Source organism: Streptomyces sp. NPDC048600 (assembly GCF_055587025.1).
In genome coordinates this window covers 390,740-447,481 of the sequence record NZ_JBVJGZ010000002.1, presented here as the reverse complement: position 1 = coordinate 447,481, position 56,742 = coordinate 390,740, and the positions used below count along the sequence as shown (strand labels likewise).

Annotated in this window: 49 protein-coding genes and 3 pseudogenes (1 of these 52 running past the window's edge); 38 read left to right on the top strand and 14 right to left on the bottom strand. The window is 72.7% G+C overall.

Annotated elements, in window-relative coordinates:
* Window positions 1-205 carry the start of a glycoside hydrolase family 15 protein gene (locus tag ACZ6SQ_RS04190; RefSeq protein ID WP_469556625.1) on the bottom strand. Its footprint begins 1,601 nt before the window's first position, so 205 of the gene's 1,806 nt are visible here — the first part of the coding sequence; it begins with the start codon at window positions 203-205; its stop codon lies beyond the left edge, outside the window.
* A gap of 528 nt (window positions 206-733) precedes the next feature.
* Here ACZ6SQ_RS04190 and ACZ6SQ_RS04185 point away from each other — a divergent pair.
* The 16 genes from ACZ6SQ_RS04185 (at window position 734) to der (ending at window position 18,398) form a co-directional block, all read left to right on the top strand.
* A complete protein-coding gene (locus tag ACZ6SQ_RS04185) occupies window positions 734-2,404 on the top strand; it encodes a CTP synthase (RefSeq protein ID WP_469556579.1) in 1,671 nt (556 codons plus the stop codon).
* 81 nt (window positions 2,405-2,485) lie between these two features.
* Entirely contained in the window at window positions 2,486-3,112 is a 627-nt protein-coding gene (locus ACZ6SQ_RS04180; protein ID WP_386376944.1) for an NUDIX domain-containing protein, read from the top strand.
* A 320-nt stretch (window positions 3,113-3,432) separates the two neighbouring features.
* The gene (locus ACZ6SQ_RS04175; protein ID WP_469556577.1) at window positions 3,433-5,499 is read left to right on the top strand and encodes a tetratricopeptide repeat protein; all 2,067 of its coding nucleotides are present in this window, start codon (window positions 3,433-3,435) and stop codon (window positions 5,497-5,499) included.
* Between the two features lie 138 nt (window positions 5,500-5,637).
* Window positions 5,638-6,753, top strand: a complete 1,116-nt coding sequence (ald, locus tag ACZ6SQ_RS04170; RefSeq protein WP_469556623.1) for an alanine dehydrogenase — start codon at window positions 5,638-5,640, stop codon at window positions 6,751-6,753.
* Window positions 6,754-7,167: 414 nt separating this feature from the next.
* Window positions 7,168-8,304 carry a ParA family protein gene (locus ACZ6SQ_RS04165; RefSeq protein ID WP_389326214.1) on the top strand — a complete coding sequence of 379 codons (1,137 nt, stop codon included), beginning with the start codon at window positions 7,168-7,170 and terminating at the stop codon, window positions 8,302-8,304.
* On the top strand, window positions 8,289-8,843 hold the full coding sequence (locus ACZ6SQ_RS04160) for a hypothetical protein (RefSeq protein ID WP_469556575.1): 555 nt from the start codon (window positions 8,289-8,291) through the stop codon (window positions 8,841-8,843). Before ACZ6SQ_RS04165 ends, ACZ6SQ_RS04160 begins: the two co-directional genes overlap by 16 nt.
* Before the next feature lie 18 nt (window positions 8,844-8,861).
* Window positions 8,862-10,070 (top strand): segregation and condensation protein A, encoded by a 1,209-nt coding sequence (locus ACZ6SQ_RS04155; protein WP_469556573.1) that lies wholly within the window; start codon window positions 8,862-8,864, stop codon window positions 10,068-10,070.
* Window positions 10,067-10,735, top strand: a complete 669-nt coding sequence (gene scpB, locus ACZ6SQ_RS04150) for an SMC-Scp complex subunit ScpB (RefSeq protein ID WP_469556571.1) — start codon at window positions 10,067-10,069, stop codon at window positions 10,733-10,735. The genes ACZ6SQ_RS04155 and scpB overlap by 4 nt, the downstream gene beginning before the upstream one ends.
* Window positions 10,735-11,826, top strand: coding sequence for a pseudouridine synthase (locus ACZ6SQ_RS04145; RefSeq protein WP_469556570.1), 1,092 nt, complete (start codon window positions 10,735-10,737; stop codon window positions 11,824-11,826). The genes scpB and ACZ6SQ_RS04145 overlap by 1 nt, the downstream gene beginning before the upstream one ends.
* 55 nt (window positions 11,827-11,881) lie before the next feature.
* Window positions 11,882-12,610 (top strand): NUDIX hydrolase, encoded by a 729-nt coding sequence (locus ACZ6SQ_RS04140; RefSeq protein ID WP_469556567.1) that lies wholly within the window; start codon window positions 11,882-11,884, stop codon window positions 12,608-12,610.
* Window positions 12,607-13,626 carry an ADP-ribosylglycohydrolase family protein gene (locus tag ACZ6SQ_RS04135; protein WP_469556565.1) on the top strand — a complete coding sequence of 340 codons (1,020 nt, stop codon included), beginning with the start codon at window positions 12,607-12,609 and terminating at the stop codon, window positions 13,624-13,626. Before ACZ6SQ_RS04140 ends, ACZ6SQ_RS04135 begins: the two co-directional genes overlap by 4 nt.
* Window positions 13,627-13,785: 159 nt before the next feature.
* Window positions 13,786-14,148, top strand: a complete 363-nt coding sequence (aroH, locus tag ACZ6SQ_RS04130; protein ID WP_469556563.1) for a chorismate mutase — start codon at window positions 13,786-13,788, stop codon at window positions 14,146-14,148.
* Complete coding sequence (locus tag ACZ6SQ_RS04125) at window positions 14,145-15,230, top strand: prephenate dehydrogenase (RefSeq protein ID WP_469556561.1); 1,086 nt, start codon at window positions 14,145-14,147, stop codon at window positions 15,228-15,230. The genes aroH and ACZ6SQ_RS04125 overlap by 4 nt, the downstream gene beginning before the upstream one ends.
* Window positions 15,231-15,456: 226 nt before the next feature.
* Window positions 15,457-16,143, top strand: coding sequence for a (d)CMP kinase (cmk, locus tag ACZ6SQ_RS04120; protein WP_469556560.1), 687 nt, complete (start codon window positions 15,457-15,459; stop codon window positions 16,141-16,143).
* Complete coding sequence (locus ACZ6SQ_RS04115; protein ID WP_469556558.1) at window positions 16,140-16,808, top strand: lysophospholipid acyltransferase family protein; 669 nt, start codon at window positions 16,140-16,142, stop codon at window positions 16,806-16,808. Before cmk ends, ACZ6SQ_RS04115 begins: the two co-directional genes overlap by 4 nt.
* Window positions 16,809-16,913: 105 nt before the next feature.
* Window positions 16,914-18,398, top strand: coding sequence for a ribosome biogenesis GTPase Der (der, locus tag ACZ6SQ_RS04110; RefSeq protein WP_386376957.1), 1,485 nt, complete (start codon window positions 16,914-16,916; stop codon window positions 18,396-18,398).
* Window positions 18,399-18,463: 65 nt separating this feature from the next.
* Here the strand turns inward: der and ACZ6SQ_RS04105 are convergent, their stop codons facing one another.
* Window positions 18,464-18,838 (bottom strand): hypothetical protein, encoded by a 375-nt coding sequence (locus ACZ6SQ_RS04105; RefSeq protein ID WP_469556556.1) that lies wholly within the window; start codon window positions 18,836-18,838, stop codon window positions 18,464-18,466.
* Window positions 18,839-18,981: 143 nt separating this feature from the next.
* Window positions 18,982-19,764 (bottom strand): hypothetical protein, encoded by a 783-nt coding sequence (locus ACZ6SQ_RS04100; protein ID WP_469556554.1) that lies wholly within the window; start codon window positions 19,762-19,764, stop codon window positions 18,982-18,984.
* 564 nt (window positions 19,765-20,328) lie between these two features.
* Between ACZ6SQ_RS04100 and ACZ6SQ_RS04095 the strand changes: the two genes are divergently transcribed.
* Together ACZ6SQ_RS04095 and ACZ6SQ_RS04090 are read left to right on the top strand one after the other, a co-directional pair.
* On the top strand, window positions 20,329-21,006 hold the full coding sequence (locus ACZ6SQ_RS04095; RefSeq protein ID WP_469556553.1) for a LysM peptidoglycan-binding domain-containing protein: 678 nt from the start codon (window positions 20,329-20,331) through the stop codon (window positions 21,004-21,006).
* A 139-nt stretch (window positions 21,007-21,145) separates the two neighbouring features.
* Window positions 21,146-21,703: a transglycosylase family protein gene (locus ACZ6SQ_RS04090; protein WP_389326173.1), complete on the top strand. Its 558-nt coding sequence runs from the start codon at window positions 21,146-21,148 to the stop codon at window positions 21,701-21,703.
* A gap of 39 nt (window positions 21,704-21,742) precedes the next feature.
* On the opposite strand, the gene ACZ6SQ_RS04085 is transcribed toward ACZ6SQ_RS04090, so the two are convergent.
* The 3 genes from ACZ6SQ_RS04085 to ACZ6SQ_RS04075 are packed head-to-tail and all read right to left on the bottom strand — an operon-like array spanning window position 21,743 to window position 25,508.
* Window positions 21,743-22,405, bottom strand: coding sequence for an ATP-binding cassette domain-containing protein (locus ACZ6SQ_RS04085; protein WP_469556551.1), 663 nt, complete (start codon window positions 22,403-22,405; stop codon window positions 21,743-21,745).
* Entirely contained in the window at window positions 22,402-25,017 is a 2,616-nt protein-coding gene (locus tag ACZ6SQ_RS04080; protein ID WP_469556550.1) for an ABC transporter permease subunit, read from the bottom strand. Before ACZ6SQ_RS04080 ends, ACZ6SQ_RS04085 begins: the two co-directional genes overlap by 4 nt.
* On the bottom strand, window positions 25,017-25,508 hold the full coding sequence (locus tag ACZ6SQ_RS04075) for a hypothetical protein (RefSeq protein WP_469556548.1): 492 nt from the start codon (window positions 25,506-25,508) through the stop codon (window positions 25,017-25,019). The genes ACZ6SQ_RS04080 and ACZ6SQ_RS04075 overlap by 1 nt, the downstream gene beginning before the upstream one ends.
* Window positions 25,509-25,644: 136 nt before the next feature.
* On the opposite strand from ACZ6SQ_RS04075, the gene ACZ6SQ_RS04070 reads away from it, so the two are divergent.
* Genes ACZ6SQ_RS04070 through ACZ6SQ_RS04060 form a run of 3 tightly spaced genes read left to right on the top strand, consistent with a single transcriptional unit; the run spans window position 25,645 to window position 28,579 of the window.
* On the top strand, window positions 25,645-26,232 hold the full coding sequence (locus tag ACZ6SQ_RS04070) for an MTB12 C-terminal domain-containing protein (RefSeq protein ID WP_469556547.1): 588 nt from the start codon (window positions 25,645-25,647) through the stop codon (window positions 26,230-26,232).
* Window positions 26,201-27,502, top strand: a complete 1,302-nt coding sequence (locus tag ACZ6SQ_RS04065) for an ABC transporter substrate-binding protein (RefSeq protein WP_469556545.1) — start codon at window positions 26,201-26,203, stop codon at window positions 27,500-27,502. The genes ACZ6SQ_RS04070 and ACZ6SQ_RS04065 overlap by 32 nt, the downstream gene beginning before the upstream one ends.
* A gap of 24 nt (window positions 27,503-27,526) precedes the next feature.
* Window positions 27,527-28,579, top strand: coding sequence for a helix-turn-helix transcriptional regulator (locus ACZ6SQ_RS04060; RefSeq protein WP_469556541.1), 1,053 nt, complete (start codon window positions 27,527-27,529; stop codon window positions 28,577-28,579).
* Here ACZ6SQ_RS04060 and ctaD read toward each other — a convergent pair.
* Window positions 28,467-30,149, bottom strand: a pseudogene (gene ctaD / locus ACZ6SQ_RS04055) (aa3-type cytochrome oxidase subunit I); the annotation flags it as partial. The gene ACZ6SQ_RS04060 and the pseudogene ctaD overlap by 113 nt on opposite strands.
* A 352-nt stretch (window positions 30,150-30,501) precedes the next feature.
* Between ctaD and ACZ6SQ_RS04050 the strand changes: the two are divergent.
* Window positions 30,502-30,717, top strand: a complete 216-nt coding sequence (locus ACZ6SQ_RS04050) for an I78 family peptidase inhibitor (RefSeq protein ID WP_356695314.1) — start codon at window positions 30,502-30,504, stop codon at window positions 30,715-30,717.
* Between the two features lie 129 nt (window positions 30,718-30,846).
* On the opposite strand, the gene ACZ6SQ_RS04045 is transcribed toward ACZ6SQ_RS04050, so the two are convergent.
* Both ACZ6SQ_RS04045 and ACZ6SQ_RS04040 read right to left on the bottom strand, forming a co-directional pair.
* Complete coding sequence (locus tag ACZ6SQ_RS04045; RefSeq protein WP_469556537.1) at window positions 30,847-31,872, bottom strand: phosphatase PAP2 family protein; 1,026 nt, start codon at window positions 31,870-31,872, stop codon at window positions 30,847-30,849.
* A gap of 227 nt (window positions 31,873-32,099) precedes the next feature.
* Complete coding sequence (locus ACZ6SQ_RS04040) at window positions 32,100-33,398, bottom strand: mannosyltransferase family protein (RefSeq protein WP_469556535.1); 1,299 nt, start codon at window positions 33,396-33,398, stop codon at window positions 32,100-32,102.
* Between the two features lie 259 nt (window positions 33,399-33,657).
* On the opposite strand from ACZ6SQ_RS04040, the gene ACZ6SQ_RS04035 reads away from it, so the two are divergent.
* The gene (locus ACZ6SQ_RS04035; protein WP_469556531.1) at window positions 33,658-35,265 is read left to right on the top strand and encodes an MFS transporter; all 1,608 of its coding nucleotides are present in this window, start codon (window positions 33,658-33,660) and stop codon (window positions 35,263-35,265) included.
* A 255-nt stretch (window positions 35,266-35,520) separates the two neighbouring features.
* Window positions 35,521-36,693, top strand: coding sequence for an acyl-CoA dehydrogenase family protein (locus ACZ6SQ_RS04030; protein ID WP_469556621.1), 1,173 nt, complete (start codon window positions 35,521-35,523; stop codon window positions 36,691-36,693).
* Window positions 36,694-36,733: 40 nt separating this feature from the next.
* Here the strand turns inward: ACZ6SQ_RS04030 and ACZ6SQ_RS04025 are convergent, their stop codons facing one another.
* Complete coding sequence (locus tag ACZ6SQ_RS04025; RefSeq protein ID WP_386376974.1) at window positions 36,734-37,171, bottom strand: cell division protein SepF; 438 nt, start codon at window positions 37,169-37,171, stop codon at window positions 36,734-36,736.
* Between the two features lie 347 nt (window positions 37,172-37,518).
* On the opposite strand from ACZ6SQ_RS04025, the gene ACZ6SQ_RS04020 reads away from it, so the two are divergent.
* From ACZ6SQ_RS04020 to ACZ6SQ_RS03990, 7 genes and pseudogenes are all read left to right on the top strand, one after another.
* A complete protein-coding gene (locus ACZ6SQ_RS04020; protein WP_469556528.1) occupies window positions 37,519-38,700 on the top strand; it encodes a DUF5685 family protein in 1,182 nt (393 codons plus the stop codon).
* Between the two features lie 386 nt (window positions 38,701-39,086).
* Window positions 39,087-39,254: a hypothetical protein gene (locus ACZ6SQ_RS04015; protein ID WP_469556525.1), complete on the top strand. Its 168-nt coding sequence runs from the start codon at window positions 39,087-39,089 to the stop codon at window positions 39,252-39,254.
* Window positions 39,251-39,910: pseudogene (locus ACZ6SQ_RS04010) on the top strand (FAD/NAD(P)-binding protein). Before ACZ6SQ_RS04015 ends, ACZ6SQ_RS04010 begins: the two are co-directional and overlap by 4 nt.
* Window positions 39,911-40,035: 125 nt before the next feature.
* Window positions 40,036-40,848, top strand: coding sequence for an LLM class oxidoreductase (locus tag ACZ6SQ_RS04005; RefSeq protein ID WP_469556522.1), 813 nt, complete (start codon window positions 40,036-40,038; stop codon window positions 40,846-40,848).
* A complete protein-coding gene (locus ACZ6SQ_RS04000) occupies window positions 40,845-41,678 on the top strand; it encodes a DUF1684 domain-containing protein (RefSeq protein ID WP_469556519.1) in 834 nt (277 codons plus the stop codon). Before ACZ6SQ_RS04005 ends, ACZ6SQ_RS04000 begins: the two co-directional genes overlap by 4 nt.
* 203 nt (window positions 41,679-41,881) lie before the next feature.
* Window positions 41,882-42,784, top strand: a complete 903-nt coding sequence (locus ACZ6SQ_RS03995) for a S1 family peptidase (RefSeq protein ID WP_389326129.1) — start codon at window positions 41,882-41,884, stop codon at window positions 42,782-42,784.
* A gap of 134 nt (window positions 42,785-42,918) precedes the next feature.
* Window positions 42,919-43,596 (top strand): hypothetical protein, encoded by a 678-nt coding sequence (locus ACZ6SQ_RS03990; protein WP_469556515.1) that lies wholly within the window; start codon window positions 42,919-42,921, stop codon window positions 43,594-43,596.
* Between the two features lie 85 nt (window positions 43,597-43,681).
* Here the strand turns inward: ACZ6SQ_RS03990 and ACZ6SQ_RS03985 are convergent, their stop codons facing one another.
* A complete protein-coding gene (locus ACZ6SQ_RS03985; protein ID WP_469556512.1) occupies window positions 43,682-44,560 on the bottom strand; it encodes an alpha/beta fold hydrolase in 879 nt (292 codons plus the stop codon).
* Between the two features lie 402 nt (window positions 44,561-44,962).
* On the opposite strand from ACZ6SQ_RS03985, the gene ACZ6SQ_RS03980 reads away from it, so the two are divergent.
* The 4 genes from ACZ6SQ_RS03980 (at window position 44,963) to ACZ6SQ_RS03965 (ending at window position 52,148) form a co-directional block, all read left to right on the top strand.
* Complete coding sequence (locus ACZ6SQ_RS03980) at window positions 44,963-46,045, top strand: S1 family peptidase (protein ID WP_469556510.1); 1,083 nt, start codon at window positions 44,963-44,965, stop codon at window positions 46,043-46,045.
* Between the two features lie 225 nt (window positions 46,046-46,270).
* Window positions 46,271-49,768 (top strand): DNA polymerase III subunit alpha, encoded by a 3,498-nt coding sequence (locus ACZ6SQ_RS03975; protein ID WP_469556507.1) that lies wholly within the window; start codon window positions 46,271-46,273, stop codon window positions 49,766-49,768.
* Window positions 49,765-50,739 (top strand): DNA polymerase Y family protein, encoded by a 975-nt coding sequence (locus ACZ6SQ_RS03970; RefSeq protein ID WP_469556505.1) that lies wholly within the window; start codon window positions 49,765-49,767, stop codon window positions 50,737-50,739. Before ACZ6SQ_RS03975 ends, ACZ6SQ_RS03970 begins: the two co-directional genes overlap by 4 nt.
* A 542-nt stretch (window positions 50,740-51,281) precedes the next feature.
* Window positions 51,282-52,148, top strand: a complete 867-nt coding sequence (locus tag ACZ6SQ_RS03965; protein ID WP_469556503.1) for an esterase/lipase family protein — start codon at window positions 51,282-51,284, stop codon at window positions 52,146-52,148.
* Between the two features lie 90 nt (window positions 52,149-52,238).
* On the opposite strand, the gene ACZ6SQ_RS03960 is transcribed toward ACZ6SQ_RS03965, so the two are convergent.
* Window positions 52,239-53,270, bottom strand: coding sequence for a lytic polysaccharide monooxygenase auxiliary activity family 9 protein (locus ACZ6SQ_RS03960; RefSeq protein ID WP_469556500.1), 1,032 nt, complete (start codon window positions 53,268-53,270; stop codon window positions 52,239-52,241).
* A 144-nt stretch (window positions 53,271-53,414) separates the two neighbouring features.
* On the opposite strand from ACZ6SQ_RS03960, the gene ACZ6SQ_RS03955 reads away from it, so the two are divergent.
* Both ACZ6SQ_RS03955 and ACZ6SQ_RS03950 read left to right on the top strand, forming a co-directional pair.
* A complete protein-coding gene (locus tag ACZ6SQ_RS03955; RefSeq protein WP_469556498.1) occupies window positions 53,415-53,864 on the top strand; it encodes a GNAT family N-acetyltransferase in 450 nt (149 codons plus the stop codon).
* Between the two features lie 288 nt (window positions 53,865-54,152).
* Window positions 54,153-54,767, top strand: a pseudogene (locus tag ACZ6SQ_RS03950) (class I SAM-dependent methyltransferase).
* A gap of 4 nt (window positions 54,768-54,771) precedes the next feature.
* Here the strand turns inward: ACZ6SQ_RS03950 and ACZ6SQ_RS03945 are convergent.
* Both ACZ6SQ_RS03945 and ACZ6SQ_RS03940 read right to left on the bottom strand, forming a co-directional pair.
* Window positions 54,772-55,275, bottom strand: coding sequence for a ribonuclease FAU-1 family protein (locus tag ACZ6SQ_RS03945; protein WP_469556495.1), 504 nt, complete (start codon window positions 55,273-55,275; stop codon window positions 54,772-54,774).
* Window positions 55,256-56,185 (bottom strand): GNAT family N-acetyltransferase, encoded by a 930-nt coding sequence (locus tag ACZ6SQ_RS03940; RefSeq protein WP_469556493.1) that lies wholly within the window; start codon window positions 56,183-56,185, stop codon window positions 55,256-55,258. Before ACZ6SQ_RS03940 ends, ACZ6SQ_RS03945 begins: the two co-directional genes overlap by 20 nt.
* 72 nt (window positions 56,186-56,257) lie before the next feature.
* On the opposite strand from ACZ6SQ_RS03940, the gene ACZ6SQ_RS03935 reads away from it, so the two are divergent.
* Entirely contained in the window at window positions 56,258-56,629 is a 372-nt protein-coding gene (locus ACZ6SQ_RS03935; RefSeq protein ID WP_469556491.1) for a GntR family transcriptional regulator, read from the top strand.
* Window positions 56,630-56,742 lie beyond the last annotated feature (113 nt).

The window sequence follows — 56,742 nt, the reverse complement described above, 5'->3', positions numbered from 1 at the left end:
GGTCCGCGGTGGGCGGCTCGGTGTCGGGTGTGTGCGCCGGTCCGATGCGCCAGAAGCCGTGCTCCTCGGTGCCCAGCAGGCCGGCGAAGATGGCGTGCGAGTCGAAGCGGGGCAGGCACAGCCAGTCGACTGTGCCGTCCCGGCAGACCAGTGCCGCGGTCTGCATGTCTCCGATGAGTGCGTAGTCTTCGATGCGCCCGGCCACGTGCATCTCCAGTCGAACGGCCACGTCACCCCGTGAAGGGGCGGTCGCTAGTGCGGTCAAGGGGTCGTTGTAACGCGTTGTCGAGTCTGAGGCAATGCCTCGCCGGACCGTGGACAGGTCTCGGCCTTCCTCGCTCAACGAACTGACGAGCTCTCGTTGTTTCCGGTGCCTACGGACGGGGGTGGTGCCGTGTTGCCGGACGGCTCGACAGCGAGTGTCCGAGCAGGATACGACGCACACGGTGGCTCCGTGTGCCCCTCCGGACAACGCGGCTGCGCCGAACGAGTGAGCCGCGGGTGAGCTGCGCGGACCCGCCCGGCACGCTGACCTGGAGGGTGTCCGCGCGTGTGCGGAGCGTGGCCGGGAGCCGGTGCCCCGCGGCGCTGATACGCTGGTAGCCCGTGGACCGGTGGGCGTCCCTCCCTTGAGATCGCACCCCCGAACCGCAGCGACGGCGCCGCCGGAATTCTCCGGTCCGGCAGTCGGACCGCACCGCCAGACAGCGACCACGGGAGCCCCCTCTTGGCCATGACGCCCAAATCCACGACGACCAAGCACATCTTCGTCACCGGGGGTGTCGCCTCCTCTCTCGGCAAGGGGCTGACCGCCTCCAGCCTGGGCATGCTGCTCAAGGCGCGGGGTCTGCGGGTCGTCATGCAGAAGCTCGACCCGTACCTGAACGTCGACCCGGGCACGATGAACCCGTTCCAGCACGGCGAGGTCTTCGTCACCAACGACGGCGCCGAGACCGACCTCGACATCGGTCACTACGAGCGCTTCCTCGACCGTGACCTGGACGGCACCGCCAACGTCACCACGGGCCAGGTCTACTCCACCGTGATCGCCAAGGAGCGGCGCGGCGAGTACCTGGGCGACACCGTGCAGGTCATCCCGCACATCACCAACGAGATCAAGCACCGCATCCGCCGCATGGCGACGGACGAGGTCGACGTCGTGATCACCGAGGTCGGCGGCACGGTCGGCGACATCGAGTCGCTGCCGTTCCTGGAGACCGTCCGCCAGGTCCGCCACGAGGTCGGCCGGGACAACGTCTTCGTCGTGCATATCTCTCTCCTGCCCTACATCGGTCCCTCCGGCGAGCTGAAGACCAAGCCCACCCAGCACTCGGTCGCCGCCCTGCGCAACATCGGTATCCAGCCGGACGCGATCGTGCTGCGCTGCGACCGCGAGGTGCCGACCGCGATCAAGCGCAAGATCTCGCTGATGTGCGACGTGGACGAGGCGGCCGTGGTGGCCTGCCCCGACGCCCGCTCGATCTACGACATCCCGAAGACCGTCCACGGCGAGGGCCTGGACGCCTACGCCGTCCGCAAGCTGGACCTGCCGTTCCGCGACGTGGACTGGACGACCTGGGACGACCTGCTCGACCGCGTCCACAACCCCGACCACGAGGTCACCCTCGCGCTGGTCGGCAAGTACATCGACCTGCCCGACGCCTATCTGTCGGTGACCGAGGCGCTGCGCGCCGGCGGCTTCGCCAACAAGACCCGCGTCAAGATCAAGTGGGTCACCTCGGACGACTGCAAGACCCCGGCCGGCGCCAAGGCCCAGCTGGCCGACGTGGACGGCATCTGCATCCCCGGCGGCTTCGGCGACCGCGGTGTGCTCGGCAAGGTCGGCGCGATCAAGTACGCCCGCGAGAACAAGATCCCGCTGCTCGGCCTCTGCCTGGGCCTGCAGTGCATCGTGATCGAGGCGGCGCGCCACCTGGCGGACATCTCGGACGCCAACTCCACCGAGTTCGACCCGGCGACCGGCCACCCGGTCATCTCCACGATGGCCGAGCAGATGGACATCGTCGCCGGTGAGGGCGACATGGGCGGCACCATGCGACTCGGCATGTACCCGGCGAAGCTGGCCGAGGGCTCGATCGTGCGCGAGGTCTACGACGGCAAGGAGTACGTCGAGGAGCGCCACCGGCACCGCTACGAGGTGAACAACGCCTACCGCGCGGAGCTGGAGAAGAAGGCCGGCATCCTCTTCTCGGGCACCTCCCCGGACGGCAAGCTCGTCGAGTACGTCGAGTACCCGCGCGACGTCCACCCCTACCTGGTCGCCACACAGGCCCACCCCGAGCTGCGCTCGCGGCCGACCCGCCCGCACCCGCTGTTCGCGGGGCTGGTGAAGGCGTCCGTCGAGCGTCAGCTGGCGGGGGCCGAGGAGAAGGCTGCCGAGTAACACACCAGTTGTACGGTGGCCGGGGTGCGAACCTTCAACGGGGCGCACCCCGGTTTCGTCTTCGCACGTGGAAGGGCTGGCATGACGATCAAGGACACCCCCGAGGAGTGGGAGACCCGGGCGACGGAGTTCCCCTTCCGGGGCAACAAGACCTCCGTGCGCACCGACGAGGTGGTCATGCCCGACGGCACCGTGGTGCGCCGCGACTACCAGGTGCACCCCGGCTCGGTGGCCGTCCTCGCGCTGGACGAGCAGGACCGGGTGCTGGTGCTCCGCCAGTACCGGCATCCCGTACGGCACAAGCTGTGGGAGATCCCGGCGGGGCTGCTCGACGTGCCCGGGGAGAACCCGCTGCACGCGGCCCAGCGGGAGCTGTACGAGGAGGCGCACGTCAAGGCGGAGACCTGGCGGGTGCTGACGGATGTGTACACGACGCCCGGCGGTTGTGACGAGGCCATCCGGATCTTCCTGGCGCGGGATCTCTCCGAGGCGGAGGGGGAGCGGTTCGCGGCGGAGCACGAGGAGATCGACCTCGAGCTGGCTCGGGTGCCGCTGGACGATCTTGTGCGGGGTGTACTCGCGGGGGAGTTGCACAACAACTGTCTTGTGGTGGGTGTGCTTTCGCTGGTGGCCGCGCGGCAGGGGGCGGGGTTGGAGGGGTTGCGTCCGGCGTCGGCGCCTTGGCCTGCCCGGCCGTTTGAGGAGTGAGCGCCGCTCGGGCCGGCTTGTTCGGTTGAGTGCTGCGCCGTCGTTGCTTGTCGCGCCCACGCGGCGGAGCCGCAGATCGGGCACCGTCCCGCGCCCGTTTAGGGCGGCTGTTGTCGCGTGCGTGCGATGGAGCTGCTGAGGGTGCACTGTCCCTCGCCCCGTAGAGGGCTGTCCTACTGTCCGTTGATCCGATCAGGGGAGTCCTTGATCGGTGTCGGCCTGCTCGGACCGGTCCGTCGCAGAGCGTGAACTAGGCTCTGGAAACGCCCGAACCGGAGTCCCGGCGGGCTTGCGCGTGCGGTGGGACGGGAGTGTGGCCCGTGACGGATCAGGCGGTGGACACCGGTGGTGCGCGGCTGTCGGTCCAGGCCCGTGAGGATGGGTTTCTCGGGCGCACCCGGGAGTTGAAGGGCCTGTGCGCCGACATCGAGCGGGCCGGGCTGGACACCCTCTCCGGGCGCAAGGCGCCCCGCGCGCGTGTGCTGCTGATCGCCGGGCGGCCCGGGTCGGGGCGCAGCGCGCTGGCCGAGGAGCTGGTGCGCCAGGTCGCCCACCGTTACCCCGACGGGGTACTGCGCGCCCGGCTGAGCGAGCCCGGCGGAACCCCCGTACCCGTCGAGCGCGTGGCCCGGGACCTGCTCACCGCGCTGGAGCTGCCCACGCCGCCGGGCGCGGCCGAGGACGAGCTCGCGGAGGCGCTGCGCGAGGCCCTGGCCGGGCGCCGGGCCCTGCTCCTGCTGGACGACGCCGTCGACGCCGCACAGGTCGACGCGCTGCTGCCGGACTCGCCCGAGAGCCTGGTCGTGGCCGTCTCCGGCGGGCCGCTGACCGGCATCTCCGACGTACGGCCGTGCACGCTGGGCGGGCTGGACACCAAGTCGGCCCTGGAGCTGCTGTCGCGGCACACCGGGTCGGTCCGGATCACCGTGGACCCGCGGGCCGCCGAGGGCCTGGTGGAGGAGTGTCAGGCGCAGCCGGCCGCCCTGATGATGGCCGGCGGCTGGCTCGCGGCCCGGCCCAAGGCCGCCGTCGCCGACCTGGCCAAGCATCTGCACGCCGAGGGCGACGAGTCCGGCACCCCGCTCGCCCGTGTCTTCCGCCTCGCCTACGGCTCGCTGCCCGCCCCCGCCGCCCGGATACTGCGACTGCTCTCGCTCGCCCCGGCCGGTCTGGTCGACCCGCACACGGCTTCCGCGCTCGCCGGGTGCTCGGTCAGCAGCGCCGGCACCACCCTGGACGACTTCGTCGCGCTCGGCCTGCTGCACGCCCTGGACGCCCCGCTGCCGCAGTACGAGGTCCCCGGCTGCCTCCAGCCGCTGCTGAAGGCCCTCGCCGAGTCCCAGGACCGTCCGGCCGAGCTCCAGCTGGCGCGGGCGCGCATGCTGGAGCGGACCGTACGGCTGCTCCAGTCCTGCCGGGCGATCACCGAGACGGACAGTCCGCAGGCCCGCGAGAAGCTGCTCGGCATGCCCCGCTCGCTGCGCTTCCCCAGCCCGCGGGCGGCCGCCGAGTGGCTGGGTGTCCGGCGGCCCGCGCTGCTCGCCTCCGCCCGGCTGGCGGTCGCCGACGGCGAGCTGGACACGCTGGCCCGGCGGCTGATGTCCCAGCTGGTGCGGACCATGGTCGCGCACATCGGCACCCAGGCCGCGGCGGCCGACCTGTATGGCCTGCACGGACTGGTGCTGGACGTGGCCGAGCGCCGCGGGCTGGCCCGGGAGCAGGCCGCGGCCCTGCTGAACCTGGGCGATCTCGACGCCCGCACGGGACGCACGGCCGAGGCGCTGGTGCGTTTCCGGACGGCCTTGGACGCCGGACGCCGGGCGAACGACCCGTACGCGACCGGCCGGGCGATGGAATCCGTAGGCGGCGCGCATCTGGAGCTCGGGGACTACGACCGGGCGGCCGACTGGTTCGGCCGGGCGCTGGCCCAGCGGCTGGCCCGGGACGAGCGCGCGGACGCCGCCCGGCTGTACGGCCGGATCGCCACCGCGCACACCTACGCGGGCCGCTACGGCGAGGCGCTGCGGGGCTGGCGGGCGGCTGTCGCGGGCCACCGCAAGGAGGGCGATGTCGCCGCACAGGCACGGGCGTTGAGCGAGCTGGCACGCGTGCAGGAGTACGCCGGGCGGCCCGAGGAATGCCTGCGCACCTGCCAGGAGGCGGTGGAGTGGGCGAGGCAGGCGGAGGACCAGCGTCTCCAGGCGGCACTGCACCTCAGGACGGCCGACATCCTGGAGCACCTGGGCGACCCGGCGGCCGCGCGGCTGCACCGCGCGACGGCCGAGCGCATGCTGGGGGAGGAGCTCCAGGAGGTCGTTACCGGCGAGGAACCCCCGGAACAAGGCCCTAATGCCTGCGAAATCCGCAGTACATCTGCTGAAGATTGATGCAATGAAAGGCTAGACAGCGGGAACACCTTCATTAAACTGGCTCTGCCGCACGTTCTCCTGCGGTGTCTCCCGGTATGCCCCTGCGTATACGGGTATGTCGTGCAATCCCCCTCTGAGCCAAGGACCGTGATCGACGTGAAGGTCGGCATCCCCCGCGAGGTCAAGAACAACGAGTTCCGGGTGGCCATCACCCCCGCCGGTGTGCACGAGCTGGTGCGCAACGGCCACCAGGTCGTCGTCGAGCGCGACGCCGGTCTCGGCTCCTCGATCACGAACGACGAGTACGTGGCCGCCGGTGCGGAGATCCTGGACACCGCCGACGAGGTCTGGGCCACCGCCGACCTGCTGCTGAAGGTCAAGGAGCCCATCGCCGAGGAGTACCACCGCCTCCGCAAGGACCAGACGCTCTTCACCTACCTGCACCTGGCCGCCTCCAAGGAGTGCACGGACGCCCTCCTGGAGTCCGGCACCACGGCCATCGCCTACGAGACCGTCGAGCTGGCCAACCGCGCGCTGCCGCTGCTCGCCCCGATGTCCGAGGTCGCGGGCCGGCTGGCCCCGCAGGTCGGCGCCTACCACCTGATGCGCCCGGTCGGCGGCCGTGGCGTCCTGCCCGGCGGCGTCCCCGGTGTCACCCCGGCCAAGGCCGTCGTCATCGGCGGCGGCGTCTCCGGCTGGAACGCCGCGCAGATCGCCATCGGCATGGGCTTCGACGTGACCCTGCTCGACCGCGACATCAACAAGCTGCGCGAGGCCGACAAGATCTTCGGCACCAAGATCAAGGCCGTCATGTCCAACGCCTTCGAGCTGGAGAAGGCCGTCCTCGACGCCGACCTCGTCATCGGCGCCGTCCTCATCCCGGGCGCCAAGGCCCCGAAGCTCGTCACCAACGAGCTGGTCTCCCGGATGAAGCCCGGAAGTGTCCTTGTCGACATCGCGATCGACCAGGGCGGCTGCTTCGAGGACTCCCGTCCCACCACCCACGCCGAGCCGACCTTCAAGGTCCACAACTCGGTCTTCTACTGCGTCGCCAACATGCCGGGCGCGGTGCCGAACACCTCCACCTACGCGCTCACCAACGCCACGCTGCCGTACATCGTCTCGCTCGCCAACAACGGCTGGGCCGAGGCGCTGCGCCGCGACCCCGCGCTCGCCAAGGGCCTGAACACCCACGACGGCAAGGTCGTTTACCGCGAGGTCGCCGAGGCGCACGGCCTGGAGCACCTCGAGCTGGAGACCCTGCTCGGCTGACCTCGGCCGACGGTCCCGGTCGCCGAGTCACCGTTCGGTAAAAGGCGATTCGTCAACACAGGTCGTCAACACCACGCATCCGGCCGGACCTTGCCGACAAGGTCCGGCCGGATGTGTGTATGGTCACTTTGCGACTCTAGGCCAACTCGCCTCGAACGTAACCCTTGAACCGATTCGCACACCCGTGAAACCTGCCGTGCGACGCCCGTACGCCCTTGACAGAGGGATGTTTCATTGCCGACACATCCTGCCGGGTCCGGCGGATTGTGTTGCTGCGGACCCTCGACACGCCATAGAGTCGCCAACCGTCGGCATGGTGCCACGCTGACCTTGTCTAGAAGTTTCCTGGTCACCAAGGAGGTAAGACGACTTGTGAATGAGTCGACATTTTCTCCCGGGGGTGGTCAACCAGGAATGCCTACGCGGGGCCAGGGCTCCACGGGGCTCGAGGCTGTCGGCTCCGTCGCTGTCCGAACCTTCGCAGCCCGCCAGAGCCAGACCAGCCCCCACACGGCTCTGTCAGCACACCAGAGCATGGATGGCCATCACGTGAACGCCATGGCCGGCGACGGAAGTGGCGCGCCCCACAACCACTTCGCCGACTACGACGAACTGCCCGAGGGGCACTTCTACGACCCCGACGCCGAATACGAGCCGGACCCGGAGTACGCGGCCACGCTCGCACCCGACGCTGCCCGTCAGCGCCGTGAGCGCATCGGCCCGACCGGACGCCCGCTGCCGTACTTCCCGATCCCGGGACCGCTGACCAACCACGGTCCCGCGACGATCATCGCGATGTGCAACCAGAAGGGCGGCGTGGGCAAGACCACGTCGACCATCAACCTGGGTGCCGCCCTCGCGGAGTACGGCCGCCGGGTGCTGCTCGTGGACTTCGACCCGCAGGGCGCGCTGTCGGTGGGTCTCGGTGTCAACCCGATGGAGCTCGACCTCACCGTCTACAACCTGCTCATGGAGCGGGGCATGTCGGCGGACGAGGTGCTCCTGAAGACCGCGGTCCCCAACATGGACCTGCTGCCGAGCAACATCGACCTCTCGGCGGCGGAGGTCCAGCTGGTCTCCGAGGTGGCCCGCGAGTCCACGCTCCAGCGTGCGCTGAAGCCGCTGATGGACGACTACGACTACATCGTGATCGACTGTCAGCCCTCGCTCGGCCTGCTCACCGTCAACGCGCTGACGGCCGCCCACAAGGTGATCGTCCCCCTGGAGTGCGAGTTCTTCGCCCTCCGCGGTGTCGCGCTGCTGACCGAGACCATCGAGAAGGTCCAGGAGCGGCTCAACCCGGAGCTGGAGCTCGACGGGATCCTCGCCACGATGTACGACTCGCGCACCGTGCACAGCCGTGAGGTGCTCGCGCGTGTCGTCGAGGCGTTCGACGATCACGTCTACCACACGGTCATCGGCCGCACGGTGCGCTTCCCGGAGACCACGGTCGCCGGCGAGCCGATCACCACCTACGCCTCCAACTCCGTCGGTGCCGCCGCCTACCGCCAGCTCGCCAGGGAGGTGCTCGCCCGGTGTCACGCCGAGTGAGTCTGCCGGGGGCCGACGAACTCTTCCGTACGACAGGGGGCACGGCGCTTCAGCCGTCCACCCCACGACGCCAGGCAGGCGGCGAGGCCCGGGTGCCCCCGCCGGCCGGTGAGGGCGACGCCGCCGCGGCCGCGGAGGACGCGCCGCAGGCGGTGCCCGCGCAGGCCGGGGACGGGGACGGGGCGGAGCACGTCGCGGCCGACGCGGAGGGGGCCGAGGCCGGGGAGTCCCGCAGCCGCGGCTCCGCCCGGCGGCAGGCGGTACCGCCGCAGGAAGGTTCTGCCACGGAGCCGCGCAAGCGGGGGCGGAGCTCCTCGCGGCGCCCGAGCGGGCGCGAGCGGCACGACGAGAAGATCACCGTCTATGTGTCCGCCGAGGAGCTGATGGATCTGGAGCACGCCCGTCTGGTGCTCCGCGGTGAGCACGGGCTGGCCGTGGACCGTGGGCGGATCGTCCGCGAGGCGGTCGCCGTGGTGCTCGCGGATCTGGAGACGCGCGGGGAAGCGAGCATTCTGGTTCGGCGGCTGCGGGGACGGTAGGGGTAGCCTGCGGAGGCTATGACCTCGAGCGACGTTCCCGCTGCCGCGGCCGGTGGTGCCGGCGGGCGTCGGCGTGCGCTGGGGCGCGGGCCGGGGGCGGGCGGGGCCGTGGCTCCCGCGGCGGCGGAGAGTGGCGGCGCCGGGGCCGGGGACGAATCCGGGACCGGGTCGGTCGAGGCCGAGCGTCCGGAGGTCCAGCGTCCCGAGGCCGAGCGTCCTGAGGTCGAGGGGCTTGAAGCCGGTCGCCCAGAGGCCGAAAGTCCTGAGGCGGAGCCGCCCGAGCCCGAGCCCGAGCGACAACCTGAGCCCGAGGCCGAGTCAAAGCCTGAGCCTGAGCCGCAGCCCGAGCCCTCGCCGCAGCCCGAGCCCTCGCCGGAGCCCGAGCCCTCGCCCGGGCCCTCCGCCGGTGAGCCCGGCGACGGCGTCTTCAAGGTCCGGCTCGCCAACTTCGAAGGCCCCTTCGACCTCCTGCTCCAGCTGATCTCCAAGCACAAGCTGGACGTCACCGAGGTGGCGCTGTCCAAGGTCACCGACGAGTTCATGGCGCACATCCGGGCCATGGGGCCTGACTGGGACCTGGACCAGACGACCGAGTTCCTCGTCGTGGCCGCGACCCTGCTCGACCTGAAGGCCGCCCGGCTGCTGCCGGCCGCCGAGGTCGAGGACGAGGCCGACCTGGCCCTGCTGGAGGCCCGGGACCTGCTGTTCGCACGGCTGCTCCAGTACCGCGCGTACAAACAGATCGCGGAGATCTTCAACCGGCGGCTGGCGGACGAGGCGCGGCGCTACCCCCGTACCGTCGGTCTGGAGCCGCAGCTCGCCGAACTGCTGCCCGAGGTCGTCATCAGCATCGGCCCCGAGGGGTTCGCCAGGCTCGCCGTGAAGGCGATGCAGCCGAGGCCCAGGCCGCAGGTCTACGTCGACCACATCCACGCGCCGCTCGTCAGCGTGCAGGAACAGGCCGGGATCGTCGTCTCGCGGCTCCGCGAGTTCGGGGAGGCCAGCTTCCAGGCGCTGGTGTCGGACGCCGACGGCACCCTCACCGTCGTGGCCCGGTTCCTGGCGCTGCTGGAGCTGTACCGGGAGAAGGCCGTCGCGCTGGAGCAGGAGGAGGCGCTGGGGGACCTGCTGGTGCGGTGGACCGGCGGGGACGGGGACGATACGCCGAGGGTGACGGACGAGTTCGACCGGCCGCCCGAGGAGCCCAAGGAGGAGAAGAAGCCATGAGCGAGTCCGGCACCGACGCGTCGGGCGGCCCGCGTTCCGTGGCCGAGCTCGACCTCAGGCCCGCCCTGGAGGCCGTGCTCATGGTCGTGGACGAGCCCGCGACCGAGGAGCATCTGGCGAAGCTGCTCGAACGGCCCCGGCGGCAGATCACCAAGGCGCTGCGCGAGCTGGCCGAGGACTACGCGGCCCAGGGCCGTGGCTTCGAGCTGCGGTTCGTCGCGGGCGGCTGGCGCTTCTACACCCGTCCCGAGTACGCCGCGGCCGTGGAGAAACTCGTCCTGGAGGGGCAGACCGCCCGGCTCACCCAGGCGGCGCTGGAGACCCTGGCCGTCGTGGCGTACCGCCAGCCGGTCAGCCGCAGCCGGGTCTCGGCCGTGCGCGGGGTCAACTGCGACGGCGTGATGCGCACCCTCCTCCAGCGCGGTCTGGTGGCGGAGGCGGGCACGGAACCCGAAACAGGTGCGATCCTGTATGTGACGACGAACTACTTCCTGGAGCGGATGGGCCTGCGCGGTCTGGACGAACTCCCGGAGCTCGCGCCCTTCCTCCCGGAGGCGGACGCGATCGAGGCCGAGACCCAGGAAGGGGTGCCGTCGTTCGACCCGGACGCCCCCGACGGCGGCCCGGACGCAGACGGCGAACACACGACGACGACGGAACTTTGATGCGAAGCAGCGGTAGCGGTAGCGGTAGCGGCAGCGGCAGGAACGGCGGGCGCGGTAACTCCCGCGGCGCCGGCAACAACAGGGACGAGCGCCAGGGGCAGGGCGGCCGTCCCCGCAAGCCCCGCCCCGAGGAGCGCCGCTACGACGTGGGCCCCGGAGCGACCCAGGACGGCCCCAAGTCCGGTCGCGGCGGCGCCGCGCGCGGCGGAGCCAAGGGCGGCCCCAAGCAGTCCCAGCAGGGCACGGGACGCGGCCGTACGGCCCCCGGACGCTCGCGCGAGTACGAGACGCGGGCCGAGGAGCGCAACCGCGAGCGGTACGCGGGCAAGAAGGACGTCAAGCTGCCCAAGACCTTCCCGGGCGCCGAGCAGGAGGGCGAGCGGCTCCAGAAGGTGCTCGCCCGGGCCGGCTACGGCTCCCGGCGCGCCTGCGAGGAGCTGATCGAGCAGGCCCGTGTCGAGGTCAACGGCGAGATCGTGCTCGAGCAGGGCAAGCGGGTCGACCCGGAGAAGGACGAGGTCAAGGTCGACGGCCTGACCGTCGCGACCCAGTCGTACCAGTTCTTCTCGCTGAACAAGCCTGCCGGTGTCGTCTCCACCATGGAGGACCCCGAGGGCCGTCAGTGCCTCGGCGACTACGTCACCAACCGTGAGACGCGGCTCTTCCACGTCGGCCGGCTCGACACCGAGACCGAGGGCGTCATCCTGCTCACCAACCACGGCGAGCTGGCCCACCGGCTGACCCACCCCAAGTACGGGGTGAAGAAGACCTACCTCGCGGCCATCGTCGGCCCGATCCCGCGCGATCTGGGCAAGAAGCTCAAGGACGGCATCCAGCTGGAGGACGGCTACGCCCGCGCGGACCACTTCCGGGTCGTCGAGCAGACCGGCAAGAACTACCTCGTCGAGGTGACCCTGCACGAGGGCCGCAAGCACATCGTGCGCCGCATGCTCGCCGAGGCCGGTTTCCCGGTCGAGAAGCTGGTGCGCACCTCGTTCGGCCCGATCACCCTGGGCGACCAGAAGTCGGGCTGGCTGCGCCGGCTGTCGAACACCGAGGTCGGGATGCTCATGAAGGAAGTCGACCTCTAAACAGCTTGTGATCCCCCGCCACCCTCTTTTATAGTCGCAGTGACTATTAAAGGGGGTGGTGGTCGTGGGCGGGTACGACAAGCACGCGTACGAACCCTTCGCCGTCACCGTCGACCTCGCGGTCCTGACCCTGCGCGAGGGCGCCCTGCACGTCCTGCTCGTCCAGCGCGGGCAGGAGCCCTACGCCGGCCGCTGGGCCCTGCCCGGCGGCTTCGTGCTGCCCGAGGAGTCGGCCGAGACGGCCGCCCGGCGCGAACTCGCCGAGGAGACCGGCCTGGCGGACGTCTCCGGGCTGCACCTGGAGCAGCTGCGGACCTACAGCGAACCCGGCCGAGACCCCCGGATGCGGGTCGTCTCGGTCGCCTTCACCGCGCTGCTGCCCGACGCTCCCGAGGCGCGCGGCGGCGGGGACGCGGCCCGGGCGGGCTGGCTGCCGTACGGCACGGCCGGGCCGCTGGCCTTCGACCACGACCGGATCCTCGCCGACGCCCACGACCGGGTCGGCGCCCGGCTGGAGCACACCTGCCTCGCCACCGCCTTCTGCCCGCCCGAGTTCACCCTCGGCGAGCTCCAGCAGGTCTACGAGACCGTGTGGGGCACCCCGCTGGACCGGCCCAACTTCCGCCGCAAGGTGCTCGCCACCCCCGGCTTCGTGGAAGCCGTGCCCGGCGCCGCGCGGCTGACCGGAGGCCGCGGCAAGCCCGCCGCCGTCTACCGCGCGGGCACCGCCACCGCACTGCATCCACCCCTGCTCCGACCGTCCCGGGAAGGACGTCCCGAATGACCAGCATCGTGGGGAAGAACGCCGCCACCGGGGCCCTGCTGGGGCTCGCCCTGGGGGACGCGCTGGGCCGTTTGACGGAGTTCAGCACGGTGGAGTCCATCGAGTACCGGTTCGGGCCGTGGCGGCAGTTGCGGCTGCCGGAGAAGGCGCTCGTCACCGACGACACCCAGATGACCCTCGCTCTCGGCCGCGGCCTGCGCACCGCCATGGACCGGGGCGTGCTCGGGCCCGAGCGGCTGGAGCGGCCGGTGCGCGAGGAGTTCGTGGACTGGTACCGGTCACCGGAGAACAACCGCGCACCCGGCAACACCTGCCTGGTCGCATGCAACCTCCTCAAGGCCGAGGGCCGCGCCTGGCAGGACGCCAGCCAGATCGGCTCCAAGGGCTGCGGCGCCAACATGCGGGTCGCGCCGACCGGCCTCGCCCCCGGGCTGAGCGACGAACAGCGCGCGGGCGCCGCCCAGTTGCAGGCCGCCCTCACCCACGGCCATCCCACCGCGCTCGCCGCCTCCGACCTCACCGCGCACGCCGTACGGCTGCTCGCCCAGGGCGCCGAGCCGACCGGACTGGTCGGGCTGCTGCGGTCGTACGCCTACGACAACCGCACCCGTTACCACCACACCTGGCTGGGCGACCTGTGGACCCGCGCCCAGGACCCCTCGCCCGAGCACTTCATCGCGCGCGGCTGGGACGACTGCCTCGCCGTGCTGGCACGGCTTCAGGAGGCGCTGCGCGAGCCTTCCCCCGAGACCGACCCGTGCCTGGCCACCGGCGAGGGCTGGATCGCCGAGGAGGCGCTGGCGACCGGGCTGCTGTGCTTCCTGCTGTTCGTGGACGAGCCGCTGACCGCGCTGCGCCGGGCCGCCTGCTCCTCGGGGGACTCCGACTCCATCGCCTGTCTGGCGGGCGCCTTCGCGGGGGCGCACCTGGGCGCGGCGGCCTGGCCCGCCGAGTGGGCGGACCGGATCGAGTACCACGGCGAGCTGATGACCCTCGGGGCGCTGTGGGACATGTGACCGGGCCGCGCGGGGGCGGCGGGTGACGGACGCCGGGGTGCTCACGGCATGTGACTATGGAGCGCCTCCAGGCGGACTCGAGCCGTACGCCGTTCCCGCGCGAGCTGACTACGCTGGTCAGGCCAACAGCACAGACGCAGACCAGCGAGGAGCAGCACCGTGGCGGTACGAGCGGTCCGGGGAGCCGTGCAACTGGAGCGGGACGAGGCCGGGCACATGGAGGAGCGGGTCGGCGCGCTGCTCACCGAGGTCCTCGAGCGCAACGGCCTGACCACCGAGGACCTGATCAGCATCTGGTTCACGGCCACGCCCGATCTGCACAGCGACTTTCCCGCGGTGGCCGCCCGCAAGCTGGGCATCGTCGACGTGCCGCTGATCTGCGCCCAGGAGCTGGAGATCGAGGGGGCGATGCCCCGCGTCGTCCGGGTCCTCGCCCACATCGAATCCGACCGGCCGCGCGCCGACATCGCCCATGTGTACCTCGGTGCGGCCGCCGCCCTGCGTAAGGACATCGCCCAGTGAGGACCGCACTCGTCGTAGGAACCGGGCTCATCGGCACCTCGGTGGCGCTGGCCCTCGTCCAGCGGGGCGTCACCGTGCATCTCGCCGACCACGACCCCGAGCAGGCCCGTACCGCGGCCGCGCTGGGGGCCGGCACCGACGAGGAGCCCGCCGGGCGGGTCGACCTCGCGGTGGTCGCGGCGCCGCCCGCGCACGTGGCCGGGGTGCTGGCCGACGCCATGCGCCGGGACGTGGCCTACGGCTACCTCGACGTGGCCAGCGTCAAGGGCGGCCCGCGCCGCGAGCTGGAGGAGCTGGGCCTGGACCTGTCGCGCTATCTCGGCACCCACCCGATGTCCGGCCGGGAGAAGTCGGGCCCGCTGGCCGCGACGGGCGACCTCTTCGAGGGCCGCCCCTGGGTCCTCACGCCCACCCGGGACACCGAGACCGAGGTGCTGAACCTGGCCCTGGAGCTGGTCTCGCACTGCCGTGCCGTCCCGGTCGTCATGGACGCCGACGCCCACGACCGTGCCGTCGCCCTCGTCTCGCACATGCCCCACCTGGTGTCCAGCATGGTCGCCGCGCGCCTGGAGAACGCCGAGGAGGCCGCCGTACGGCTGTCCGGGCAGGGCATCCGTGACGTGACCCGGATCGCGGGCTCCGACCCCAGGATGTGGATCGACATCCTCTCCGCGAACCCCGGCCCGGTCGCCGACCTGCTCGCGGACGTCTCCGCCGACCTCGGTGAGACGGTCCGGGCGCTGCGGGCCCTCGCGTCCTCCGACGAGGACAAGCGGCGCGAGGGCGCGGCCGGCATCGAGGACGTGCTGCGGCGCGGCAACGCCGGGCAGATAAGGGTCCCCGGCAAGCACGGCTCGGCGCCCCGGGTGTACGAGACGGTGGCTGTGCTCATCGACGACCAGCCCGGACAGCTGGCCCGGATCTTCGCCGACGCCGACCGGGCCGGGGTCAACATCGAGGACGTGCGCATCGAGCACGCGACCGGGCAGCAGGCGGGCCTGGTGCAGCTCATGGTGGAGCCGAAGGCCGCGCCGATGCTGACGGCGGCCCTGCGCGAGCGGGGCTGGTCGATCCGGCAGTAGGGCGTCCCCGCGGGGCCCGGGCCGGAAGGTGCCGGGCGCCGTCCGGGACGGCTCTCGGACGGCGCCCGGCGCCTTCCGGGACGGTGAGGAGCACACCGGAGGGACCGGCCGTACGGGGCCGGTCCCTCCGGCAGTCGGAGGGGTGCCGAAGGGCCGGTAACCTTGTGTGGGGCGTTCTGACGTCCCGCACCCCACCAGCCTCACCGCACCAGGAAGGTGTCCCTCCGTGGAAAACGGCGCCGCCCAGCCCGTGATTGTCGCCATCGACGGCCCCTCCGGCACCGGCAAGTCGAGCACCTCCAAGGCCGTGGCCGCCCAGCTGGGCCTCAGCTACCTGGACACCGGCGCCCAGTACCGGGCGATCACCTGGTGGATGGTGAGCAACGGGATCGACGTCGAGGACCCCACCGCGATCGCCGCGGTCGCGGGCAAGCCCGAGATCGTCTCCGGCACCGACCCGGACAAGCCCACGATCACCGTCGACGGCATCGACGTCGCCGCGCCGATCCGCACCCAGGAGGTCACCTCCCAGGTCAGCGCGGTCAGCGCGGTGCCCGAGGTCCGGTCCCGGATCACCGAGCTCCAGCGCTCCATCGCGGCCGGCGCGGAGCTCGGCATCGTGGTCGAGGGCCGGGACATCGGCACGACCGTGCTGCCCGACGCCGACCTGAAGATCTTCCTGACCGCCTCGGCGGAGGCCCGTGCCGCCCGCCGCAGCGGAGAGCTGAAGGGTGCCGACGTGCACTCGACCCGCGAGGCGCTGCTCAAGCGCGACGCGGCCGACTCCAGCCGCACGACCTCGCCGCTGGCCAAGGCCGGCGACGCGGTCGAGGTCGACACCACCGACCTCACGCTGGCCCAGGTCATCGAGTGTGTCGTCACCCTCGTCGAGGAGAAGCGAGCCGGAGAGTGAGCCTTCCGTCCGAGCGGGCTGCCGGGATTCCGTCCGAGCAGGGCGCCGAGATCGGGCGCCGGATCGGCGTCGGCCTGATGTACGGGCTGTGGAAGCCGCGCGTGCTGGGCGCCTGGAAGGTGCCCGTGGCCGGCCCGGTGATCTTCGCCGTCAACCACAGCCACAACATCGACGGCCCGATGGTCATGGGTGTGTGCCCGCGGCCCGTGCACTTCCTGATCAAGAAGGAGGCCTTCATCGGCCCCCTCGACCCCTTCCTGACCGGCATCGGCCAGCTGAAGGTGGACCGCGCGGCCGCCGACCGCACGGCGATCACGCAGGCCCTCGGCGTGCTCAAGAACGGCGGCGCCCTCGGCATCTTCCCGGAGGGCACCCGGGGCGAGGGCGACTTCGCCTCGCTGCGCGCCGGGCTCGCCTATTTCGCGGTCCGCGGCGACGCACCGATCGTGCCGGTGGCCGTCATGGGAAGCGCCGAGCGCCGCGGGCGGTTGATAAAGGCGCTGCCGCCGCTGCGCAGCCGCGTCGACGTCGTCTTCGGCGAGCCCTTCGACGCGGGCGACGGCAGCGGCCGCCGCACCCGCCGGGCGCTGGACGAGGCGACCGAGCGCATCCAGAAGCAGCTCACCGAGCACCTTCGGAGTGCCAGGCGCCTGACCGGGCGCTAGCGACGAAAACGCCGGGCGCCCCACCGGGTGCTGGGCGAGACTGAGTAGTGGATCACCCGTGACGGGAGGTCCACCGATCACCACGATGAACGAGGTACGGACTTCATGAACGACCACATCCAGCCCGATGGCTCGGCCGAGCACGAGTACGACCACGGGGCGCTCGGCGACGCCGAGTACGCGGAGTTCATGGAGCTCGCCGTGGAGGAGGGCTTCGCCCTCGAGGACGTCGAGGGCGCCATCGAGGAGGCCGGGCACGGCCCGCTCCCGGTGCTCGCCGTCGTGGGCCGCCCGAACGTCGGCAAGTCGACCCTGGTGAACCGGATCATCGGCCGCCGTGAGGCCGTCGTCGAGGACAAGCCCGGCGTCACCCGCGACCGCGTCACCTACGAGGCCGAATGGGCCGGCCGCCGCTTCAAGGTCGTCGACACCGGCGGCTGGGAGCAGGACGTCTTCGGTATCGACGCCTCCGTGGCCGCGCAGGCCGAGTTCGCCATCGAGGCGGCCGACGCGGTGGTCTTCGTGGTGGACGCCAAGGTCGGCGCCACCGACACCGACGAGGCCGTCGTACGGCTGCTGCGCAAGGCGGGCAAGCCCGTGGTGCTGTGCGCCAACAAGGTCGACGGCCCGAGCGGTGAGGCCGACGCCACCTACCTGTGGTCGCTGGGCCTGGGCGAGCCCCACCCGGTGTCCGCGCTGCACGGCCGGGGCACCGGCGACATGCTGGACGCCGTCCTGGAGGCGCTGCCCGAGGCGCCGGAGCAGAGCTTCGGCGGGGCGGGCGTGGGCGGTCCCCGGCGCATCGCGCTGATCGGGCGCCCGAACGTCGGCAAGTCCTCGCTGCTGAACAAGGTGGCCGGCGAGGAGCGCGTCGTCGTCAACGAACTCGCGGGCACCACCCGTGACCCGGTCGACGAGCTGATCGAACTGGGCGGCGTCACCTGGAAGTTCGTGGACACCGCCGGTATCCGCAAGCGGGTCCACCTCCAGCAGGGCGCCGACTACTACGCCTCGCTGCGCACCGCGGCCGCCGTCGAGAAGGCCGAGGTCGCCGTCATCCTGATCGACGCCGCCGAGAACATCTCGGTGCAGGACCAGCGCATCGTGACCATGGCCGTCGAGGCCGGGCGCGCGGTGGTCGTGGCCTTCAACAAGTGGGACACCCTCGACGAGGAGCGCCGCTACTACCTGGAGCGGGAGATCGAGACCGAGCTCGCCCAGATCGCCTGGGCGCCCCGGGTGAACGTCTCGGCGCGCACCGGCCGGCACATGGAGAAGCTGGTCCCCGCGATCGAGACGGCCCTCGCGGGCTGGGAGACGCGCGTCCCGACCGGCCGGCTGAACGCCTTCCTGGGCGAGCTGGTCGCGGCCCACCCGCACCCCGTCCGGGGCGGCAAGCAGCCGCGCATCCTCTTCGGCACCCAGGCCGGCACCAAGCCGCCGCGGTTCGTGCTCTTCGCCTCCGGCTTCATCGAGGCGGGCTACCGGCGCTTCATCGAGCGCCGGCTGCGCGAGGAGTTCAGCTTCGAGGGCACGCCGATCCATATCTCCGTGCGGGTCCGCGAGAAGCGCGGCGCGAAGAAGAAGTGACCACGGCACGGACGTGACCACGGCACGAAGGGGCGGCCTCCCGCAAGGAGGCCGCCCCTTCGGCGTCAGTTCCCGCCGGTCCCCGGCGGCAGCGCGGCCGGCACATGTGTCATCGTGCCGAGCTGCCCGACCCGCTGCCACTGCGACTGCTGTCCCGTGCCGTGCCGGGCGCTGCTCGCGCCCGCGCTGTAGGCGCTGTACGAGCTGCTGAAGGAGCTGCTGAACGAGCCCGGGTACGCCGCCGGGTGGCGCGTGCCGAACGCGGTGAAGCCCAGCTCCTCCTCGCCGCTGCGGTCGCCCGGCAGCGAGCGGAAGGTCTTGACGTACTCGGCGTAGAGCGCGTCGTAGATGGGCGTGGCCGAGGGCCCGCCGTCGTTCGCCGCTCGTGCGGACGGAATCGGCGGGGGAACCTGGCGGCGGGGGACGGAGTATGCGTGCACGTATGTCCAAACGACCGAGCCGTGGAAGAGATGCGCCGCGGAGCCGGCGTGAAGGGGGGTGCGGGGCGGTGTCGGTGCGTGGCTCCGCCGCGCGGGCGCGAGCGGCCGCACGGGCCCCGCGGCCCCGACTCAGCAGGCGGGACTCACGTCCCCGCCAGCGGCAGCACGGCCCCGACCAGCTTTCCGTTCGCCGCGGCCTTGTCGAGCGCGTCGCGCAGCAGGTCCTCGCGGGGCTGCCGTCCGATGGACCCCACCGGCGCGGCGAACATCAGCACCTGCTGGTGCTTGTTCGCGGCGGCCCGCCAGCCCTCCGTCACCTGCAGCGGCTGGTGGGCCTGCCACCAGGCCACCGGCTGGCCGCCGTTCGGGCCGGGCTGGAGCACCGCGTGCAGCTGCCCCATGGCCAGCAGCACCGACCACCCGTGCTGCACCGGCGGCACCGAGGACAGCTCTGTGACCGGCATGAAGCCCTGCTCGATGAGCAGCGGCAGGAAGTCGTCGCCCAGCCCGTCGGAGCCGGGCCGCACGACCGGGCCGGTCGGCTCCACGACCAGGGCGGGGTGCAACTCCCCGGCGATCAGCATGAGTCCGCTGGTCACACCCAGGACGGCCTGCTCGGGAACGACCTTGTCGGGCTCCAGATCGACGGTGTCACCGCTGATCGACCGCACGGCCCCGCGCAGCTGCTCCTCGGTGACCTGGACGACCTGCGAGGGCAGACAGCCCGCGTGGGCGAAGGCCAGGACGGCGGTCTCGTCCCCGACGAACAGGACGGTGCTGGTGGGCTCCTGGTCCGAGTCGCCCGGGGTGCGGCAGGACGTGCAGTCGTAGCTGCCGGGGGCGTTGACTCCGGCGAGCAGCCGGTCTGCTTCTTCGTCGCCGATCTCGGCGCGTACCTCGTCACTGAGGTCGAGCATGCGCGGCACGGGTGGCTCCCTGGGGATGCGGGGTCGGGCGAGGCCGGGCGGCCTCATGAAGAAGACAACGGGGGAGTTGTGGCGGTGGTCACGCTGCTCGGCGAACGGAATCGAACCATCCGACGCGCAGGGTCACAATGCGCACGGAATCGGCCACTCATAGTCAAGTAAGTGAAAGGCGAAGGAACTTGAAGCGGTGAGCTGAGTCACAGATCGTCACGTGACCGGGTCGTTACCTGGTCGACAAGTCGGGAAATCCAGCGATGAAGTGGACAGTCGCCCTACGGTGATACCGCCGGTAACGGCCAACTGGCCTGGAATGACAAGAAGTTGGTTGATGTGGACTCGCCACGCTCCGTACATTCATCGGCCGTGTGCAACGAGCACCGCTCGGGTACGTCCGCCGATCAGCACCAGGCAAGTACGTAGCAATGAGTACCGAGTTCCCCGCACCGGGTGCGGAGAACGGGCGGTACGCCCCCCCGTGGCGGACGGGTGGGACACGCGGAACGCGCCGACGCGCGGGAGCGTGCCCCGCTCCGGGGGACCCCGGGTCCGTAGAGAGGGATGCCCATGTCCGAATGTGCCGATACCAACCGCCCCACCTCCTCCCGCACGACCCGCACGACGCGCACGACGGCGGCTCTCGCCGGGGCGGCCCTGCTGGCCCCCCTCGGGCTGCTGGCCGTCACCGGCGAGGCGCAGGCGGCGGACGGCGGAGTGTGGGACCGCATCGCCCAGTGCGAGAGCGGCGGCGACTGGCACATCAACACCGGCAACGGCTACTACGGCGGACTCCAGTTCTCCGCCGGCACCTGGAACGCCTACGGCGGCTCCGCCTACGCCCCGACCGCGGACGGCGCGAGCCGTGAGCAGCAGATCGCCGTGGCCACCCGGGTCCAGCAGGGCCAGGGCTGGGGCGCCTGGCCGACCTGTTCCGCACGGGCCGGCGCGTACGGCGACGCCCCCGCGGCTCCGGCGGCCTCCTCGTCGGGCCAGGGCACCTCCGGCACCCCGAGCACCCCGGAGGCGGACCCCGCCCCCGCCGAGCCCGCAGAGGCTCCCGCGCGCACCGTGAACCACACCGACCGGTCCGCCTCCCGCGGGGACTACACGGTCCGCCGCGGTGACACGCTGAGCTCCGTCGCCGCCCGGCACGGCACCGACTGGCAGACGCTGTACGCCGCCAACAAGGCCGTCGTCGGAGCCGACCCCGATCTGATCCTGCCCGGCCTGCGCCTCGACGTCTGAGCCCCCGCGGCCCGGCCCACGAGGCCCCACCCGCGCCCCGGCCCACGAGGCCCCGCCCGGTCCGCCGACCGGGTGGGGCCCCGCCCGTCCCTGGCGCGGCTGAGAAGGCCGGGCGCGGCCCGCTGCTTAGCGTGGCCCGATGCCGCACCCGCGCTCCGTCGTGCTCGCCGCCCTCGCCCTGTTCGCCGTCCTCACCCCGGCCGCCGCAGAGGCCGCGCCGCTGTCCCGCCCGCCGGACACCGCCGTCGCCCGCGCGCCCTACGCCTGCGCGGACGACGAGTGGCCCTGGGGCTGCATCGCCGAGTGCGAGAGCAGCGGCCGCTGGCACATCAACACCGGCAACGGCTACTACGGAGGGCTCCAGTTCTGGCAGCCCACCTGGGAGGCGTACGGCGGCCTCAAGTACGCCCGTCGCGCCGACCTCGCCACCCGGGCCCAGCAGATCGCCGTGGCCCGCGAGGTGCTCGCGTGGCAGGGCTGGCAGGCCTGGCCCGCGTGCTCCCGCAAGTACGGCCTCTCCGGTCGCATGCACACCGTCAGGTCCGGCGACACCCTCTTCGCGCTCGCCCGCAAGTACGGCGTCAAGGGCGGCTGGCGCGGGCTCTACACGGCCAACACCAAGGTTCTCGGAAGCCATCCGGACCTGCTGCGGATCGGCATGCTGCTGGTCATCCCGAAGGGCTCGTCGGCCCGGTAGCGGCCGGCTCCCCCGGGCGTCGCCCGTCGCCGGGCCGGGTCACTCCCCGGCCCGGCCCGCCGTCCCGCGCAGCCACTCCGCGGCATCCCCGGCGAACACGACCACGCCCCGCCGCAGTTCGTAGACGAACGCCCCGCTTCCGTGCAGGGCGGGCGGCAGCCGCTGTTCGGCGATCACCACGCACGCGTCCAGCCCGGCCAGCAGCTCGTAGGTACGGGCCGCGACCCCGGGCGACATGCCCTGCGCGGGCTCGTCCACCAGCACCACGCGCGCGTGGGCGAGCAGCGCGCGGGCCAGGGCCAGCATCCGCTGCTCCCCGCCGGACAGGGTGCCCGCGGGCCGGTCCAGGAGCGGGGCGAGCAGCGGGTAGGCCGCCAGGGCCGGCCCGTGGTCCGGGGCGGTCAGCTCCAGGTTCTCGCGGACCGTCAGGGAGCCGAAGACGGCCCGGCGTTCGGGCACCAGGCGCAGGCCCGCGCGAGCCCTGCGGTGCGCGGACGTCCTGGTCACGTCCGCGCCGTCCCAGACCACCGCCCCGCCCGTCAGCGGCACGGTCCCGGCCAGCGCCCGCAGCACCGTCGTCCGGCCCGAGCCGTTGCGGCCCAGCAGCACGGTCAGGCCGGGGGAGGGGGCGGCCAGGGTGACGCCGTGCAGGGCCTCCAGGGGGCCGTAGCGCACGCGCGCGTGGCGCAGGGACATCGTCATGCGCCCACCTCGCGCGCGTGCAGGACGCTGCCGGGCGGGCCGTCGGCGACGATCCGGCCCGCCGCCATCACATGCACCACGTCGGCCAGGTCCGCCACCAGGTCGAGGTCGTGCTCGACGACGAGCAGCGCGGTGCCGTCGGCGGCCAGGGCGGCGAGCACCTCGGCCATGGCGGCGACCTCCGCGGTGTCCAGACCGGCCGCCGGTTCGTCGAGGAGGAGCACGCGCGGACCCGTGGCGAGCGCACGGGCGAGTTCCACCCGGCGCAGGGTGCCGGTGGGGAGGCCGGCGGCCGGCCGGTCGCGCACCGCGTCGAGCCCGAAGAGGGCCAGTGCCCGTTCCGTCGCGCCGGCGCCGCCACGGCCCTGTTCGGCGCCCACCCGGACGTTCTCGGCCACGGTGAGCGAGGGGAACACCGCGAGCTGCTGGAAGGAGCGGGCGACGCCCAGGCGGCTGCGCGCGTGCGCGGGGAGCGCGGTGATGTCCCGCCCGTCGAGCAGCACCCTGCCGCGTGCGGGGCGCAGGGTCCCCGCGAGACAGTCGAACAGGGTGCTCTTGCCCGCGCCGTTGGGTCCCACCACCGCCGTGACCCGGCCGGTGCGCACCTCCAGGTCGACACCGCTGAGCGCGGCGAAGCCGCCGTAGCGCACATGAAGGCCGCGGGCGGTCAGCAGCGGCGCGGCGGGGGCGCGGCGGCGGACGGGGGCCCGCGGGGCGGGCGCCGGTGGCCCGGCCGGCGGGCGTCCGCGGGTGGGCGGGCTCCCGCGCAGGCGCGCCCGGACCCGCTGCCCCGCCGGGGTCAGCCGGGTCCGGCGCCCGGGCCGCAGCCGTGCCGCGGCCGAGCGCAGCGCCTCGTAGGGGCCCGACGGGAAGCGGCCCACCAGAGCCGCCAGGACGCCGATCAGGGCCGCCGCCACACCGCCCCGGGCGCCCGCGTCCAGGCCGACCAGGAGGGCCGCGGCGGCGAGGGCGCCGAGCGTGCTGTCGGCGCCGAGGACGACGACCGCGGCGAACCAGAGCAGGCTGCGCACGGGGTCGTAGGCGGCGGGGTCGAAGGCGCGCAGGCCCATCCCGAGCAGGGCGCCGCCGAGCGCGGCCAGGGCGGCGCCCGCCACGAACGCCAGCAGTTTCAGGGAGGGCACCGCCACGCCCGCCGCCGACGCGCCCGCCTCGTGGTCGCGCATGGCCGCCAGGGCCCGGCCGGTGCGGCCCCGGCGCAGCAGGTGCACCGCCCCCAGCGCCGCCGCGAGCAGCACCAGCTCCAGGACGTAGTACGCCCGGTCCCCGTCGAATCCGGCCGGGCGGTCCAGCGACAGGCCGTGCGTGGCGTAGGGCTGGGCGAAGACGAACCGGCTCACCGCGACGCCCACCGCGAAGGTCGCCAGGGCCAGCGCGAGACCGCGGCGGCCGATCGCGGGCCAGCCGGTCAGCAGGCCCAGCGGGGCGACCAGGAGCACGGCCACCGCCAGGGCGGCGGGCTCGGGCAGCTGCGGCAGCCCCGGGAAGCGCCCCGCCGCGAGCAGCGCGGTGAACAGGGCGCCCAGACCGGCGTAGGCCGCCTGGCCCAGGGAGATCTGGCCGCCCCGGCCCGTCACCACCACCAGCGACAGCAGTACCACCGCCAGCGCCGGGACCTGCACCGCGGTGTGCAGGTCGGAGCCCGCGAAGCCCAGGGGCAGCAGGAAGAGGACCAGCACCACCGGCCAGGCGCCGGGCGGGGTGGCCGCCCGGGGCCTCGCCGGGCGCGGCAGCGCGTCGCGGGTGCCCACGCCCGGCAGCACCAGCGCGGCCACCAGCAGCGCGAGCACGAACAGGTTCGCGCCCACCGCCTGGAGCAGCGGCTCGCCCCAGCCCTCGGGATGCAGCCGCGTCAGCTGGCTCTGCGCCACGCCGATGCCGAGCGCCACCACGACCGCCACCGTCAGACTGCGCATCCGCGCGGCCACCGCGACCGCCACCACCTCCATCACCAGCAGAGGCATCCCGTACGGGTCGAGACGCACGTACGGCGCCAGCAGGACGCCCGTCAGACCGGCCGTGAACGCGCCGAACGCCCAGCCCGCCGCCGCCACCCGGTCCGCGTCGATGCCGCCCAGCACGGCGAGCGGGCGGTCGTCCACCACCGCCCGCAGCTCCCGGCCGAACCGGGTCCGGCGGATCACCGCGCCGAGGCCCGCCGCGAGCAGCAGCACGACCGCGAGCTGGCCCCAGGGGTCCGCCGACAGCAGCTCCGGGGCGTCGTCCCGCGCCCCCTGGCCCCACAGCAGCGCCGAGCCGCCCACCAGCAGCACGAACACGCCGATGGACGCCACCAGAGTCTGTGCCGGGTCGCCGCCGAGCACCGACAGCGGCCGGAACACGAAACGCTCCAGCACGACCCCGATGCCCGGGGCCACCACCAGCAGCGTCACCACCGCCCCGAGCCACAGCGGCCAGCCCCACTCGACCACGCAGTTCCGCAGTACGTACGCGCAGACCACCGCGATCGCCCCGTGGGCGAAGTTCAGCACGCCCGTCGCCCGGTACGTCGCGATCAGCCCGATCCCGGTGAGCGCGGCCGCGGCGCCGACCGACAGGCCCGCCAGGGTGAGGTCCCAGGTCAGAGAGGACATCAGGTGTCCGCGGGTGCGGGTTCGCAGATCGGGCAGGGATCCAGCTCACCGTCCGCGAGCAGGGCCGTGTCCACCGGCACGGCCTCGGCCCTGCCCGCCACCAGCGGGCAGTCCGCGCGGTGGAAGAGCGTGCCGCCCGGCACCGCCAGCAGACTGTCCGACACCGCCACCGGGCCCGCGGCGGCCCCCGCCCGCTCCTCGTCCTCGTCGCTCTCCTCGGCCGTCAGCAGCGCGTACAGCTCCGCCACGCGCGCGGCGGCGAGCGCGTCCCGGCCGTGGGCCAGCAGGACCGCGCCCGCGACGATCAGGGCGGCCCCCGGGATCGTGCAGGAGGCGAGGTACGGCAGCTGGCGTTCCGCGAACCGTTCGCCGGAGATGCCGTACCAGCCGATGACGCACAGCACCGCGCCGGCCGCGAGGGCGGCCCAGCCGCCCCACAGGACGGGGTGCGCGGTCGCGGTCCACGGCCCGGGTGTCCTCAAACTCGGCATCGAAGGCTCCCCCACACGACGTGTCGGCGGCACGGCTGTATCCAAGTCATCCGATTTCTTGCACTATGCCTTGTGGAAGCCGACCCTGAAAGAACCGGGCGCTCACGGCCCGGACCGACACCCGGCGGTGAGCCAGATGGTTCTCGGGAGCGACCTCATCAGGTGGGGGACGGCACGGCGCGGGCGCGTGCGGGCTACGGCCCTGGCGGCCGCCCTGGCCCTGTTCCTCGCCCCGGCCCTCGCCGCGTGCAGCGACGACGAGGGTGGCGGCGGCACGACCAGCCCTCCGGTACCGAGCGTTCAGACGCCGAGCGTGCTCCCGACGACGAGCGAGCCCGTCGCCGGACAGCCCGCCGACCCGCAGGCGGCCGAGGCGGAGATCAAGGCCAACTGGGCGAAGTTCTTCGACCCGAAGACCGCCCCCGAGGACAAGCTGGCCGTCCTGGAGAACGGCGAGCGGATGGCCCCGGTGCTCCAGGCGTTCAGCGGCGACGAACGCGGCGGCCAGGTCCAGGCGGTGGTTCAGGAGGTCGCGTTCACCTCGCCGACCGACGCGAACGTGACGTACAGCCTCACCCTCCAGGGGCAGACCGCGCTGCCCGGAGCCGCGGGCACGGCCGTCGAGGAGGACGGCACCTGGAAGGTGTCCGCCAAGACCCTGTGCGCGCTGGTGCAGCTGAGCCGGACCGGCAGTGCGACCCAGTCGCCGATCCCGGGCTGCTGAGGCCGCCGCCGCGGCGCTGCTGACCCTGCTCGCCGCCGCGTGCGGCAGCAGGCTGCCGGAGAGCGACTTCGAGCACCGCGACCGCGGCGGTGGCGGGTCACCGCCGCCCGGCGCCGCCCCGATCCGCGTCGGCATCGTCACCAGCGCCACCAGCCCCGTCGGCGGCACCGCGTTCACCGGCCCGCGCGACGGCGCCAAGGCCTGGTTCGACCGGCTCAACGCGCGCGGCGGCATCGACGGCCGCCGTGTGGAGGTCACCGAATGTGACGACGGCGGCAGCGGTGTCGGCAACAACGAGTGCGTGCACCGGCTGATCGACGAGGACCGGGTCGTCGCCCTGGTCGCCACCACCGCCCTGGACTACGCGGGCGCCTCCCGGGTCTCCGCCGCGGGCGTGCCCGACATCGGGGGCCAGCCCGTGGGCGCCGCCTACGACACCTGGCCGCACCTGTACGGGATCTACGGCAGTCTCGCGCCGCGCGCGGGCACTCCCGGCTGGGACGGCAGGCTGTACGGCGGCACCGAGATCTACCGCTACTTCAGACGCGAGCACGGCGCCCGCACCGCCGCCGTCGTCTCCTACAACCAGGCCGCCTCCGCCTCCTACGCCCGCCTCGTCGAGCGCGGCCTGAGGGCCGAGGGCTACAAGGTCGTCACCGAGCAGGTCGACTTCGCGCTGCCCAACTTCCGCGCGGTCGCGGCCGACCTGAAGGAACAGGGCGCCGACCTCGTCTTCGACGCCATCGACGGCCATGGCAACGCCCGGCTCTGCGCAGCCATGGACGACGTCGGCGCCCGTGTCACCGCCAAGGTCACCAATGTGCAGAACTGGACCTCCGCCGTCGCCGAGGACTACAAGGACGCGCCGCGCTGCCGCAACGCCCTGTGGGCGACCGGCTCCAGCCGCAACTTCCAGGACATGTCCTTCGCACCCGTACGGGAGTTCCGTGAGGCGACCGAGGGCCTGCCGACGCACTCCCAGTGGCAGTTGGAGGGCTGGGCGGCCGCCCGGTGGTTCACCGAGGCGGCGACGTCCTGCGCCGAGGAGGGCGTCACGCGCACGTGCGTCGACGGCTTCATGAACCGCAGCGAGGGATACACCGCCGGCGGACTGCTGCTGCCCGTGACCTTCGCGCGCCTGCCCGAGCCGCCCACGACCCGCCGCACCTGTCTGTCGGTGGCGCGCTGGAGGGACGGCTCGGGCTGGGTCACCCAGTCGGACATGAACGACACCTGCTTCGTGGTGCCCCAACTGCCCTACGAGCCCTGAGCGGACCTGCGCCAGACTGTCACCATGCTGGAGACCTCGGCCCGACTGCTGCGCCTGCTCTCGCTCCTCCAGGCCCACCGCGAGTGGTCCGGGGCGGAGCTCGCCGACCGGCTCGGCGTCACCGCCCGCACCGTGCGCCGGGACGTGGACCGGCTGCGCGAACTGGGCTACCCCGTGAACGCCAGCCCCGGCACCGGAGGCGGCTACCAACTGGGCGCCGGGGCCGAACTGCCGCCCCTGCTGCTGGACGACGACGAGGCCGTCGCCGTCGCGGTCGGCCTGCGCACCGCCGCCGGACAGGGCGTCGAGGGCATCGGCGAGTCCTCGGTGCGCGCCCTGGCCAAGCTGGAACAGGTCCTGCCGCACCGGCTGCGCCGCCGGGTGGGCGCGCTCAACGCCTTCACCGTGCCGATGCTGCGGGGCACCGGCCCCGAGTCCGTCGACCCCACGCTGCTGACCGAACTGGCCGGGCTGTGCCGCGACGCCGAACGGCTGCGCTTCGAGTACGAGGACCACGGCGGCGCACCCACCCGCCGTACGGTCGAGCCGCACCGGCTGGTGTGCTCCGAGCGGCGCTGGTACCTGGTCGCCTGGGACCTCGACCGGGAGGACTGGCGCACGTTCCGCGCCGACCGCATCCGCCCCCGGCCACCGCACGGCCCCCGCTTCGTCCCGCGCGAACCGCCCGCCGAGGACCTCGCCGCGTACGTCTCCCGGGGCGTCTCCACGCGCGCCTACGCCGCGCAGGCCGTCGTACGGCTGCTGGTGCCCCTGGAGCAGGCCGCGCAGTACGTCTCGCCCACGGCCGGGGTGCTGGAGCCGGAGCCCTCCGGGACCGGGGACACCTGCCTGCTGCGCACGGGCGCCGCGAGCCTGGACGTGATGGTCGTGCACGTGATGATGCTGGGCCTCGAGTTCGAGGTGCTGGAGCCCGCCGGGCTGACCGACTCGATCAGGACGGCAAGGGACCGGCTGAGCCGTGCTCTTGAACGGGGTGGTGCTGCGCCTGCGCCGCGTACTGCGGGTGGTGCAGATCGAACGCCGGGGAGTCCGAGCGGACCGGGGGCAGGGTGCTGAAGTTGTGCCGCGGCGGCGGGCAGGAGGTCGCCCACTCCAGCGAGCGGCCGTAGCCCCAGGGGTCGTCGACCCCGACCTTCTCGGCGTACCGCGCGGTCCGCCACACGTTGTAGAGGAACGGCAGCGTCGACAGGCCGAGCAGGAAGGCGCCGATCGTGGAGACGGTGTTCAGCGCGGTGAAGCCGTCGGCCGCCAGATAGTCGGCGTACCGGCGCGGCATGCCCTCGGCGCCCAGCCAGTGCTGGACCAGGAACGTGGTGTGGAAGCCCACGAACAGCATCCAGAACTGCATCTTGCCGAGCCGCTCGTCGAGCATCCGGCCCGTGAATTTGGGCCACCAGAAGTAGAACCCGGCGAAGATCGCGAAGACCACCGTGCCGAACACGACGTAGTGGAAGTGCGCGACCACGAAGTACGAGTCGGTGACATGGAAGTCCATCGGCGGCGACGCCAGGATCACCCCGGTCAGCCCGCCGAACAGGAACGTCACCAGGAAGCCCGCCGCCCACAGCATCGGCGTCTCGAAGGACAGCGAGCCCCGCAGCATGGTGCCGGTCCAGTTGAAGAACTTCACGCCCGTCGGCACGGCGATCAGGAAGCTCATGAAGGAGAAGTACGGCAGCAGCACCGCGCCCGTGGCGAACATGTGGTGCGCCCACACCACCACCGAGAGCCCGGTGATCGCCATGGTGGCGCCGACCAGGGCCGTGTAGCCGAAGATCGGCTTGCGGCTGAAGACCGGGATGATCTCGGTGATGATGCCGAAGAACGGCAGCGCGATGATGTACACCTCGGGGTGCCCGAAGAACCAGAACAGATGCTGCCACAGCAGCGCGCCGCCGTTGGCCGCGTCGAAGATGTGGCTGCCGAACCGGCGGTCCGACTCCAGGCACAGCAGCGCCGCGGCGAGCACCGGGAACGCCATCAGGACCAGGACAGACGTGAACAGCGTGTTCCAGGTGAAGATCGGCATCCGGAACATGGTCATGCCGGGCGCGCGCATCCCGATGATCGTCGCGACGAAGTTGACCGCGCCGAGGATCGTGCCGAAGCCGGCCAGTGCCAGCCCCATGATCCACAGGTCGGGCCCGACGCCGGGCGAGCGCTCCAGGCTGTTGAGCGGCGCGTAGGCGAACCAGCCGAAGGCGGCCGGCCCCTCCGGCGTCAGCAGCGAGCCCAGCACGATCAGGCCGCCGAACAGGAACAGCCAGAACGACAGCATGTTCAGCCGGGGGAACGCCACGTCGGGGGCGCCGATCTGCAACGGCATCAGCTCGTTGGCGAACCCGGCGAAGCTGGGTGTGGCGAACAGCAGCAGCATGATCGTGCCGTGCAGGGTGAACAGTTGGTTGAATTCCTGGTTGGACACCAGCTGGAGTCCGGGGCGGGCCAGCTCGGCGCGCATCAGCAGCGCCATCACCCCGCCGACCAGGAAGAACACGAACGCCGTGATCAGATACAGATGGCCGATCTTCTTGTGGTCCGTGGTGGTCAGCCAGTCCACCAGTACCCGCCCGCGTCGCTTGCGGTGCACGGGTTCCGCCGCGGCCCGCACGGTCTGCGTCCCCATCGCTGGCTCGCCCCTTCGCTCGTCGCCCAGGGCCGCCGCGGCCGTGCATTTCGTCCGTGCTTGCGATGCCTCGCGCGTCCGTCCGGAATCGGAATGGAATGGGTCCGCAGACAGTCCTCGGGGCACTTTCCGTCGAGTAATTCCGCGACGCCCGGCGACACGCGGGAATTTCGTTCGAATGCCTGCGGAAGGGTTACGGAAGCCGTCGTCCGTGTGACGGAGTTCGGCCGAAACCCGTGTAGTGATCTTGTGACAGAAGCGTGACCGGGCGGGGACCGTCACGCCCCGTGGCCGCCGCCGCCCGCCCCGGGTCCGCCTTCCCCGTACGGGGGTTTGCGCCTAGCGTGGCGGCATGGCACCGATACCGAAACCCGCCGCCGAACCCCAGGACGAACCCGACGCCTACGTCGGCCTCGACGCCGCCGGCGCGGAGCGGCGTGCGCGCGAGCGGGGCTGGACCACCGTCCGCTCGCTGCCGCCGGGCGCGATCGTCACCATGGAGTACCGCCAGGGCAGGCTGAACTTCGAGGTCCGCGCGGGCCGCGTCACGCGCGCGTGGAAGGGCTGACCCCGCCGGATACCGGCCTGACGACGCCGAAGGCCCCGTTCCCGTCGAGGGAACCGGGGCCTTCGCCGTGCGGGGCGGGTGGTGCGTGCGTACCTGCGTCCCGTGGTCCTGGGGCCGGTCAGCCGCCGGTCAGCCGCCGGTCAGCGGGCGGGACGTGGAGCCCGCGCCGCGCGGGTGGCGGTCGGAGTGCGGCGGGCGGCGGCTGCCGACCGGGGTGACCGGGGTGCGCTCCGCGCGGGTCGTGTGCGGGCCGGGGGCCAGGTAGGCCGGGGGCCGCGGCGCGCGGGCGGCCGAGGAGGGGATGGTCTCGCGCACCGGCGCGGTGTCTCCGCCCTCGGTGGCCGCGAGCGGGGTGAGCACCGGGACAGGCACCGGGACGGTGGCGGTCCGGCGGCCGGCCCAGCGGTCGCGCAGGTCCAGCAGGAACTCCTCGGCCCTGGAGATGAGCGGCTCGAACCAGGGCAGTGCCAGCAGCACCAGCAGGCCCGCGACCCAGCCCAGCAGGACGTCGCTCAGCCAGTGCGTGCCGAGGTACACGGTGGTCAGTCCGACGCTCAGGGACAGTACGGCCGACAGTGCCGACAGCCAGCGCCGGGTCCAGGGCGTGGAGGCCAGATAGGCGAGGATGCCCCAGGTCACCACGGCGTTCGCGGTGTGACCCGAGGGAAATATGTCGCTTCCGGCTTGGAACCAGTGCCACATCTCGTTGGAGCCGACCTCGGTCGCGTAGTGCGGTCCCGAGCGGCCGAGGCCGTACTTCACGGCGCCCACGGTGATGTTCAGCAGCAGTACGGCCGTGCCGAAGGCCAGCAGCGGCCGCAGGGTGCGCTGCCGCCAGGAGCGCCAGCCGAGCCAGGCCGCCACCATCACGGCCGTCGGGCCGCGCTGGCCGAGGACGACCCAGTAGTCGAGGAAGGCGTGGATCTCCGGCCACTGCTGGTACGGCCGGAAGAGCATGGCCTGCCAGTCGATCTGGACCAGCCAGGTCGTGGCCGCGACGGCGAGCACGATCGCGGCGTAGAAGGCCAGGGTCGCGCCGAAGAGCACCACACGGTGCCGCGTCATCCGGGGCACGTCGAGGACGGGCCGTTCGGGTTCGCGGTCCAGTCTGGCGAAGATCCGGTCCAGCCGGGTCAGCCTTGGTTCGGTACGCACGTAATCGACGTTACAGGGAGTGAGCTAGACAACCGGCGGAAGCACGGGCTTCGTAATGACGATGTGATGTGGGATTCCTCTCAGGAGCCGGTCTATTTCCACGGAATCCGAAATCGAGTGGACTGCTTCCCTTCAATTCCTTTGATCATTCCGGCATCTGGTTTTGCCGCCCTTACGAATTCGTTCACCGGGGCATGGTGTGGAATTCACCGGGCGTGTGCGGGTGGTCAGGGCGGGCCGGACCCGTTCAGCCAGAACGCCCCGTAGACCGCCGAGGCCGCGGCCACCGCCGCGAGCACCGCCGCGGACCTGCGCGGACGGGCCCGGGCCAGGGCCAGGGCGAGCGGCAGCAGCAGCGGGAACGCCGGCATCAGCAGCCGCGGCTTCGAGCCGAAGTAGCTCGACGCGCACAGCGCCAGCGCCGTGACGACGCCCGTGTACACCAGCAGCGGCAGCGGCTGGCCCTGCCTCACGCCCACGACGTACAGCCGGATCACCAGTGCGACGCCCGCGATCAGCGCGAGACCGGCGAAGGCGCCCGGGACCGAGGTGAACTTCTCCGCGACGAAGCACGCGAAGGCGTAGCCGCCGTCGAAGCCGTTGCGCCAGCCCGCCTGGACGTCCAGATAGCCGAGCGGGCCCTTGCCGGTGCGATGGCCGACCCACAGCACGTAACCGGCGGCGCCCAGAGGCGCGAGCAGCAGGCCCAGGGCGCACCGCCACCCCGGCGCGCCGTCGGCGGGCACGGGCGCGGGGGCGTGCGAGACGTCCCGCGCGCGGGGGCGGACGGCCCCGCTCCGAGGCCACGCGAAAGAGGACCCACGGGTCCCACCGCCCTCCGTCAGCTGCTCGGACTCGCCGGACTCACGGGACTCGCGGGACTCGCGGGACTCACGGACGAAGGAGACGATCCCCGCCGCCCACACCGCCGCGACCACCGCCAGGCCCACCGGGCGGGTCAGACCCGCCAGCGCGGCCAGCGTGCCCGCGGTGATCCAGCGGCCGGTCAGCACCGCGTACAGCGACCAGGCCGCGAGCGCGGTGAACAGTGACTCGCTGTAGGCCATCGACTGCACGATCCCGACCGGCAGCACCGCCCACAGCAGCACCGCGCACACCCCGGCCCGGCGCCCGTACACATGGTCGGCCACCGCGAAGACACCCCACGCCGCGGCGAGCGAGGCGAGCAGGGACACGACCAGCCCGGCGTCGGCGTACGGCAGCGGGCTCACCGCGTGCAGACCGCGCTCCAGCCAGGGCAGCAGCGGAAAGAACGCCAGGTTGGAGTGCACGTCGCCGTTCGGCAGCCGCACCTCGTAGCCGTAGCCCAGCTCGGCCACGCGGGTGTACCAGAGCGAGTCCCAGCGGGCCGTCAGCAGGGTGTGCGCGCTCTTGTCCCGCGCGGCGCTCCAGACGGCCAGCACCAGCAGGCCCAGCGCGCGCACGGCCACGTACCCGAGAAGGGCCGGGGCCGCCCGCCGCAGGGCCGAGGGGGCCGGTGCCACGTGCGTGTCAAGATCGGTCACGGGCTCGATTATCCGGTGTGCCGGGAACCGCCCCGCCCCCGCTGACGTGGAACAAGGCGCGAGGAGTGGCGTACGCCACACTCTTCCGGGACACGGGTGAGAGTTCCGCCACGCGACCGAGGCACGAACTCGCGTACGCTGACGGATCTCGCGTATCCGTTTGCGCGGGCCGGGGCTGCCGCTCCGCTCCGGCCGTCGTCACGGGGAGTCCCCACCCTGTGAGCCCGCCGTACGCGAGGGACTTCTGGGAGGTACGTACATGTCCAGGACGACCACGGCTGCGCTGCTCGTACGCCGTCGGCCGACCGGGGCCGGTGCCAACCGCTGGGTCGTCCTCGTGGTCCTCTGCGCCAGCCTGCTGCTCGTCGCGGTGGACGCGACCGTGCTGCACGTCGCGGTGCCCGCCGTCACGGAGGACCTCCAGCCCGGTGCCATAGAACTGCTCTGGATCGTCGACACCTATCCGCTCGTCTGCGCCTCGCTGCTGATCCTCTTCGGCACGCTCGGTGACCGCGTGGGCCGCAGACGCATTCTCCTGCTCGGCTACGCCCTGTTCGGGGTCGCCTCCGCGCTCGCCGCCTTCGCGTCCGATCCACAGGTGCTGATCCTCGCGCGGGCGCTGCTCGGCGTCGGCGGCGCGATGATCATGCCGGCGACGCTGTCGATCCTGCGCCAGGTCTTCCCCGACCGGCGGGAGCGGGCGCTCGCGATCGGCATCTGGAGCGCGGTGGCGGCGGTCGGCGCGGCCGTCGGGCCGCTGCTCGGCGGTTTCCTCCTGGAGCACTTCTGGTGGGGCTCGGTGTTCCTGGTGAACATCCCCCTGATGCTCGTCTGTCTGCCCGTCGGGCGGCTGCTGCTGCCCGAGTCGACCGGTGACGGACGCGGGCCCTGGGACGTCGTCGGCGCGCTCATGGCCGCCGCCGGACTCTTCGGTGTCGTCCTCGGCGTGAAGCGGCTCGGCGGCGGGGAGGCCGCGAGCAGCGTGTTCACGCTGGTACCGCTCGTGGTCGGCGCCGTACTGCTCGCTCTCTTCGTACGGCGGCAGCGCCGCCGCGCGCACCCGCTGGTGGATCTGCGGATGTTCGCGCGCCCCGCCTTCAGTACGTCGGTGGGGTGCATCGTCCTCGCGATGCTCGCGCTGGTCGGCCTGGAGCTGATCGCGGCGCAGTACCTCCAGCTCGTGCTCGGGCTGTCGCCGCTGGAGACCGGGCTGCGGCTGCTGCCGCTGACCATCGCGGCGATGGCCGCGGGGCTGTTCGGGGCGCGGATGCTGCGGCGGTTCGGGCCCCGGCGGATGGTGTGCGCGGGGTTCTGCATGACGGCGGCGGCCGTGCTGGTGCTGCTCGGGATGGGGCGCTCGGACAACGCGGGGCTGCTGCTGGCCGGGTTCGTGCTGCTCGGGTTCGGGCTGGAGACGACGCTGTTCGGGGCGTACGAGTCGATGCTGAGCGAGGCGCCGGCCGAGCAGGCGGGCGGGGCCGCGGCGATCGGCGAGACCTCGTACCAGCTGGGCGCGGGCATCGGGATCGCGCTGCTCGGGTCCGTGATGAACGCGGCGTACGCGCCCGGGGTGGCCTCCGTTCCCGGGGTGCCCGGGTCGGCCTCCGCCTCGGCCGGGCATTCGCTGGGGGAGGCGTACGCGGTGGCGGGGCGGCTCGGCGGGGACGCGGGGGACACGCTGCGGCGGGTCGCGCGGGACTCCTTCGTGCACGGGCTGCATGTGACTTTGCTGGTCAGTGCGGCGTTGTTGCTGGCCGGGGCGGTGATGGCGCTGCGGCTGCCGCGGATCATGCAGTGCGAGGAGGTCGAGGTCGGAGTGGAGCTGCCCGCGCCTCGGGGCGTCGCGGAGACCCGGGTCTCGGTGTGAGCCCTGCGGGGCTGCTCGCCGTGGGCGGCTTTCCGGCCGTGGGTGTGGTGTTTTCCCGCCCGCACCGCCCGTGACTGTTTCTCGGGATGCCCGGCCCTCTCGTGGGGCTTGATGTGCGTCGGCGGCTGTCTGCCGGTGGTTCTGCGTTCCGCGAGCCGGGGTGGACGGGACGTGGTGGGCGTCGTAGCGTCTGGCCGTCGCTGTTGTTAGCGGTGCTAGTTTCCCGCGTCGGAAGGTGTTGCCGTGTCCTCGAAGTTGCCTGCGTTCGATCCGGCCGATCCGCTGGGGATCGACGACCTGCTCGATGCCGAGGATCTTGCCGTGCGGGACACCGTGCGGCGGTGGGCCTCGGAGCGGGTGCTCCCGTACGTCGCCGACTGGTACGAGCGGGGGGAACTGCCGCAGATCCGGGAGCTGGCCAAGGAGCTGGGCGGCATCGGGGCGCTCGGGATGTCCCTCCAGGGGTACGGGTGCGCCGGGGCGACCGCCGTGCAGTACGGACTGGCCTGTCTGGAGCTGGAGGCCGCCGACTCCGGCATCCGCTCCCTGGTCTCCGTGCAGGGCTCGCTCGCGATGTACGCCGTCCACCGCTTCGGCAGCGAGGAGCAGAAGCAGACCTGGCTGCCGCGGATGGCCGCCGGTGAGGTCATCGGATGCTTCGGGCTGACCGAGCCCGACGTCGGTTCCGACCCGGCCTCCATGCGGACCCACGCCAAGCGCGACGGCACCGACTGGGTGCTGAACGGCCGCAAGATGTGGATCACCAACGGAACCGTCGCCGGGGTCGCCGTGGTGTGGGCGCAGACCGAGGACGGCATCCGCGGGTTCGTCGTACCGACCGACAGTCCCGGGTTCTCCGCGCCCGAGATCAAGCACAAGTGGTCGCTGCGGGCGTCCGTCACCAGCGAACTGGTCATGGACGACGTGCGGCTGCCCGCCGACGCCGTGCTGCCGGAGGGCACGGGGCTGCGCGGCCCGCTCAGCTGTCTCTCGCACGCCCGCTACGGCATCGTGTGGGGCGCGATGGGCGCGGCCAGGTCGAGCTTCGAGGCCGCGGTCGAGTACGCGAAGTCGAGGGAGCAGTTCGGGCGGCCGATCGGCGGGTTCCAGCTGACCCAGGCCAAGCTCGCCGACATGGCGGTCGAACTGCACAAGGGGATCCTGCTCGCCCACCACCTGGGAAGGCGTATGGATGCCGGCCGCCTGCGTCCCGAGCAGGTCAGCTTCGGCAAGCTCAACAACGTGAGGGAAGCGATCGAGATCTGCCGTACGGCCCGGACGATCCTCGGGGCCAACGGGATCTCGCTGGAGTACCCCGTGATGCGGCACGCGACCAACCTGGAGTCGGTCCTCACCTACGAGGGCACCGTCGAGATGCATCAGCTCGTGCTGGGGAAGGCGCTCACCGGCCTCGACGCCTTCCGGTGAACCCCCGAGCGGGGGCAGGGCCGGTGTGAACGGCCCTGCCTCAGCTCTGGTTGAAGAAACCGTCGCCCCGATGCGCGGCCGGCTCGCCGCTGACGATCTCCGTGTTGGCCGGGGTCAGCAGGAACACCCGGGTGGACACCCGCTCGATCGAGCCGCGCAGCCCGAAGATCAGGCCGGCCGCGAAGTCGACGACGCGCTTGGCGTCGGACGGCTCCATGGCCGTGAGATTCATGATGACCGGGACGCCTTCCCGGAACAGTTCGCCGATGGCGCGGGCGTCCCGGAAGCTGTCCGGGGTGACCGTGCCGATCCGGCGGCCCTTCTCCTCGGCCGTGTCCGTGGCCACCTTCACCCGCGGGTCCGTGACCCAGGCGTCCGCGGAGTCGTTCCCCTCGTAGGTGTCGTCGTCGTAGTAGCGCTCGTCATCGTTGTCGTCGACGAGGCCGAGCCACGCACTCGCCTTGCGCACCGATCCCATGGACGCCTCCTCTCACAGCGGTCTTCTTCTGCTTTCCGCAATCCCTATGGTCATCCATGATGCGGACGAAGCGCCAAGTGGATAGACGCCGCGCGGGGGGTTTGTGACGGTACTGGTGCACAGCCGATCCGTCGAGAGCCCTGTTCCCCCAAGGGTCGTGACGCATATGGCTGCTGACTGTGAGTGAAATATGATTCTTCACGGCACACGAGTGAATGACGGTGCGTACGGGTGAACGGACCGCACCGGGGGAGGCCCTCGCGGCCCGACGATCGGCCGATACGATCGGGCCACTCGGCTCGTTGTCGACGCCGTGTCAAACGTCGTACGCATCACGGGGGATCGTCGTGTTCGGAATCGTCAGGCCATGCCGTCATCGCCTCGGTGAACGGCTGAAGACCCAGTGGATGGCCCACTTGTGCGGGCTGTGCCTGGCGCTGCGCAAGGACCATGGGCAGTTCGCCCGGATTGTCACGAATTACGACGGTTTGCTGGTCTCGGTTCTGACGGAGGCTCAGGCACCTCGGGAGCGGGCCGAGGGCTGGCGGCGCACGGCCGGACCCTGCCCCCTGCGCGGTATGCGCACCGCCTCCGTGGCCCAGGGCGAGGGTGCCCGGCTCGCCGCCGCCGTGTCGCTGGTGCTCGCCTCGGCCAAGGTGCGCGACCACATGGCCGACGGGGACGGGCTGCTGGCGCGGGCCCCCGTGGCCGTCGCCGCGCGCCGGGTCGCCGCGAGTTGGGGACGGGCGGGAGCCCGTAGCGGATCGGCGGTCGGCTTCGACACCGCCGTGCTCGTCGACGCCGTGGACCGGCAGACCGGGCTGGAGGCGCTGGCCGGGCCCGGTACCCCGATCCTCACCGTCACCGAGCCGACCGAGACCGCCACGGCGGCCGCCTTCGCGCACACCGCCGTCCTCGCCGGGCGGCCGGGCAACGCCGAGCCGCTCGCCGAGGCGGGGCGGCTGTTCGGACGTCTCGCGCATCTGCTGGACGCGGTGGAGGACCGGGAGGCCGACGCCGCGTCGGGCGCGTGGAACCCACTCGCGGCGACGGGGACCTCGCTGGACGAGGCCCGGCGGCTCGCCGACGACGCCGTGCACGGCATCCGGCTGGCGCTGCGGGAGGCCGATTTCAGCGACGCCAAGCTGGCCCACCGGCTGCTCGTGCACGAGTTGGCGGCCTCCGTCGACCGCGCCTTCGGGACCGTCGCCTGCGCGCACGGGCCCTCGCTGTACGGGCCGCCGCCGTCGGGGCCCTACGGGCCGCCCGGCGGTCCGGGCGCGCCCCTGCCGCCGCAGCCGCCGCACCGCGACCGGCGTGGACTGCTGGCCGGATGCGCGGTGTGGGCCGGGCTCGCCTGCACCTGCCAGATGTGCTGCGGCACGTACGAGGACCCCTGGACGCGTCAGCCCAAGGACGGGCTGTGCTCCAACTGCGACTGTTCCAACTGCTGCGACTGCTGTGAATGCTGCAACTGCTGTGGTGAGGACTGCGGGTGCAGCGGGTGCGACTGCGGCTGCAACTGCTGAGGGCGACGAACGCGTGAGGGGAGGGGCGCGTGTGTGTGAAGGCGTGAGCGGGGAGCGCGTGACGCGTCCCGCCTCAGGTGGATGAGCCCCGCGTCGGACGGGGGCGGGCAGGGGGTCGGCTCAACAGGAACAGGACCACACTCGACCGAAGTCGATGTGGGAGCGCGTGACCAGCCACTGCTGTGGATGCATGGGGCAAGTGGAACAGCTCGCCGATGATGCGTCAACCACGGTGAGACGTAGTGCTCACACTCCGGACAGCCTTGACAGCGAGGGGAAACGGCCCCGTAGTCTCGGCGGACGGCCCTGCTGAGGGGCTCGGCCGTGTCGCGCCGTACGGCGCCGCCGTGTGAAGGAATCCATCCATCGCGCCATGGAGCCTTCGCATGCCTTCCGACCCCCTCGCCCAAGTCCCCACGGCGGCCGACCACTCCGAGGACGCCGCGACCGCACCGCGGATCGTGTCGCGTCACCGGACCGCCGCCGCCCTCCTTCCGCCGGGTCCCGCCGTCGGCTCCGGCCGCCACGCCGTCCGCCCGGGGGCCTCGCGATGAGATCCTCGCCGGTGATCGTGGGGGCCGGGCCGCGGGGCAGCGGAGTGCTGGAGCGGATCGCCTGCCAACGCGCCGCTTCCGTACACCGGTTCGGGGCTCGACATCCATCTCGTCGACCCGCACCCGCCGGGCGCCGGCCGGACCTGGCGCGAGGCGCAGTCGCCGCCGCTGTGGATGAACTCGCACGCCGAGGACATCACCATGTTCACCGACGACACGGATCTCGCCTCCGGGCCGCCCGGCCCCCGGCTGCGGCAGATGCTCGCGCTGTCGCGGGCCGGGGTGCTGCGGTTCGTCGGCGCGGACATGGCGGTGGCCGCCGAGGGCGGGCTGTTCCGGGCGTCCAGTCCCACGGTGTCCGGTGCGGTGACCGAGGCCCGCGCGCCGGTCGAGGCGCTGCTGCGGGAGCTGTACGCCGACGGGGCGACCGCCCCCCGGACGGGCTGCCGGCCGTCGCCCCCGCCGACGGGCGGGTGCTGGACCGTGGCGGGCGCCCGCGTCCTCGGCGGTTCGCGCTCGGGCCGCACACCGACGCCCGCGGCTCGGGCGCCTTCACCCGGCCGCGCACCGGCGGCCCGGCGTTCCGGCCGAACGACACCACCGCGCGGTCCGTGCCGGCCTTCCTCGCGGAGCCGGCCGGGAGGGCCGTGGCGTAGGGGGACGGGCCGGGCCACCAGGGCCCTTCTGACGGATCTCCGTGGCTCCGGCCGGTGGGGCCGTCTGCCGTCCAAGACGCCCGCCGAGCAGGGCGTTTCGCTCTCTGACGAAAGGGTTCTTCCGGATGACCTCCCCGTACGGACGAGGGATGCTCCACCTGGCCGCCGCGCTGGACCCCGGCGCGGAGTCCTGTACCGAGGCGGTGCGGCTCGCCGAGCGTGGCGGGCTGGACTTCGTGACGCTCGCCGGCCCGGACGCGCCGTCCGCACTGTCGCGCGCGGCCGCGCTCACCGGCCGGATCGGGCTGGTGGCCGAGGCCGCCGCGGGCGCGGCTGCGTACGGCCGCGCGGGTCTGCTCGTCGAGGAACCGCAGGCGCGGGCGAGCCCGCCGACCGAGGCGCCGGACCCGCACCGGCGTACGGCGGAGGCGTCCGTGCTCGTCGTCGATGCCGGGCCGGGGCGAGGGGACTTGGGGTTCGCCGCCCGGTACGCCGACGTGGCGCTGGTACGGGCCGCCGGGGCGGCGCAGGCACGCGCGGCGCGCGGGGAACTGCGCCGGGCCGCCGCCGAGTCCGGGCGCGACCCCGACACACTGCGCGTACTGGCGAGCCTGCGGATCGACCTCGGCGGCGGCGAGCACGCGGCCGAGCCCGGCCACGGCGGGGGCGGCCCCCGGCACACCGCGCAGGGCCCGCTCTACCGCGGCGGCCCCGTCGACCTCGCGGAGCTGATCGCCCTCTGGCACACCGAGGGCGCCGCCGACGGGTTCCATGTCACGCCCGTCGAACCGCTGCGCGACCTGGAACGGTTCGTCAACGCCACGGTCGCCCTGCTCCAGCACCGCGGACTGTTCCGCACCTTCTATCCCGGCGGCACGCTCCGCGAACACCTGGGCCTGCCGCACTCCGTGAACACCATGGAAAGGTCGATCACATGACGACGGACGCGGCGCACGACTGGAAGCAGTGGCACGAACACCGGCTGGAGACGGTGGCGGCGCCCCATGGTCCGCTCTCGCTCACAGGCACCCATTGGCTGGAGGACTATCCGGAGGGTCGACTTCCGGACATTCCCGGGGCCTGGCGGGCCGACGGGGACGGTGTGGTGCTGACCGCCACCGCGCGGGACTCGCTGACCGTGGACGGGGGACCCCTCACCGGAGAGGTGCGCCTCGCGGCCGACACCGGCGCGGCGGCCGTCTCCCGGGTGGCGCTGGGGGACCGCCGACTGGTCGTGCTGGTGCGCGAAGGGGTTTGGGGGATAAGGGACTTCGACCCGAAGTCCGAGGCCAGGCGGGCCTTCGGGGGCATCGAGGCCACGCCGTACGACCCGCGCTGGGCGGTGCCGGGGCGCTTCACGCCGTACGGCACGGGCCGGACCGTGCGGGTGGTGAACGCGGACGGGCGCGAGCGCGGGCTCGGGCTCGGCGGTGAGCTGTCCTTCGCGTTGGACGGGGAGGAGTTCACGCTGCAGGTGAGCGTGGAGGGCGACGGTTCGCTGTGGGCGGTGTTCGCCGACGCCACCAGCGGCGTGAGCAGCCATCGCTTCCGGTTCCTGCGGCCGGAGGCGCCGGACGCCGAGGGCCGTACGTCGGTCGACCTCAACCGGGCTCTGCTGCCGCCCTGCGCCTTCGCCGACCACTTCATCTGCCCCTTCCCGCCGCCCGGCAACACCCTGCGTGCGGCGGTCGCGGCGGGGGAGCGGAACCTGCGCCGATCCGGTCCCCGGGGGCTGCGGCGGCCCGGTCCGCGGCCGCCCTGTCCCTGATGGACGCGCGTGGACGGCGGGACAGTTGAAAGCCGCACGGCCGAAAGGTGCCCTTGCGCCGATCGGCCGCGCGGCCGAATACTCCCCCCACAAGCGCTTGTCAGGGACACGGCATTTCCGGGATCCGGAAAGCTGTCCCCGACTGCGCCTCACGGGCCCCGACCCCACGCGGGCCCCCGACTTCCTTTGTGGAGGAACGACAAGTGAGGATCAAGCGCACCACTCCCCGCAGCGGCGTTTCGAGACGGACCCGGCTGACCGCCGTCACCGCCGGACTCGTGGCCGCTGCCGCGATCGCGATCCCCAACGCGAACGCGTCCGGCGCCACCACCTTCAGCACGAGCGAGCTCAAGGGCGTCTCCGACGCGGTGCTCGAGGCAGATGTCCCAGGTACCGCCTGGGCCGTCGACGCCAAGACCAACCGTGTCGTGCTGACCGCCGACAGCACGGTCTCCCAGGCCGAGCTGGCGAAGATCAAGAAGCAGGCCGGGGCCGACGCCGGCGCGATCACCGTCAAGCGCACCCCGGGCAAGTTCAACAAGCTCATCAAGGGCGGCGACGCCATCTACGCGACGAGCTGGCGCTGTTCGCTGGGCTTCAACGTCCGCAGCGGCAGCACCTACTACTTCCTGACCGCGGGCCACTGCACCGACGGCGCCGGCACCTGGTACTCCAACTCCGGACGTACCACGGTCCTCGGCCCCACGGCCGGATCGAGCTTCCCGACCAACGACTACGGGATCGTCCGCTACAGCAACACGTCGATCACCAAGTCCGGGACCGCGGGCAGCGTGGACATCACCAGCGCCGCCACCCCGAGCGTGGGCACCAACGTGATCCGTACCGGCTCCACCACCGGTACGCACACCGGACGGGTCACCGCGCTCAACGCGACCGTCAACTACGGTGGCGGCGACGTCGTCTACGGCATGATCCAGACCACGGTCTGCGCCGAGCCCGGCGACTCCGGCGGCCCGCTCTACGGCAGCAACGGTGTGGCCTACGGCCTGACCTCCGGCGGCAGCGGCAACTGCTCCTCCGGCGGGACGACCTTCTTCCAGCCGGTCACCGAGGCCCTGAGCGCGTACGGCGTCAGCGTCTTCTGATCCCGCACCGCCCCGCTCACCGCTGAACGACGGGCCCCCGCGCGCCGACTGCCGCGCGGGGGCCCGCTGTTGTCAGCGACAGCGGGCGGGGAGATGATCGTCCCGGCACGGCTTTCACGGGGGAGGGACGACGGGTGGACTTCGACGACCGGCAACGGCGGGTGCGGCGCAGCCCGTTGCTGTTCGTGGCGCCGCTCGTCCTGCTGATCGCGCTGACACTGATCCTGCTGTGGGAGATCGTCCGCTCCAACGTGACCGGCGACCTGGCCCGCGACTGGCCCTGGCGGCTGCGGCTGATGGACATGAACCCGCTGGGCAGCCTGCTGGCGGTGGCGCTCGCCGCCGTGTTCGGGCGGGCGCAGTACGGGCGGACCGTACGGCCCGCCCTCGGCTGGACCTCCTCCTGGACGGACGGGGACCTCGGACCCGAGGAGCCGGGCTGGCGGGTGGACCTGCTGAACGGCGGCTCGCAGCCCTCGGTGGTGGAGCGGGTGGACTACTGCTTCGTGCCGCGCGGCGGCCGGCCCACCGAGTGGACCGACCACGCCGGGCTGCTCCGGGCCCTCGCCGATCAGGGCCTGATCGCCGGCAAGGACTACTACCTGCGGCTCACCGGCGCGGGGTTCCCCCTCGGCGGCAACCCGATGCGGGCGGGGACCTACGGCGAGCGCTTCGTCGACGAGATCGACCAGCTGCGGATGCGGCTGCGGGTCGGCGACGGTGTGGGCGACAGCCATGAGCGGGTGATGGACCTGATGCGGGGTGCCCGCAACGAGCGGCCCGGTACCGGCTCCCCGGCGGCGGGTTCCTGAGCCGTTCAGGCGACGCCCGGCGCGCTCTGCCCGGAGACCGGACAGCCGGCGACCCGGCATCCGTCCCCCGGCGGTCGGCCTCGGATCATGACGACGCCGGCTCCGGGCAGAGCCAGTCCAGTACCGCGGGCAGCGCGGGGATCGCTCCGAAGTGCCCGGCGTCCGGGTCCAGGACGGGGCGGGCCCGCGGGATGCGGTCGGCCAGCCAGCCGAAGTGGCCCACCGGGGAGAAGGTGTCCTGCGCGCCGTGCCACAGCAGGACCGGCCGGGTGATGACGGCCGGGTCGAAGCCCCAGCTGCTCAGCAGCGCGAGGTTGTCGTCGAGCCAGCCGTACGCCGAGGTGCGCAGGGCCTCGCGGTAGCCGCGCAGCAGCATGTCCGTGACGGCCGGGTCGGCCACGATCCGCCGGTCGGAGTCGGTGAGCCCGTCGCGCAGGGACACCAGGAGCTGCGCGGGGTCGCTGCGGATGTCCGCGGCGCGGGCGGCGAGCCGTTCGGCGAAGGCGACCGGGTCGGTGAGGGCCCGGGTGTAGTCCTCGGCGTTGGAACGGGTCATCCCGGCGAACCAGTTCAGGTCCGGCGCGTCCGGTGGCGCCAGGGACACCAGCGCCGCCGCCCGTCGCACCCGGGAGGGCAGCAGCGCGGCGCAGGCCAGGGCGTGCGGGGCGCCGCCCGAGCGGCCGAGGACGGCGAACCGGCCGAGTCCGAGGTGGTCGGCCAGTTCCGCCACGTCCCTGGCGGCGTCGGCCACCCGGCGCCCGGCCCTGCGGTCCGAACCTCCGTACCCGGGGCGGTCGTAGGCGATGAACCGCACCCCGGGGCGGGCGTCCAGGACGTCCCGCGGCGCCACGCCGAAGCGGCAGCCCGGGGTGCCGTGCAGCAGCACGACCGGGCTGCCGTCGGGGTCGCCGTACTCCTCGACCGTGAGCCATCGGCCGTCCCGCAGCCGTACGCCGTCGACCACCTGTGTCCTCCCTCTCCCCGTCGCGGCTGTCCCCGCGTCGCCTCCGAAGTACACACCCCGGACGGGCCCGAGGGGGACCCCGGGTTCCCGCGGAGGGGGTACGGCAACTGCCCCCGGCCGCCGTGGAGTCGATATCAGGCCAGGCCTAGACCTCACGGTCCGGCACGAGTTACTCGCGCGTAGTGTTTGCAGTGCGAATGTTCTGTGAACGCTCGGTGGGGCGGCCGTGGAAGTGCTGGTGGGCGCAGGGGGCCAGGGCGCACGGCAGTTGCCGCACGCGCGTCCTGAAGTCGACCTTGTGTGCTCCCTGTGGGGTTCGGAAGAGTAGCTGCCCGTCAACCGGCCTTCCGGTCCACGAGGTCCCCACGGCCTGTGGACCGACCCCCCACAGGAGGACATGAGTTGAAGCACCGACGCATACCCAGGCGGCGGGCTGCCGCGGCAGGTGCGGGTATCGCCGCACTGGTGGTCGCGGGTGTCACCTTCCAGAGTGCGAACGCCAGCGAGTCCCCGGACACCGTCCAGCCGAAGACCCTCTCGGCGCCCGCGGCCGGAAAGCTCGCCACGCTGCTCGGCCAGGACCTCGGCGCCGACGCGGCAGGCACGTACTACGACGCCCGGGCGAAGAACCTGGTCGTCAACGTCCTCGACGAGGCTGCCGCGCAGGCCGTCGAGGAAGCCGGCGCCAAGGCGCGGATCGTCGAGAACTCCCTCGCCGAACTGAAGAGCGCCCGCACCACGCTCCGGCAGGACGCGACCATCCCGGGCACCGCCTGGGTGACCGACCCGACGACCAACAAGGTCGTCGTCACCGCCGACCGCACCGTCTCCGACGCCGAGTGGGCGCAGCTCACCGAGGTCGTGCAGGGGCTCGGGCAGACGGCCGAACTCCAGCGCACCAAGGGTGAGTTCAAGGCCTTCGTCGCGGGCGGCGACGCCATCACCGACGGCAGCGGCCGCTGTTCGCTCGGCTTCAACGTGGTCAAGGGCGGCGAGCCGTTCTTCCTGACCGCGGGCCACTGCACCGAGTCCATCACCACCTGGTCGGACTCCTCCGGCAAGGAGATCGGCACCAACGAGACGTCCAGCTTCCCGGACAACGACTACGGCCTGGTCAAGTACACGGCCGAGGTCGACCACCCGAGCGAGGTGAACCTCTACAACGGCTCCACGCAGGCGATCAGCGGCGCGGCGGACGCCACCGTCGGCATGGAGGTCACCCGCAGCGGTTCGACCACCCAGGTCCACTCGGGCAAGGTCACCGGCCTGGACGCCACCGTCAACTACGGCAACGGCGACATCGTCAACGGCCTCATCCAGACCGACGTGTGCGCCGAGCCGGGCGACAGTGGAGGCTCGCTGTTCTCCGGCGACAAGGCGGTCGGGCTGACCTCGGGCGGCAGCGGCGACTGCACCTCCGGCGGGGAGACCTTCTTCCAGCCGGTGACCGAGGCGCTGTCGGCGACGGGCACCCAGATCGGCTGACCGCCCCTTCCGCGTCGGCCTGCGGCCTCACCCCGGGACCTCGGTCCCCGGGGTGAGGCCGTTCGCACGTCGCTGCCGCAGCGCCGGCCGGGCCCGGTGGTGGTGGGCGTTTACGCAGGTGGGAGGCGCCCGGACGGTTGTCGTACATGTGTTCGGGTTTTGGTCTATGGTGGGGGTGAGCAGGTTGGGAACGAGTGTTCGATTGTGTGATGGCGGGAGGTGCGGATGCCGGGCTTCACGCATCTGCACACCGTCTCCGGGTTCTCCCTGCGCTACGGCGCCTCGCATCCGGAGCGGCTGGCCGAGCGCGCCTCGGAACGGGGCATGGACGCCCTCGCCCTCACCGACCGCGACACCGTCGCCGGCGCGGTCCGCTTCGCCAAGGCCTGCGCCGGGGCGGGCGTCCGTCCGCTGTTCGGGGCGGACCTCGCGGTGGCCCCGCCCGGGCCGGTCCGCGCCGACGGCTCCACGCGGCGTACGGGGAGCCCCGCCGGCCGGGCGGAGCCGACCTCCTCGGAGCGGCGGCGCACCCCCGTGCGCGGCGGCGCCTTCGTCGACGAGTCGGCCCCGCGCGTCACCTTCCTCGCCCGCGACGGCGCCCGCGGCTGGGCCGACCTGTGCCGGCTCGTCACCACGGCCCACCAGGGCGAGGGCCCCCCGGTGCTGCCCTGGTCCGGCAACCACGCCGACGGCCTGACCGTCCTGCTCGGCCCCGACTCCGACGTCGGCCGCGCCCTCGCCGCCGGCCGGCCCGACCGCGCCGCCGTACTGCTCGCCCCCTGGCGCGAGGTCTACGGCGACGCCCTGCGGCTGGAGGCCGTCTGGCACGGCCGTGACGGCACCGGCCCCGGCTCGCTGCGCCTCGCCGCCCGCACCGTGGGCTTCGCCGCCGAGCAGCGGATCCGGCCGGTGCTCAGCAACGCCGTACGGTACGCCGACCCCGGGCAAGGGCCGGTCGCCGACGTGCTGGACGCCGCCCGCCGGCTGGTCCCCATCGACCCGGCCAGGGAACTGGACTCCGGCGAGGCCTGGCTGAAGGACGCCGGTGCCATGCTGGGCGCGGCCGAGCGGATCGTCGAGGCCGCGGGCTTCCGCCGGGACACCGCGCACCGGCTGCTGGAGCAGACCCGGGCCACGGCCGCCGAGTGCCTGGTCGACCCCGAGGACCACCTCGGCATGGGCAGCGTCCACTTCCCCGAGCCGCATCTGGTCGGCGCGGGCCGCCGCACCGCCCAGCGGGCGCTCGCCTCCCGCGCGGTGGCGGGCATGGTGCGCAGCGGCCACGCCGGCCGGCGCGCCTACTGGGAACGGATGCACCACGAGCTGGACATCATCGCCCACCACGGCTTCGCCTCCTACTTCCTGACGGTCGCCCAAGTGGTGGACGACGTCAGGGAGATGGGCATCCGGGTGGCCGCGCGCGGCTCCGGCGCGGGCTCCCTGGTCAACCATCTCCTCGGCATCGCGCACGCCGACCCCGTCGAGCACGGGCTGCTCATGGAGCGCTTCCTGTCCAAGGAGCGGATCGTGCTGCCCGACATCGACATCGACGTGGAGTCCGCGCGCCGGCTGGAGGTCTACCGGGCGATCATCGGCAGGTTCGGCGCCGAACGGGTCGCCACCGTCGCGATGCCGGAGACCTACCGGGTGCGCCACGCGATCCGGGACGTCGGCGCGGCCCTGTCCATGGACCCCGCCGACATCGACCGGATCGCCAAGTCCTTCCCGCACATCCGCGCCCGGGACGCCCGCGCGGCCCTGGAGGAACTGCCCGAGCTGAAGCAGCTCGCGGGGGAGCGGGAGCGGTACGGCAGGCTGTGGGACCTGGTCGAGTCGCTCGACGCGCTGCCGCGCGGGGTCGCCATGCACCCGTGCGGGGTGCTCCTGTCCGACGCCTCCCTGCTCACCCGTACGCCGGTGATGCCGACCAGCGGCGAGGGGTTCCCCATGTCCCAGTTCGACAAGGACGACGTGGAGGACCTCGGGCTGCTCAAGCTGGACGTGCTGGGCGTGCGGATGCAGTCGGCGATGGCGCACGCGGTCGCCGAGGTGGCGCGGACCACGGGCGAGCGGATCGACCTGGACGCGGTGGAGCCGGGCGACCCGGCGACGTACCGGCTCATCCGTTCCACCGAGACCCTGGGCTGCTTCCAGATCGAGTCGCCGGGCCAGCGGGACCTGGTGGGGCGGTTGCAGCCGGCCACCTTCCACGACCTCGTGGTCGACATCTCCCTCTTCCGGCCCGGCCCGGTCGCCGCCGACATGGTGCGGCCGTTCATCGAGGCCCGGCACGGGCGGGCGCCGGTGCGCTCCCCGCACCCGGACCTGGACGAGGCGCTGCGCGACACCTACGGGGTCGTGGTCTTCCACGAGCAGATCATCGACATCGTGGCGGTGATGACCGGCTGCGGACGCGGTGAGGCCGACCGGGTGCGGCGCGGGCTGTCCGACCCGGAGTCGCAGGGGCGGATCAAGGTGTGGTTCGCCCAGCACGCGGCGGCTCGCGGCTATGACGCAGAAACGATTCAGCGGACCTGGGAGATCGTCGAGGCCTTCGGCTCCTACGGCTTCTGCAAGGCGCACGCGGTCGCCTTCGCCGTGCCGACCTACCAGTCGGCCTGGCTGAAGGCGCATCACCCGGCCGCCTTCTACGCGGGGCTGCTCACGCACGACCCCGGGATGTACCCCAAGCGGCTGCTGCTCGCGGACGCGCGGCGGCGGGGCGTGCCGGTGCTGCCGCTGGACGTCAACGCGTCCGGGGTCGCCCACCGTATCGAACTGGTGTCCGACTCCAAGGGGTCGCGGATCTGGGGGCTGCGGCTCGCGCTCTCCGACGTGCACGGCATCGGCGAGGCCGAGGCGGCCCGGATCGCCGACGGGCAGCCGTACGCCTCCCTGCTGGACTTCTGGGAACGGGCCCGGCCGAGCCGCCCGGTGGCCGGACGGCTCGCCCAGGTCGGCGCGCTGGACGCCTTCGGCGCCAACCGGCGTGATCTGCAGCTGCATCTGACCGAGCTGCACCGGGGCGCCCGGGGCAGAGGCGCGGGCGGCGGACAGCTCCCCCTGGCGGGAGGCCGCAGGACCGCGCCCGCCGGACTGCCCGACCTCTCCGAGACGGAGAGGCTCAGCGCCGAACTGGGCGTCCTCTCCATGGACGTCTCCCGCAACCTCATGGACGACCACCGCGCCTTCCTCGACGAACTCGGCGTGGTCTCGGCACGCCGGCTGCGCGAGGCCCGGCACGGGGAGACCGTGCTGGTCGCGGGCGCCAAGGCGGCCACCCAGACACCGCCGATCCGCTCCGGCAAGCGGGTCATCTTCAGCACCCTGGACGACGGCACCGGCCTGGTCGACCTCGCCTTCTTCGACGACTCCCACGACGCCTGCGCCCACACCGTCTTCCACTCCTGGCTGCTGCTGGTGCGCGGAGTGGTGCAGCGGCGCGGCCCGCGCAGCCTCAGCGTGGTGGGCGCCGCCGCGTGGAACCTCGCCGAACTGACCGAACTACGCGCCCGGGGCGGGCTCGACGAGGTCGCCGCCCGGCTGGCGGAGCCCGCGCCCGTCGGCCCGGCCGAGGACCCGACACACGGCCGGCGCATCCAGCTGCCGACCGGATACGAGATGCACCCGTGGGCCGATCTGCGCCCGGCGGGCCAGGAGGCCTCACAAGGGCCCTCCACCGCAAGGAAGTTGTGGCACCAGAGTCCGGGGAGTGCGGGATGACCATCCTCTGCGTACGTTTCCAGCTGCCGCCGATGTACGAGGCCGCCCTGCCGGGGCTGCTCGGACTGCTGGAGGAGTTCACGCCGGTCGTCGAGGCCCTGCCGCCGGACGGGGCGCTGGTCGATCTGGGCGGCGCCGAACGCTACTTCGGGCGCGACGCGATGGAACTGGCCTCGGTGATCCGGGTGCGGGCGCTCGCGCTGCACGGTGTCGACTGCGTGATCGGCGCCGGGCCGGGCCCGATGCTGGCGCGGATGGCGCTGCGCGAGGCCCGGCCCGGGGTGACCCGCGCGGTGTCCGCCGACACCGCCCGGGAGTTCCTCGCCGGACAGCCCGTCGTCGCGCTGCCCGGCGTGGGCCCGTCGACCGCCCGTGTCCTGGACGAGTACGGCCTCGACACCCTCGGCCGGGTCGCCGCCGCGCCCCTGTCCACGCTCCAGCGGCTGGTCGGGGCGCGGGCCGGCCGTGAGCTGCACCAGAAGGCGGGCGGTGTCGACCGGAGCCGGGTCGTCCCGAACGCCGTCTCCCGGTCCTTCGCCGTCGAACGGCCCTTCCCCCTGGACGAGCTGGACCCCGCGCGGCACCGGCGGGCGCTGCTCTCCGCCGCGGAGGAACTGGGCGCACGGTTGCGCGCGGTGGACAAGGTCAGCCGCACCCTGACCCTGACCGTGCGTTATGCCGACCGCTCGGCCACCACGCGCAGCCGCACGCTCAAGGAGCCGACCGCGCACTCGGTGGAGCTGACCCGGGTGGCGTACGGCCTCCATGAAGCGCTCGGTCTTCAGCGGGCCCGGGTGCGGGCGGTCGTACTGCGGGCGGAGGGCCTCGTCTCCGCCGAACGGGCGTCCCGTCAGCTCACCTTCGACCCTGTCGACGAGAAGGTCCGCCGCATCGAGGAGGTCGCGGACCGCGCACGGGCGAAGTTCGGGGCACGGGCGGTGATGCCGGGGGCGCTCAGCGGGGCCGCCTGAGAAGGGCGTCGCTGTCAACCCCCCTTCGTATACGTCAGTTGGCCCAGGGGGGCGTGAGGCGGGTCCCGTCAGCCACCCACACCTCCAGACCGCCGAAGGCGGCGCCCCAGGCAGGGGCGCGGGGCTGTGCCGGCTCTCCGGCCACCGCCGCATGGGCGCAACCGCCCCTCCTTTTGGGGGCGCGGGGAACTGCGCGAACGACCACGACGAACCCGCAGACGTAAACGAACCCGCACGTCTTCAGGGGCGCGGGGAACTGCGCGAACAGCCACGACGAACCCGCGGACGCAAACGCACCCGCACACCCCGAGCCGGCAGGCGTCCCGCGTCGGGAGCCGGACGGGAGAGGACGGTGGGCCACCACATGGCTCGTGTCAACTGGAGCGCCGCCGGAGGCTGATTAGCGCCGGAAGTTTTTACTGACGCGTAACTTCCCTCTTTGGCTACTCGTTCGTAACTTGACGAGTGAACAGCATCCCGTGATCCGGATCACAGGGCGTAAGGCCGTCGCCAATTCCCTTGAGCCGCAAGGAGATCACCCGATGCTGCCCTGGAAGCGCCTGCTCAGAACCGTCTCCGCGCTGCTGCTGACCGCCGCGGTCGCCACCGTCCCCGCCGCCACCGCGGCCCACGCGGAGACCGCCACCACCAGTAGTGGCTGGAACGACTACAACTGCAAGCCGTCCGCCGCCCACCCCCGCCCCGTCGTGCTGGTCCACGGCACGCTCGGCAACTCCATCGACAACTGGCTCGGTCTCGCCCCGTATCTGACCCACCGGGGCTACTGCGTCTTCTCCCTCGACTACGGCCAGCTGCCCGGCGTCCCGTTCTTCTACGGACTCGGCCCCATCGACAAGTCGGCGGAGCAGCTCAACGCCTTTGTCGACAAGGTGCTCGCGGCGACCGGCGCGGCGAAGGCGGACCTCGTCGGGCACTCGCAGGGCGGCATGATGCCCCGCTACTACCTCAAGTTCCTCGGTGGCGCGGCCGAGGTGAACGCCCTGGTGGGCATCGCCCCCGACAACCACGGCACCACCCTGAACGGGCTGACCCATCTGCTGCCGTACTTCCCCGGCGCCCGGGACCTGCTCACCGCCGCCACGCCCGGCCTCGCCGACCAGATCGCCGGATCGCCCTTCCTGACCAAGCTCAACCAGGGCGGCGACACCGTGCCCGGCGTGCGCTACACCGTCATCGCCACCAAGTACGACGAGGTGGTCACGCCGTACGGCAGCGGCTGGCTGCAGGGACCGAACGTGCGCAACGTGCTGCTCCAGGACCTGTGTCCGCTCGATCTGTCGGAGCACCTGGCGATCGCGCTGTTCGACCGGATCGCCTTCCACGAGGTGGCCAACGCGCTCGACCCGGGTCGTGCCACCCCGACCACCTGCGCGTCGGTGTTCAGTTGACGTGCGCCGGGGCCTGACCGGCCTGAGCCGCCGGTCGGGCCCCGGAGATCGTGCGGTGCGCGGGCGGCTGCCCGGCACCCGCCGGCCGGGTCAGTTCCCGGGCCGGCCCGCGGTCGCCGTGCGCCGCCGCGCCGTGGCGAACAGCGCGGCCGAGCCCAGCGCGAGAGCGCCCGCCCCGCTCATCGCGATGAGCGCCGTGCGCGAGTCACCGCCGGTCTCGGCGAGATTCTGCCCGCCCTCGGCGAGCTTCTCCCCGGCACCGGCCGCCTTCGGCTCGTTGGCCGCGGAGTCGTCCCGCGCGGCCTCGGCGCCCGGGGTGCCTTCGGCGTCCTGCCCGTCGGCGACCGGCTCGGCGGAGGTGTGCGCGTCGTCGTCGCCGTGGCCGTGGTTCTCCACGGCCGATTCGTCGGCACCGTCCTCGATCTGCTGCTCGGAGGGCGCGGAGGCGCTCGGCGCGGGCTGCGACGGGGCGGACCGGGAACCGCCGAAGTCGACGTCGGAGCAGGAGTAGAAGGCCTCGGGGCTGTCCGAGCGCTGCCACACGGCGTACAGCAGCTGGCGGCCCGAGCGCTCGGGGAGCGTGCCGGAGAACGTGTAGAAGCCGCCCGACGCGGCCGGGTTCGTCACCGTGGCCACCGGGTCGGCCAGATCCAGGTCGCCCCAGGCCAGCGGCTTGGTCGGGTCGTAACCGGCCTTCGTCAGATAGACCTTGAAGGTGCCGCGGTGCGGGGCCGTCACGCGGTACTTGAAGGTGTACGAGCCGGCCTTCACGCTCGTGGCCGGCCAGTCGGCGCGGGCCAGGTCCAGGCCCTTGAACTCCTCGCTGCCGGCGCTGCACAGCTCGCCGTCGCGGATCAACTCCTGGTGGCGCCCGGCCGCGTCGCCTATGCGGATGCCGTTCCAGTCGTAGAGCGCCTGCGTGCCGCCCGCCGCGACAGCCGCCTTGCAGGCCGCCGACCGCGGGTTCTCCGGACCCTCCGCGTAGCACTGCGCGACCCGGCTGACCGGGTCGCCCATCGAGCCGTGCGCTGACGCGGGCGCGGCGGCGAGCGCGGTCAGGGCGAGCGGAACCGCACCGAGAGCGGTGACGGTGGCGGCGGCTTTCAGACGGCGTGCGGACATCGGTGATCTCCTCCAAGTGGGGGCGGCGATCAGAAGCTAGCCCCACAACACCGGGAAATCGCCTGCGTACGGCCCCCGACGGAGATCCTTATGGCGCCGTTAAGGAAGTGCTCAGGCTGCGATGAGGTGCGTACCGTTCGGGCCATGAACCACGACGAGATCCGGCCCGCCGGGGCCGACGACGTCCCGGCCGTGAAGGCCGTCACCGACGCCGCCTTCAGCCCCTACATCGAGCGCATCGGGGTGATGCCCAGGCCCATGGAGGCGGACCACACGGCGGACGTGGCCGCGGGGAGGGTGTTCGTGACGGGCGACCCCGTCGTCGGTCTCGTCGTCCTGGAGGCGTACGAGGACCACTTGTTCCTGGACAGCATCGCCGTCCACCCGGACTCCCATGGACAGGGCGTGGGCGGACGGCTGCTGCGCTTCGTCGAGGCACGCGCGCGTGCGCTGGGTCTGCGGGAGATCAGGCTCTACACGAACGTGATGATGTGGGAGAACCAGAAGATCTACCCGAAGTACGGTTACGAGGTCGTGGGGCGCCACGCGGACGGCCCGTACGCCCGCGTCCACTACCGCAAGGTGCTGGACTGACCGGGGTTCCTCACGGGCCTTCCGGCCACCAGGTCCTGGCGATGTCTCTCCTGACCTCCGGGCGCTCCGTAGGTCGTTCCTCGGCTTCCTCACGAACGCGGCGGGATTCCGTCCGCTTCAGGGGCTTTCGCACTGTCTCTCGGCGCATGGCTGCCTCCTTCAGTGCCTACCGAATTCCCGTGTTGTCACGGCGGTAGACCCTTTCGCCGAGAGTTCCTCATCGCGACGTCTCTGTCAGTGGCGCCCGTCACCCTCCGGACTGTCAGTGGCTGCTGGCACTCTGTGGTGATGACCGAGAACAGTGACCGTGCGATCACGGTGAGTGTCGACTGGGACGCCTAGGCGGCGGCCTTCGACGACGAGCCCGACCATGGCCTGCGCGACCCCGACGTACGCCTCGCCTGGGCCCGCCGCCTGCGCGAATGGCTTCCGCCGGCCCCGGCCGACCTCCTCGACCTCGGCTGCGGCACGGGCAGTCTCTCGCTGCTCGCGGCCGAGCAGGGGCACCGGGTGACGGGGGTCGACAGCTCTCGAGCGATGGTCGAGCGGGCCCGGACCAAACTTGCAGGGCGTGACGCGGCGTTCCTGACCGGTGACGCGGCCGAGCCACCGGTCGGGGAGCAGCTCTACGACGTGGTGCTCGTCCGGCATGTGCTGTGGACCCTGCCCCGTCCCGGCCGCGCCCTGCGCCGGTGGCGTTCGCTGCTGCGGCCGGGAGGCCGGATGGTGCTGGTGGAGGGCGTGTGGGGCACGCTCTCCCCGGTCGGCATCCCCGCCGCGCGGCTCACCGCCCTCCTCGCCCCCGTCGCCACGGGGCTTCGGGTGGAGCGGCTGTCGGACGACGCCGCGCTGTGGGGGAGAGCGGTGAGCGACGAGCGGTACGCGGTGGTGGCGACCGTGTGACGGGTCAGCCGAGCAGCGCCTCCAGGCCGCCCGCCGTCCTCGCCGACGCCTCCAGGGCGTCGAGGGCGGCCACGGCCTCGGACGCCGCCCGGGGGTCCCTCGCCGCCAGGCCGCTCTCCTCGAACTCGTCCTCGTCCAGACGGCGTACGTCCGTGCCGTCGGCGGAGCACCACAGGTCCAGGTCCAGGTCCTCCACGACGAGTTCGGTCCCGGTGAGGGCGGCGGGGCGGGTGATGTCGCAGTACCAGCCCTTGAGTTCGCCGGAGGCGGCCCGGACCTCCTTCACCGAGTACCAGCGGTCGCGCCAGTAGTGCTCGGTGAAGACGTCGCCGGGCTCGAAGCGGACGAAGCCGAAGTCGCGGACCCCCGCCCCGGCCCAGGCGGCGCGGACGGTGACGCGGGTGCCGTCGTCGGACAGCAGCTCCGCCGGGTAACGGATCTTGGTGCGGCCCGCCTTGAGCAGGACCACGTCCACCTCGGGGGCGGAGTCAGCCGAGTTCGCGGACATGACGCACCTCCGTAGCGCACACCTCGTAGCCGAACCACTTGTTGATCGCCAGCATCGGGTCGTTGCCGGTGTCGTTGCCCGTGAAGGCCTGCGTGTACCCCGCCGCGCGGGCGCGGTGCAGCGAGTGGTTCTTCACCAGCTTGGCCAGGCCCCGGCCGCGGTGTGCGCGGGCCGTGCCGGTCATTCCACTGCCGTAGCGGCGGGCGCCGTCCGTGCGGGCAGCGGTGAAGGCCGCCGGGCGCCCGTCGGCCACCGCGACGACGGACAGTTCGAGGTCGTTGAGCGGATGCCGCCAGGTCTCCGCAAGCCAGGCCTCGTAGTCGGTGAGTTCGGCGCCCGCGTCGCTGGGCTCGTCCGACACGGTCTCCGCGTCCAGCGCGAACAGCGCGCGTGGATCGTCCGCGAAGTCGGCGGCGGTGCGCAGTTCGACGCCGGGCGGGGGGTCCTGGAGCGGCGGCAGCGTGCCGTTCGCCAGGTCCAGCCGCAGGAAGTGCGCCGACCGGCTCGCGCGATAGCCGTGCCGCTCGGCGAACGCCCGGTTGCCGGGCCCTTCCAGCACCCAGGACAGCAGCCGGGTCGCGCCCTGGGCCGCGAGGTGCTCCTCCGCCGCGCGCACCAGCAGCGAACCGGCACCGCGGCCGGTGCGGTCCGGGTGCACGTACACATTGACGAACCCCTGGCCCGGGTCCGGGCTGTCGTGGATCAGGCCGACCTGCGCGGAGCCGATGATCTCGCCTTCCTCCTCGGCGACGAGCGGACGGTAGCGGGCGGCCGGAGAGAAGTGCGCCAGGTCGTGCGCGAGGGAGTCCGCGGTGATCAGATAGAAGGGGAGAGCAGCGTGTCTGACGGCGGCGAAGCCCTCCAGATCGGCTCGGGTCTGTGGGTGGATCTCGCGCACGATGACGTTCATGGAGCCGCACGTTACGTGGGCCGTGCATCCGGGTGCCGCTCATTTTTCCCGCGGGTACGGGACAATCGGGCTGTGACCTTGAAGATCCACATCGATGACAGCGGCGTACCGCCCTACGAGCAGGTGCGGGCGCAGATCTCCGAGCTGGCGCGGGCCGGGACGCTGCCGGTGGGGTACCGGCTGCCGACGGTCCGCGGGCTCGCCGAGTCGCTGGGGCTCGCGGCGAACACCGTCGCGAAGGCCTACCGGGTGCTGGAGGGCGACGGGGTGATCGAGACCCGGGGGCGCAACGGCACGTTCGTCGCCGCCGCGGGCTCCGCCGTGGAGAAGGAACTTGCCTCGGAGGGCCGGGCGTTCGCGGAGCGCGCCCACCGGCTCGGGGCGTCGCAGGAGGAGGCCCTCGCCGCCGTGCGCGACGCCCTGCGGGCGGTCTACGGGCACTAGGGCCCTTGTGGGGGGGGGTCGCCTAGGGGTAGAGGACACACCGCCAAAGGACCCACCACCCAGAGGGGAGACACAAAAGCGCCCCACACCCCGCCCCTCAAAAACACGACAGA

Bases quoted from the DNA above. Each gene is read 5' to 3' on its own strand.
- ACZ6SQ_RS04185 (WP_469556579.1), top strand. From the start codon at position 734: ATGACGCCCAAATCCACGACGACCAAGCACATCTTCGTCACCGGGGGT.
- ACZ6SQ_RS04180 (WP_386376944.1), top strand. From the start codon at position 2,486: ATGACGATCAAGGACACCCCCGAGGAGTGGGAGACCCGGGCGACGGAG.
- ACZ6SQ_RS04165 (WP_389326214.1), top strand. From the start codon at position 7,168: ATGCCTACGCGGGGCCAGGGCTCCACGGGGCTCGAGGCTGTCGGCTCC.
- ACZ6SQ_RS04155 (WP_469556573.1), top strand. From the start codon at position 8,862: ATGACCTCGAGCGACGTTCCCGCTGCCGCGGCCGGTGGTGCCGGCGGG.
- scpB (WP_469556571.1), top strand. From the start codon at position 10,067: ATGAGCGAGTCCGGCACCGACGCGTCGGGCGGCCCGCGTTCCGTGGCC.
- ACZ6SQ_RS04145 (WP_469556570.1), top strand. From the start codon at position 10,735: ATGCGAAGCAGCGGTAGCGGTAGCGGTAGCGGCAGCGGCAGGAACGGC.
- ACZ6SQ_RS04135 (WP_469556565.1), top strand. From the start codon at position 12,607: ATGACCAGCATCGTGGGGAAGAACGCCGCCACCGGGGCCCTGCTGGGG.
- der (WP_386376957.1), top strand. From the start codon at position 16,914: ATGAACGACCACATCCAGCCCGATGGCTCGGCCGAGCACGAGTACGAC.
- ACZ6SQ_RS04095 (WP_469556553.1), top strand. From the start codon at position 20,329: ATGTCCGAATGTGCCGATACCAACCGCCCCACCTCCTCCCGCACGACC.
- ACZ6SQ_RS04090 (WP_389326173.1), top strand. From the start codon at position 21,146: ATGCCGCACCCGCGCTCCGTCGTGCTCGCCGCCCTCGCCCTGTTCGCC.
- ACZ6SQ_RS04085 (WP_469556551.1), bottom strand. From the start codon at position 22,405: ATGACGATGTCCCTGCGCCACGCGCGCGTGCGCTACGGCCCCCTGGAG.
- ACZ6SQ_RS04080 (WP_469556550.1), bottom strand. From the start codon at position 25,017: ATGTCCTCTCTGACCTGGGACCTCACCCTGGCGGGCCTGTCGGTCGGC.
- ACZ6SQ_RS04075 (WP_469556548.1), bottom strand. From the start codon at position 25,508: ATGCCGAGTTTGAGGACACCCGGGCCGTGGACCGCGACCGCGCACCCC.
- ACZ6SQ_RS04070 (WP_469556547.1), top strand. From the start codon at position 25,645: ATGGTTCTCGGGAGCGACCTCATCAGGTGGGGGACGGCACGGCGCGGG.
- ACZ6SQ_RS04060 (WP_469556541.1), top strand. From the start codon at position 27,527: ATGCTGGAGACCTCGGCCCGACTGCTGCGCCTGCTCTCGCTCCTCCAG.
- ACZ6SQ_RS04050 (WP_356695314.1), top strand. From the start codon at position 30,502: ATGGCACCGATACCGAAACCCGCCGCCGAACCCCAGGACGAACCCGAC.
- ACZ6SQ_RS04035 (WP_469556531.1), top strand. From the start codon at position 33,658: ATGTCCAGGACGACCACGGCTGCGCTGCTCGTACGCCGTCGGCCGACC.
- ACZ6SQ_RS04025 (WP_386376974.1), bottom strand. From the start codon at position 37,171: ATGGGATCGGTGCGCAAGGCGAGTGCGTGGCTCGGCCTCGTCGACGAC.
- ACZ6SQ_RS04015 (WP_469556525.1), top strand. From the start codon at position 39,087: ATGCCTTCCGACCCCCTCGCCCAAGTCCCCACGGCGGCCGACCACTCC.
- ACZ6SQ_RS04005 (WP_469556522.1), top strand. From the start codon at position 40,036: ATGACCTCCCCGTACGGACGAGGGATGCTCCACCTGGCCGCCGCGCTG.
- ACZ6SQ_RS04000 (WP_469556519.1), top strand. From the start codon at position 40,845: ATGACGACGGACGCGGCGCACGACTGGAAGCAGTGGCACGAACACCGG.
- ACZ6SQ_RS03975 (WP_469556507.1), top strand. From the start codon at position 46,271: ATGCCGGGCTTCACGCATCTGCACACCGTCTCCGGGTTCTCCCTGCGC.
- ACZ6SQ_RS03970 (WP_469556505.1), top strand. From the start codon at position 49,765: ATGACCATCCTCTGCGTACGTTTCCAGCTGCCGCCGATGTACGAGGCC.
- ACZ6SQ_RS03965 (WP_469556503.1), top strand. From the start codon at position 51,282: ATGCTGCCCTGGAAGCGCCTGCTCAGAACCGTCTCCGCGCTGCTGCTG.
- ACZ6SQ_RS03960 (WP_469556500.1), bottom strand. From the start codon at position 53,270: ATGTCCGCACGCCGTCTGAAAGCCGCCGCCACCGTCACCGCTCTCGGT.
- ACZ6SQ_RS03955 (WP_469556498.1), top strand. From the start codon at position 53,415: ATGAACCACGACGAGATCCGGCCCGCCGGGGCCGACGACGTCCCGGCC.
- ACZ6SQ_RS03945 (WP_469556495.1), bottom strand. From the start codon at position 55,275: ATGTCCGCGAACTCGGCTGACTCCGCCCCCGAGGTGGACGTGGTCCTG.
- ACZ6SQ_RS03940 (WP_469556493.1), bottom strand. From the start codon at position 56,185: ATGAACGTCATCGTGCGCGAGATCCACCCACAGACCCGAGCCGATCTG.